52 protein-coding genes, 1 tRNA gene and 4 pseudogenes (1 of these 57 only partly in view) are annotated in these 56,823 nt (G+C 63.3%); 26 read left to right on the top strand and 31 right to left on the bottom strand.

Annotated elements, in window-relative coordinates:
- From araG to P0D89_RS26945, 7 genes and pseudogenes are all read right to left on the bottom strand, one after another.
- Positions 1–398, bottom strand: the start of a protein-coding gene (gene araG, locus P0D89_RS26975) for an L-arabinose ABC transporter ATP-binding protein AraG (protein ID WP_408360361.1). Its footprint begins 1,141 nt before the window's first position; 398 of the gene's 1,539 nt are visible here — the first part of the coding sequence; it begins with the start codon at positions 396–398; the stop codon falls past the left edge of the window.
- 281 nt (positions 399–679) lie between these two features.
- The gene (locus tag P0D89_RS26970; protein ID WP_408360359.1) at positions 680–1,678 is read right to left on the bottom strand and encodes an arabinose ABC transporter substrate-binding protein; all 999 of its coding nucleotides are present in this window, start codon (positions 1,676–1,678) and stop codon (positions 680–682) included.
- Positions 1,679–1,822: 144 nt separating this feature from the next.
- The gene (locus tag P0D89_RS26965) at positions 1,823–2,599 is read right to left on the bottom strand and encodes an SDR family oxidoreductase (RefSeq protein ID WP_408360357.1); all 777 of its coding nucleotides are present in this window, start codon (positions 2,597–2,599) and stop codon (positions 1,823–1,825) included.
- Positions 2,596–3,276, bottom strand: coding sequence for a 2-dehydro-3-deoxy-6-phosphogalactonate aldolase (locus tag P0D89_RS26960; RefSeq protein WP_408360355.1), 681 nt, complete (start codon positions 3,274–3,276; stop codon positions 2,596–2,598). The genes P0D89_RS26965 and P0D89_RS26960 overlap by 4 nt, the downstream gene beginning before the upstream one ends.
- A gap of 36 nt (positions 3,277–3,312) precedes the next feature.
- Positions 3,313–4,374 (bottom strand): 2-dehydro-3-deoxygalactonokinase, encoded by a 1,062-nt coding sequence (locus tag P0D89_RS26955; protein WP_408360353.1) that lies wholly within the window; start codon positions 4,372–4,374, stop codon positions 3,313–3,315.
- Positions 4,371–5,330 carry an IclR family transcriptional regulator gene (locus tag P0D89_RS26950; protein ID WP_408360351.1) on the bottom strand — a complete coding sequence of 320 codons (960 nt, stop codon included), beginning with the start codon at positions 5,328–5,330 and terminating at the stop codon, positions 4,371–4,373. Before P0D89_RS26950 ends, P0D89_RS26955 begins: the two co-directional genes overlap by 4 nt.
- A 444-nt stretch (positions 5,331–5,774) precedes the next feature.
- Positions 5,775–6,431 (bottom strand): annotated as a pseudogene (locus P0D89_RS26945) (MFS transporter); the annotation flags it as partial.
- A gap of 284 nt (positions 6,432–6,715) precedes the next feature.
- Between P0D89_RS26945 and P0D89_RS26940 the strand changes: the two are divergent.
- The 3 genes and pseudogenes from P0D89_RS26940 (at position 6,716) to P0D89_RS26930 (ending at position 11,310) form a co-directional block, all read left to right on the top strand.
- Positions 6,716–9,259, top strand: a pseudogene (locus P0D89_RS26940) (type VI secretion system Vgr family protein).
- Positions 9,256–10,644 carry a LysM peptidoglycan-binding domain-containing protein gene (locus tag P0D89_RS26935; protein WP_408377482.1) on the top strand — a complete coding sequence of 463 codons (1,389 nt, stop codon included), beginning with the start codon at positions 9,256–9,258 and terminating at the stop codon, positions 10,642–10,644. Before P0D89_RS26940 ends, P0D89_RS26935 begins: the two are co-directional and overlap by 4 nt.
- Positions 10,645–10,659: 15 nt before the next feature.
- On the top strand, positions 10,660–11,310 hold the full coding sequence (locus tag P0D89_RS26930) for a hypothetical protein (protein WP_408360347.1): 651 nt from the start codon (positions 10,660–10,662) through the stop codon (positions 11,308–11,310).
- Positions 11,311–11,373: 63 nt separating this feature from the next.
- On the opposite strand, the gene P0D89_RS26925 is transcribed toward P0D89_RS26930, so the two are convergent.
- The 8 genes and pseudogenes from P0D89_RS26925 to mpl form a co-directional block, all read right to left on the bottom strand.
- Positions 11,374–11,625 carry a hypothetical protein gene (locus tag P0D89_RS26925; protein WP_408377480.1) on the bottom strand — a complete coding sequence of 84 codons (252 nt, stop codon included), beginning with the start codon at positions 11,623–11,625 and terminating at the stop codon, positions 11,374–11,376.
- Positions 11,626–11,633: 8 nt separating this feature from the next.
- Positions 11,634–11,825, bottom strand: a pseudogene (locus P0D89_RS26920) (FAD-dependent oxidoreductase); the annotation flags it as partial.
- 125 nt (positions 11,826–11,950) lie between these two features.
- Positions 11,951–12,842 (bottom strand): annotated as a pseudogene (locus P0D89_RS26915) (LysR family transcriptional regulator).
- A 92-nt stretch (positions 12,843–12,934) separates the two neighbouring features.
- Entirely contained in the window at positions 12,935–13,657 is a 723-nt protein-coding gene (gene mtgA / locus P0D89_RS26910) for a monofunctional biosynthetic peptidoglycan transglycosylase (protein WP_408360343.1), read from the bottom strand.
- Positions 13,658–13,714: 57 nt separating this feature from the next.
- Complete coding sequence (aroE, locus tag P0D89_RS26905) at positions 13,715–14,578, bottom strand: shikimate dehydrogenase (protein WP_408360341.1); 864 nt, start codon at positions 14,576–14,578, stop codon at positions 13,715–13,717.
- Entirely contained in the window at positions 14,575–16,701 is a 2,127-nt protein-coding gene (locus P0D89_RS26900) for a ribonuclease catalytic domain-containing protein (protein ID WP_408360339.1), read from the bottom strand. Before P0D89_RS26900 ends, aroE begins: the two co-directional genes overlap by 4 nt.
- A 214-nt stretch (positions 16,702–16,915) precedes the next feature.
- Positions 16,916–17,518 carry a YqiA/YcfP family alpha/beta fold hydrolase gene (locus tag P0D89_RS26895; RefSeq protein WP_408360337.1) on the bottom strand — a complete coding sequence of 201 codons (603 nt, stop codon included), beginning with the start codon at positions 17,516–17,518 and terminating at the stop codon, positions 16,916–16,918.
- Positions 17,515–18,909 (bottom strand): UDP-N-acetylmuramate:L-alanyl-gamma-D-glutamyl-meso-diaminopimelate ligase, encoded by a 1,395-nt coding sequence (mpl, locus tag P0D89_RS26890; protein WP_408360335.1) that lies wholly within the window; start codon positions 18,907–18,909, stop codon positions 17,515–17,517. Before mpl ends, P0D89_RS26895 begins: the two co-directional genes overlap by 4 nt.
- Positions 18,910–19,119: 210 nt before the next feature.
- Here mpl and P0D89_RS26885 point away from each other — a divergent pair, with 210 nt between their 5' ends.
- The 10 genes from P0D89_RS26885 to P0D89_RS26840 all read left to right on the top strand — a co-directional run bounded on the left by P0D89_RS26885 (position 19,120) and on the right by P0D89_RS26840 (position 27,367).
- A complete protein-coding gene (locus tag P0D89_RS26885) occupies positions 19,120–19,773 on the top strand; it encodes a UDP-N-acetylmuramate--alanine ligase (protein ID WP_408360333.1) in 654 nt (217 codons plus the stop codon).
- 11 nt (positions 19,774–19,784) lie between these two features.
- Positions 19,785–20,333, top strand: coding sequence for a TlpA family protein disulfide reductase (locus P0D89_RS26880; protein ID WP_408360331.1), 549 nt, complete (start codon positions 19,785–19,787; stop codon positions 20,331–20,333).
- Between the two features lie 194 nt (positions 20,334–20,527).
- The gene (aroQ, locus tag P0D89_RS26875) at positions 20,528–20,983 is read left to right on the top strand and encodes a type II 3-dehydroquinate dehydratase (protein WP_408360329.1); all 456 of its coding nucleotides are present in this window, start codon (positions 20,528–20,530) and stop codon (positions 20,981–20,983) included.
- A gap of 67 nt (positions 20,984–21,050) precedes the next feature.
- Positions 21,051–21,518, top strand: coding sequence for an acetyl-CoA carboxylase biotin carboxyl carrier protein (gene accB, locus P0D89_RS26870; RefSeq protein WP_408360327.1), 468 nt, complete (start codon positions 21,051–21,053; stop codon positions 21,516–21,518).
- A 115-nt stretch (positions 21,519–21,633) separates the two neighbouring features.
- Complete coding sequence (gene accC / locus P0D89_RS26865) at positions 21,634–23,001, top strand: acetyl-CoA carboxylase biotin carboxylase subunit (RefSeq protein WP_408360325.1); 1,368 nt, start codon at positions 21,634–21,636, stop codon at positions 22,999–23,001.
- A gap of 3 nt (positions 23,002–23,004) precedes the next feature.
- A complete protein-coding gene (gene prmA / locus P0D89_RS26860) occupies positions 23,005–23,907 on the top strand; it encodes a 50S ribosomal protein L11 methyltransferase (RefSeq protein WP_408360323.1) in 903 nt (300 codons plus the stop codon).
- Between the two features lie 48 nt (positions 23,908–23,955).
- Positions 23,956–25,257: a zinc-ribbon and DUF3426 domain-containing protein gene (locus tag P0D89_RS26855; RefSeq protein ID WP_408360320.1), complete on the top strand. Its 1,302-nt coding sequence runs from the start codon at positions 23,956–23,958 to the stop codon at positions 25,255–25,257.
- A 73-nt stretch (positions 25,258–25,330) separates the two neighbouring features.
- Complete coding sequence (tpx, locus tag P0D89_RS26850; RefSeq protein ID WP_149673419.1) at positions 25,331–25,831, top strand: thiol peroxidase; 501 nt, start codon at positions 25,331–25,333, stop codon at positions 25,829–25,831.
- Between the two features lie 95 nt (positions 25,832–25,926).
- Positions 25,927–26,865: a carbohydrate kinase family protein gene (locus P0D89_RS26845; RefSeq protein WP_408360318.1), complete on the top strand. Its 939-nt coding sequence runs from the start codon at positions 25,927–25,929 to the stop codon at positions 26,863–26,865.
- A 25-nt stretch (positions 26,866–26,890) separates the two neighbouring features.
- Positions 26,891–27,367, top strand: coding sequence for an outer membrane lipoprotein (locus P0D89_RS26840; protein WP_408360316.1), 477 nt, complete (start codon positions 26,891–26,893; stop codon positions 27,365–27,367).
- Between the two features lie 299 nt (positions 27,368–27,666).
- Here P0D89_RS26840 and P0D89_RS26835 read toward each other — a convergent pair whose 3' ends face one another.
- From P0D89_RS26835 to P0D89_RS26805, 7 genes are all read right to left on the bottom strand, one after another.
- Complete coding sequence (locus P0D89_RS26835) at positions 27,667–28,299, bottom strand: histone H1-like DNA-binding protein (protein WP_149673471.1); 633 nt, start codon at positions 28,297–28,299, stop codon at positions 27,667–27,669.
- Between the two features lie 30 nt (positions 28,300–28,329).
- Entirely contained in the window at positions 28,330–28,647 is a 318-nt protein-coding gene (locus P0D89_RS26830; RefSeq protein ID WP_408360313.1) for a hypothetical protein, read from the bottom strand.
- Positions 28,648–28,733: 86 nt separating this feature from the next.
- Complete coding sequence (locus P0D89_RS26825) at positions 28,734–29,966, bottom strand: ribonucleotide-diphosphate reductase subunit beta (RefSeq protein WP_408360311.1); 1,233 nt, start codon at positions 29,964–29,966, stop codon at positions 28,734–28,736.
- Positions 29,967–30,594: 628 nt separating this feature from the next.
- Positions 30,595–33,600 (bottom strand): ribonucleoside-diphosphate reductase subunit alpha, encoded by a 3,006-nt coding sequence (locus P0D89_RS26820; protein WP_408360309.1) that lies wholly within the window; start codon positions 33,598–33,600, stop codon positions 30,595–30,597.
- Between the two features lie 528 nt (positions 33,601–34,128).
- Positions 34,129–34,725: a 1,6-anhydro-N-acetylmuramyl-L-alanine amidase AmpD gene (gene ampD, locus P0D89_RS26815; protein ID WP_408360307.1), complete on the bottom strand. Its 597-nt coding sequence runs from the start codon at positions 34,723–34,725 to the stop codon at positions 34,129–34,131.
- Positions 34,722–35,012, bottom strand: a complete 291-nt coding sequence (locus P0D89_RS26810; RefSeq protein WP_408360305.1) for a PP0621 family protein — start codon at positions 35,010–35,012, stop codon at positions 34,722–34,724. The genes ampD and P0D89_RS26810 overlap by 4 nt, the downstream gene beginning before the upstream one ends.
- 10 nt (positions 35,013–35,022) lie before the next feature.
- Positions 35,023–35,940 (bottom strand): cytochrome C assembly family protein, encoded by a 918-nt coding sequence (locus P0D89_RS26805; protein WP_408360303.1) that lies wholly within the window; start codon positions 35,938–35,940, stop codon positions 35,023–35,025.
- An 81-nt stretch (positions 35,941–36,021) separates the two neighbouring features.
- On the opposite strand from P0D89_RS26805, the gene ffh reads away from it, so the two are divergent.
- Both ffh and P0D89_RS26795 read left to right on the top strand, forming a co-directional pair.
- Positions 36,022–37,389 (top strand): signal recognition particle protein, encoded by a 1,368-nt coding sequence (ffh, locus tag P0D89_RS26800; protein ID WP_408360301.1) that lies wholly within the window; start codon positions 36,022–36,024, stop codon positions 37,387–37,389.
- 137 nt (positions 37,390–37,526) lie between these two features.
- Positions 37,527–38,078: a hypoxanthine-guanine phosphoribosyltransferase gene (locus P0D89_RS26795; protein WP_042320806.1), complete on the top strand. Its 552-nt coding sequence runs from the start codon at positions 37,527–37,529 to the stop codon at positions 38,076–38,078.
- Between the two features lie 165 nt (positions 38,079–38,243).
- Here the strand turns inward: P0D89_RS26795 and P0D89_RS26790 are convergent, their stop codons facing one another.
- Both P0D89_RS26790 and P0D89_RS26785 read right to left on the bottom strand, forming a co-directional pair.
- The gene (locus tag P0D89_RS26790; RefSeq protein ID WP_408360299.1) at positions 38,244–38,843 is read right to left on the bottom strand and encodes a MarC family protein; all 600 of its coding nucleotides are present in this window, start codon (positions 38,841–38,843) and stop codon (positions 38,244–38,246) included.
- Positions 38,844–38,855: 12 nt separating this feature from the next.
- The gene (locus P0D89_RS26785; RefSeq protein WP_408360297.1) at positions 38,856–40,592 is read right to left on the bottom strand and encodes a proline--tRNA ligase; all 1,737 of its coding nucleotides are present in this window, start codon (positions 40,590–40,592) and stop codon (positions 38,856–38,858) included.
- A gap of 302 nt (positions 40,593–40,894) precedes the next feature.
- Here P0D89_RS26785 and P0D89_RS26780 point away from each other — a divergent pair, with 302 nt between their 5' ends.
- Positions 40,895–41,635 carry an RNA pyrophosphohydrolase gene (locus P0D89_RS26780; protein WP_408360295.1) on the top strand — a complete coding sequence of 247 codons (741 nt, stop codon included), beginning with the start codon at positions 40,895–40,897 and terminating at the stop codon, positions 41,633–41,635.
- A gap of 76 nt (positions 41,636–41,711) precedes the next feature.
- Positions 41,712–42,269 carry a CNP1-like family protein gene (locus P0D89_RS26775; RefSeq protein ID WP_408360293.1) on the top strand — a complete coding sequence of 186 codons (558 nt, stop codon included), beginning with the start codon at positions 41,712–41,714 and terminating at the stop codon, positions 42,267–42,269.
- A 118-nt stretch (positions 42,270–42,387) separates the two neighbouring features.
- Here the strand turns inward: P0D89_RS26775 and proB are convergent, their stop codons facing one another.
- The 4 genes from proB to rplU all read right to left on the bottom strand — a co-directional run bounded on the left by proB (position 42,388) and on the right by rplU (position 45,527).
- Positions 42,388–43,506 carry a glutamate 5-kinase gene (gene proB / locus P0D89_RS26770; RefSeq protein ID WP_408360291.1) on the bottom strand — a complete coding sequence of 373 codons (1,119 nt, stop codon included), beginning with the start codon at positions 43,504–43,506 and terminating at the stop codon, positions 42,388–42,390.
- 71 nt (positions 43,507–43,577) lie between these two features.
- Positions 43,578–44,699: an Obg family GTPase CgtA gene (cgtA, locus tag P0D89_RS26765; protein WP_408360289.1), complete on the bottom strand. Its 1,122-nt coding sequence runs from the start codon at positions 44,697–44,699 to the stop codon at positions 43,578–43,580.
- Positions 44,700–44,926: 227 nt separating this feature from the next.
- Positions 44,927–45,190, bottom strand: a complete 264-nt coding sequence (gene rpmA / locus P0D89_RS26760; protein WP_149673435.1) for a 50S ribosomal protein L27 — start codon at positions 45,188–45,190, stop codon at positions 44,927–44,929.
- Between the two features lie 25 nt (positions 45,191–45,215).
- Positions 45,216–45,527, bottom strand: coding sequence for a 50S ribosomal protein L21 (gene rplU / locus P0D89_RS26755; RefSeq protein WP_007180329.1), 312 nt, complete (start codon positions 45,525–45,527; stop codon positions 45,216–45,218).
- Positions 45,528–45,766: 239 nt separating this feature from the next.
- Here rplU and P0D89_RS26750 point away from each other — a divergent pair, with 239 nt between their 5' ends.
- From P0D89_RS26750 to yacG, 9 genes are all read left to right on the top strand, one after another.
- Positions 45,767–46,759, top strand: coding sequence for a polyprenyl synthetase family protein (locus P0D89_RS26750; RefSeq protein ID WP_408360287.1), 993 nt, complete (start codon positions 45,767–45,769; stop codon positions 46,757–46,759).
- Between the two features lie 48 nt (positions 46,760–46,807).
- Positions 46,808–46,884: transfer RNA gene (locus P0D89_RS26745), tRNA-Pro, on the top strand.
- A 206-nt stretch (positions 46,885–47,090) separates the two neighbouring features.
- The gene (locus P0D89_RS26740; protein ID WP_408360285.1) at positions 47,091–48,389 is read left to right on the top strand and encodes an HlyC/CorC family transporter; all 1,299 of its coding nucleotides are present in this window, start codon (positions 47,091–47,093) and stop codon (positions 48,387–48,389) included.
- Between the two features lie 146 nt (positions 48,390–48,535).
- The gene (locus P0D89_RS26735) at positions 48,536–49,834 is read left to right on the top strand and encodes a GspE/PulE family protein (protein WP_408360283.1); all 1,299 of its coding nucleotides are present in this window, start codon (positions 48,536–48,538) and stop codon (positions 49,832–49,834) included.
- The gene (locus P0D89_RS26730) at positions 49,831–51,060 is read left to right on the top strand and encodes a type II secretion system F family protein (RefSeq protein WP_408377479.1); all 1,230 of its coding nucleotides are present in this window, start codon (positions 49,831–49,833) and stop codon (positions 51,058–51,060) included. Before P0D89_RS26735 ends, P0D89_RS26730 begins: the two co-directional genes overlap by 4 nt.
- 27 nt (positions 51,061–51,087) lie before the next feature.
- Positions 51,088–52,029, top strand: coding sequence for a prepilin peptidase (locus tag P0D89_RS26725; protein WP_408360279.1), 942 nt, complete (start codon positions 51,088–51,090; stop codon positions 52,027–52,029).
- A gap of 3 nt (positions 52,030–52,032) precedes the next feature.
- Positions 52,033–52,635 carry a dephospho-CoA kinase gene (coaE, locus tag P0D89_RS26720; RefSeq protein WP_408360277.1) on the top strand — a complete coding sequence of 201 codons (603 nt, stop codon included), beginning with the start codon at positions 52,033–52,035 and terminating at the stop codon, positions 52,633–52,635.
- Positions 52,636–52,873: 238 nt separating this feature from the next.
- A complete protein-coding gene (gene zapD, locus P0D89_RS26715; protein ID WP_408360275.1) occupies positions 52,874–53,629 on the top strand; it encodes a cell division protein ZapD in 756 nt (251 codons plus the stop codon).
- 126 nt (positions 53,630–53,755) lie between these two features.
- Positions 53,756–53,953 carry a DNA gyrase inhibitor YacG gene (gene yacG, locus P0D89_RS26710; protein ID WP_408360273.1) on the top strand — a complete coding sequence of 66 codons (198 nt, stop codon included), beginning with the start codon at positions 53,756–53,758 and terminating at the stop codon, positions 53,951–53,953.
- Between the two features lie 89 nt (positions 53,954–54,042).
- Here the strand turns inward: yacG and mutT are convergent, their stop codons facing one another.
- From mutT to argJ, 3 genes are read right to left on the bottom strand one after another with little or no spacing between them, the layout of a single operon-like run.
- A complete protein-coding gene (mutT, locus tag P0D89_RS26705) occupies positions 54,043–54,468 on the bottom strand; it encodes an 8-oxo-dGTP diphosphatase MutT (protein ID WP_408360271.1) in 426 nt (141 codons plus the stop codon).
- Positions 54,465–55,334: an ATP-binding protein gene (locus tag P0D89_RS26700; protein WP_408360379.1), complete on the bottom strand. Its 870-nt coding sequence runs from the start codon at positions 55,332–55,334 to the stop codon at positions 54,465–54,467. The genes mutT and P0D89_RS26700 overlap by 4 nt, the downstream gene beginning before the upstream one ends.
- Positions 55,335–55,388: 54 nt before the next feature.
- Positions 55,389–56,630 (bottom strand): bifunctional glutamate N-acetyltransferase/amino-acid acetyltransferase ArgJ, encoded by a 1,242-nt coding sequence (gene argJ, locus P0D89_RS26695; protein WP_408360269.1) that lies wholly within the window; start codon positions 56,628–56,630, stop codon positions 55,389–55,391.
- Positions 56,631–56,823 lie beyond the last annotated feature (193 nt).

The following is a 56,823-nucleotide window of genomic DNA, read 5'->3' as shown; positions in this document are numbered from 1 at the left end:
TCGAGCGCCACGCCCATCGCTTCGAGCCGTTCGCGCACGAAGCGCTTGGCTTCGCGCTTGTTGACCCAGCCGAGCGAGTTCGGCAACTGGCCGAGCAGCAGGTTTTCCGCGACCGTCAGGTCGGGAACGTACTGCAGTTCCTGGTGAATCACCGCGATCCCCGCCGCGATCGACGACGCCGCGCTCGTAAAGCGCACCTCGTTGCCGTCGATCAGCACGCGGCCCGAGTCGGGCTGATACTCACCGCCGAGAATCTTCAGCAGGGTCGATTTCCCTGCGCCGTTTTCGCCCATCAGGCCGTGAACCTGGCCGACGCTGACGTCGAAGGACACACCGTCGAGCGCACGCACGCCTGGAAAGACTTTGCCGATATTGTCAAAACGTAGCGTCGCTGACACTTCGCCTCCTGTGTCGACGGGAGTTAGCGCTTTAGCGCTTACTCCCGTCCCATGCAACCCGTTGCGGTCGACCGGCTCTAGCGCTTTAGCGCCTGCTCCGGTCCCATGCAAGATAGTTGCTGTTTCATGTGAACCGCGCCTCGCCGTGCCGCGAACTTCGTTCCTCACGGACAGGCGCAAACATGGCTTGTCTCTACTGCTGATCTTCTATTGCTATTACCGGCGCGTCATGTTTCGAGCGTGACGCGCCGGCAGTTCACTTCATGTCGCTAAGTAGCAACTTAATTCGACGCGAGGCCCATCTTCTGGCGCACTTCACCGACGTTGTCACGCGTGGCCAGCATGCCGGTCGTCAGAATGAGCAGCGGCGGTTCCTTGCCTTGCGTGATCCAGTCGTACATCAGCGTCGAGGTTTCTTCGCCGTGACGCTTCGGGCTGATGATGACCGTACCGTAGAAGCCCGTCGGCGTCGGCTTCTTGAACTCGTTCAACGCCGAGTCCGAACCGCCGATGCCGATACCGATCATGTTGTCCGCCTTGAAGCCGCGGCCTTCCGCTGCGCGCACCGCGCCGAGCACACCTTCGTCGTTCAGCGCGTAAGCGACCCAGTGCTTGAACTGCGGGTTCTTCGTCAGCGCGATGTTGGCGGCGTTGAACGCGTTTTCCGTGTCGGTCTTCGCTTGCGGCGCGGCGATGATGTTCGCCTTCGGGAAGCCGGCGGCCACCAGCGCGTCGGTCGCGCCGCTCGTGCGGTCATGCGCGGTCGGCAGCTGTTCGTAAGTCACGTCGATCGCGCCGACGTCCTTCATGTCCCAGCCGCGCTTCTTGATTTCCGCAGCCAGGCCGTCGCCGACCTGCTTGCCGATGTTGTACGCCGAGATGCCCATATGCGGCACCGACGCGATCGGCTTGCCCGAGCCGTCGACCAGACGGTCGTCCACCGTCATCATCTTCAGGCCGTCGGCCTTCGCTTTCGCGACGATCCCCGGTCCGAGCTTGACGTCGGGCGTGCAGATCACGAAGCCTTGCGCCTTCTGCGCCGACAGATTGTCGATTGCGCTCATCACCTTCTCGCCCGACGGCGCGCCGATCTTCACCAGCGTGAAGCCCTTTTCCTTCGCGGCGATTTCGGCGAATTTCCATTCGTCCTGGAACCAGGGTTCTTCGGGCTGCTTCACGAGGAAGCCGATCTTGACCGGGTCGGCGGCTTGCGCGACCGGCGCATTGAAGAGCACACCCGTCGCCGCTGCTGCCAGCGTGAGGAAAATTCTACGTTTCATGATGCGTGTCTCCTGACTAATTGATAACGAGAAGGTAAGCGGCCGCGTCTTCTTGTACCGGTGATGACACACGCGGCCAGCGCGTCGTCCGGTGTACTCTTTGCGCCCCTGCGCAACCTGCGTACTGCAAAAATCAGTGGTGAATCAATCGTGGTACAGCGCCGAACGGCCGCCATCCACGGTGATGCAACTGGCGTTGATGAACGGTGCTTCGTCCGACGCGAGAAACACCGCGGTCATCGCCACTTCTTCCGGCCGGCCGATGCGCTTCATCGGCTGCAAGTCGAGCGTCGCCCGCTGCGCGGCGGCCGGATCGGCTTGCTGGTTCCACCAGTCGTGCGTCAACTGCGTTTCGATGTAGCCCGGCGCGATCGCGTTGACCCGCACGTTGCGCGGCGCGTATTCGATGCCGAGCGCGCGCGTCAGGCCGATCACGCCGTGCTTGGCGACCGGGTACGGGAAACAGCCCGGAATGATCTTGAACGCGTGTGTCGACGCGATGTTTACGATGCTGCCCGCACCGCGTTCGACCATGCCGGGCAACACCGCGCGGCAGCCGTTCCACACGCCGTCCAGATCGACCGCGAAGCAGCGGCGCCAGTCGTCGTCGGTCATGGTCAGCGGATCGCAGAACACATTGATGCCGGCGTTATTCACCAGTACGTCGAGCGCGCCGAAGGCCTGTTCCGCCTCGCTTACCGCCCGCTGAACCGACGCCGACTGCGTCACGTCCGTGTGCAGCGCGAGCACCCGTGCGCCGGTTTGCGCCTTGATGTGCTCGGCCGTCTGCTGGGCGGTGTCGATATCCAGTTCCGCCAGCACGACCGACGCGCCCTCGCGCGCGAACGCGAGCGCGATCGCCGCACCGATGCCGCGCCCGGCGCCGGTGATCAACGCGGCTTTGCCGGCGAGCCGTTTCATTTCTTCACGCCCGCGCGGGCGATCCGCAAGCCGTTGATGAACGCCTTCGCATGCGAGGCGGTCACGGCCGCGCTCTGACCCGGCTTGTACAGCGCCGAGCCGAGTCCGAAGCCGTTCGCGCCGGCGCTCAGGAACGGCCCCATGTTGTCCGGGGTGATGCCGCCGACCGGCACCAGCGGCACCTGCGCCGCGATCACCGCGCGCCATGCTTTCACGACCTGACAGCCCAGTTGCTCCGCGGGGAACATCTTCAGCACGTCCGCGCCGTTCTTCAGCGCGACGAACGCTTCGGTCGGCGTGGCGACGCCCGGCGCGCACGCGAGTCCTTGCGCTTTCGCGGCGATGACGACCTCGGGATCGCTATGCGGCATCACGACCAGTTCGCCGCCCGCCTGCTTCACGTCGTTGACGAAACTCGGATGCAGCACCGTGCCCGCGCCGACGATCGCGTCGGCCGGCAATACCTTGCGGATCGCGGCGATGCTGTCGAAAGGCTGCGGCGAATTCAACGGCACTTCGACGATGCGAAAGCCCGCTTCGTACAGCGCCTGACCGTGATCGGCCGCATCGGCGGGCGTCACGCCGCGCATGATGGCGATCAGCGGACAGACTTCGAACGCCGCGATCAGGCCCGCGTGCGGCATGTACTGAGCGGGCAGATTGATGTGAGGTTGCATGTCGGTTCCTTGTTTCGTGAGCGGCGGGGCGGCCGGTCAGCCCGCGCGCGCCGCGTGGGCGGCCGGATTGACGAGCCCCGCCTGCGACGCGACGCGCCACAGGCCGCGCTCGGTGGCCTGCTTCACCAACGTCGCCTGGGTGCAGCCGAATTGCGCGAGCGCAAGGCGATAACGCTCGCACAACGCTTCATTGCCGATCAGGCGCAGGCTCTGCGCGGCCAGCGTGTTCTGCTGTTGCGTCAGCACGGCTTCGAGGCCTGCCAGTTCATGTCCGATCAGCAAGCCCGACAGATAGTCGGGCTGCGCGTCGCTAGCGAGCTGTCCGGTGAGGCCGAGCGTGCGAGCGCTGAATGCGGTCGCGAGCAGACCCGCCTGGCCCTTCTCGCGCGCGATGCTCACGCCATGCAGGAATGCTTCGGTATCCGGACGATCCGGCGTCACCATCGTGCGCCCGAGGATCGTATGCTCGCGCAGCGCCGCGAACACTTCGCCGGTCATGAACGTATGAAAGCGTTCGATGCGCCCCGCCTGCACCACCGCCCATTTCGCGTGCGTGCCGGGCAGGCCGATCAGCGCGCGCTTGCCGCTGTCGGCGGCGTTCGCGTCCTCGCTGAGCGCGCCGAAAATCTGCGTCTCTTCGCCGCGCATCACGTTGGGCAGTTCGCCGCGTTGCAGCACGCCCGGCACGATATGCAGCGTCGCGCCGCACGCCGCCTTCACGCGGATGATGCCGGCCACCAGCGCATCGGCGTTCGCCGGCGCGTCGACATACGGCGCTTCGACCCAGCCCTGCGCGCTGCCGACCATCCCCGCCGCGATCACCGGCACGGCCGGAGCCTGTTCGAGCCAGGCGCCGCACGCGTCGGCGAAGGCGGCGTCGAAGCCGCCCTGTTCCGCGCGGCGCGGCAGATTCATGATGCCCGCCGTCGAAGCGCGCGTCGCCAGCACCTGGCCGTCAGCGTCGAAAAGATAGGCGCGCAGCGACGTCGTGCCCCAGTCGAGCGCAATCAGCGCGGCGTGCGCGAAACCGGCAGCGGCGTCGGCGACGCCTGCAACCGGGTGAGCGCTTGCCGGTGTGGGAGAACCCGCTCGTTTCATCGCTTGATCCTGCGGGTGGTCGGTTGCGGAGCGCGCCAACCGAGTTCTTCCGAGATCGCGCGTGCTTCGCGCTGCACGACCGGAATCAGTTCGTCCATGCGTTCGAGCGGCATGTACGGGATCGTGCTCGCCACCGACAGCGCCGCCACCACCGCGCCCGACGCATCGCGCACCGGGGCCGCGACGCAACGGATCGCCGCTTCGTTCTCTTCGAGGTCGAAGGTATAGCCGCCGGCCGCGTAATTGGTCATGCGTTGCATGAAGGTCGGCGCGTCGGGGCGGTTGTCCGGCTTGAACGTGACACCGGCGAGCGCGCGGCGCGACGCATCGAAAAGCGACTGCCAGACATCCGGCGTGAGGTCGAGCATCATCGCCTTGCCGATTCCCGTCGACGCCAGCGGCATCCGGTGACCGACGCGCGAGCGCATTTCGAGGCCTCGGGTGCCGGGAATCTTGTCGATGTACAGCACGTCGTCGCCGTCGCGCACGCCGAGGTGGATCGTGTCGAGCGTCTGCTCGGCAAGCGACTCCAGATGCGGGCGCGCAACCGCGGTAAGCGGCATCTGTTCGAGCGCGATCGTGCCGAGTTCGATCAGCTTCGGGCCGAGCAGGTAGCCGCCTTGCACCTGACGCAGATACCGCGCCTGCACCAGGCTGCTGACCAGCCGGTGCGTGGTGCTGCGGGTCGTGCCGAGCGCGGCGCCGAAGGTGCGCAGGTCACGCACGCCGGCGGCGGCGGCTTCGAGAATCGCCAGGCCGCGCAGCAACGTTTGCGTGCCAGCCTGTTGCGGCGTGATGTCCAGCAGCGTGCTGGGCAGCCCGATGCCGTCGACGGCGGGCGGTTGCGTGCCGGCGCGCGGCGACTTGGCGGCGGCGGGAGCCTGACTCGGCGCGGCGCTGGTCGCTTGATCGGCTTCGGACGTGCTCTCGGCGTGAGTGGGCATCGCTTTGTTCATGGCGATTGGCTGTGGGTGGTTTTTGCGCTTACAGCGCGGGGCCGGAGGAGAAGCCGTGAGGATTCGCGGTACTGCGGGCGCAATGGCGCCGCCTTTGGCTGATAGGCATGATTTGGCCTTGTCTCCGGTTTTTTTGCTGTCGCTGTTTGCGCGGTCAGATTGCTGGGCTTTCTGGCTCGCGTTGCATTGTGGTTTGGATTGTAGGGCCGTTTTTGAGAAATCTCCAATATGTGAATGCGAGACTCATATAATGGGATTTGTCGATTTTGCGGGGTCGCTGCTCGGCGGACGCGGGCATCGTGCGAGCGCCGTTGGTTCGCCCCACTGGAACGCAAAAAAGCCCGCGCAAAAGGCGGGCTTGTGCAGCTGGCGGCGCAGTTGCAGCGGAAGCTGGCGCCGGTTTGGGCCGTTCGCCGGCGCGGCCGTTGACGCGGATTTCGCGGGTTACGTCGAAGTCACGCCACCCCGCCAACTGCGTCCCACCCCACCCCGCCGATAAAGCACCAGCGTCGCGAACACTCCGCACACAGCCGCGAAGCTGAGCCAATACCCCGGCGCTGCCCTGTCGCCCGTCACCTGAATGAGAAAAGTCGACACTGCCGGCGTGAACCCACCGAAGATCGCCGTAGCAAGACTGAACGCGAGTGAGAAGCCCGCCACACGAACGCTCTCCGGCATCACCTCGGTGAGCGCGGCAACCATCGCGCCGTTGTACGTGCCGAAGAAGAACGAGAACCACAGCAGCACGATCAGCATGCGCACGAAGCTGGGCGACGACGCCAGCCACCACAGCGCCGGATACGCGGTCAAAATCGCCAGCACGGTAATGGCGATCAGAATCGGCCGGCGACCGATGCGATCCGACAGCTCGCCGCCAATCGGCAGCCAGATGAAATTGCCGATGCCGACGCACAGCGTGACGATTAGACTGTCGGCGGTCGAGAGCTTCAGCACGGTCTTGCCGAAGGTCGGCGTATAGACGGTGATCAGATAGAACGTGGTGGTGGTCATCGCGACGAGCAGCATGCCCGCGAACACGACCTTCCCGTTCTGCAACAGCGTGCCGAACACTTCGCGTGTGTTGGGGCGATGCCGTTGCGCGAAAGACAGCACGAAAGCCGACACCGCGAGGGTTGGGTTTTTGTTTGTGCGATGGCCGGAGCATCCTCGCGACCGCTCGCCATTGAGTCAGTCAGTTCGCCCCGCGGCGTCGCGGCCTTGACAATAAATGACAAATTTTCAGGCCGCGTCCGATTGATGCAAATCACCCAACAGCTTATAAAGCGTGACGGGCTGAAATAGCTCCATATCGCGGCCGGCCTCATCTTTGTAGTCCTGACGTATCAGGCCGCGTCTCCCAAGACAATCAGCAAGGAGACCAGCCTATGGCGGACCTGCAAGGCGCATTGCAAGCCATACCAGGGCGGCAGGCGTATTTTCTCGATGTGCCGGGTACGGACAGCGCGGCGGCGCTTTCGGTAGTGTCGTTCAAGGCAACCGAAAAGATGGGCGAACCCACGCAGGTGACCATCGTGCTCACCCATTTGCAGCAGCTTGCGCGCGTCGATTACCTGAACCGCGACGCGGCGTTTTCCATCGTGGCCGACGATGCGGTGGTGCGGAAGTTCTCGGGTTTCATCGCGCGCTTCTCCACCATCCAGACCACGAAGGACTATGTAAAGTACGAGGTCGTGCTCACGTCGCATCTGGCGCGGCTGGCGGCGGTGACTCGTACAAAAATCTTTCAGCACGCCTCCTCTCCCGACATTCTTGCCGCAATGCTGCGCGATCACGGGCTGAGGGAGCATCAATACCGTTTCTGTCTGCGGCGCCAGTACCCGAAGCACCCGTTCCGCATGCAGTACGGCACGAGCGACCAAAATTACGCGCACATGCTGATGGAGAAATCGGGCGTCTATAGCTACATCCAGGAGACGGAATACGGCGATCAGGTGGTCTTTGGCGACGACATCGAGCATTACATTTACGACGAGCCGCAACGGGTCGTGCCGTACCGCGAAGCATCGGGCCTGGAGGCTGGCGGCGTCGAGGCGGTGACGGCGATCAAAACCCATACCGTGGCAGTGCCGCGATCGTTCACGGTCGCGGATTACAACCCGGAGCAAGCCTGGGAGCGCTTGCGCGACACGTCCAACGTTGCGCCTGGCGATTCCACCACCTACGGCCAGCCCTACGTCTATGGCACGCACCACCTCGACCAGGCGGGCGCGAAGTGGGAAGCGCAGCTACGCCATGAAGCGGCCATTGCCTGGCAGATCGTGTACGAAGGCGAGAGCAACGTACTGACGTTGCAGCCGGGGCGCGTGCTCGAAACAGACGTTGTATTGCCCGATGCGCCCAAAGGCCAGGTCATTATCGAGGTTACGCACACCGGCGCACGCGACAAGCCCTATTCGAACAGCTACAAGGCGATTCCTGCTGACCGCCGTTTCCGGCTCAAATTCGAACCGGGGAACTGGGCCAGGGTGACCGGCACACTCAGCGCACGCGTGTGCAGCCCTGACAAATACAAATATGCCTACGTGACCGCCGCAGGTTACTACGTGGTGCGCTTCGATGCGGACTTCGAGACGTGGCCGAACGGCGGCGAAAGCGTACCCCTACGGCTGGCGAAACCGTTCGCGGGCAAGCTGCGAACCGGCATGCATTTCCCCGCACTGGACGATGCCGAAGCCGTGATTACCTGCCGCGACGGCGACCCGGACAAGCCTGAAATTGTCGCGTTCCACCACCACAGCCAGGCTCGCGACCTGGTGACGAACGACCGGCGCTGGCTCTCGCGCAACATGATCCGCACATAGGCGAACAACAAGGTTCGCTTTGAGGATTGGGCGGGCCAGGAAGGCATCAAGGTTAGCACGGAGCATTCGGGCAAGTCGCAACTCAACCTTGGCTACCTGGTTAGCAACAAACTGGAGTACAGGGGCGAAGGCTGTGAGCTTCGCACCTCCGGCTATGGTGTGAACCGCGCGGGCAAGGGGCTGCACCTCACGGCCTACGACCGCCCCGGCGCGACCGGCCAGCAACTCGACATGCAGGAATCCATTGCCCAGCTTGAAAGCGCGCTGGCGACGGCGAAGGCGCTGGCGGCATCCGCCAGCAGCGCGAAGGCCGAACCTGCCGACACGGACGCGCAGCAGCAGATGAAGGACGATCTGGACGGCCTGAAGAAGCCGGGGCTGCTGATGAGCACCCCAGCCTCGGCGGGTATCGTTGCGGGCGGTGGCGTGCAGGTCGCGGCGCAGGATAGCGTTAACGCAGTGGCCGGAAAGAACGCCGACTGGAGCGTGCTGAAGCGCCTCACGGTCGCGGCGGGCGAATTCGTGTCGCTGTTCGCGCAGAAGTGCGGGATAAAAATCTTCTCGGCGAAAGGCCCTGTCGACGTGCAGGCGCAGACCGATGCAATGTCGTTCATCGCCGACAAGGATGTGATGGTGGCGAGCGTCAACGGAAAGGTCAAGGTCTCAGCTGCGAAGGAAATCATCCTGGAGTGTGGCGGCGCGTTCGTGCAAATCAAGGACGGCAGCATCACGCTGGGCGGCCCCGGGGACCTGTTTATCAAAACCATTACCGTGCAGAAGAAGGGGAAGGATTCAATACGCCTTCCTATGACGGCATTGCCGATACCTGTTGATTTGCAGCGATATAGCAATTTGCTGGATCTATCGGGACTGGATGAAATTACCAGCGAAAGGCAACACGCATGGGCAAACGCTCAGTACTACGTGACCGACAAAAACGGAACCGTTTTAGCGAGTGGGATAACGGATCAATATGGCGTAGGTTCTCGCTTTTTTACGTGTGAGCAGCGTCCAGTCAATGTTTGGGTCGAGGGCGACAACTGGCTTGTGTCGGAAGAGCTACGTGGACCGGACGACAGTCAAACCGGGAAAGAGGTGAAAGCATGAGCGACGATCAAATTGAATATTACACAGTTCGCGAGAACGATACTTTGAGCGGGATTGCTCAAAAGAGGGGGGTATCGTGGCAAGATATAGCGAACGAAAATGGTATAAGTGACCCACGATCACTACGCCCTGGGAAACGGTTAAAGATTCGACGAAAAATCGGGAAATTGCGCGTCCATGTACTCGATGCGGATCATAACCCGCTCCGGGGTATCTCTTACCAGATTAAGAGTGCGAATAACACCGTGTCTGGCACAACTCAATCCGGCGGGCAAATTGGTGATTTTTGGCCGACAAAGGCCGGGGATGTTGTCGAGATTTACATTCGAAAATTAACGGGAGAATGGAAGAAGGTTCACGAAACTTCAGCAAATGATACTGGAAAATTGATAACGCTAGTCAGCCCTCGTCTAAAGCTTGAGGCGGAAACTACCGCTCATCCGGCAGACGGGAGTGAGAGTAAAAAACCGCACGGTGAACAACCGAAGGCTTCCCCGGTAGGAAAACAAACTTCCTCCAAATTCGCGCCAGACAAAGGTATTAAAACCGAGCAAGTCAAGGACGATAGCGGGGCTGCGACGACAAAGGTAACGAGTGATGATGCAGCGCTTGATGATTTCCTGGATAAATATTCAGGTGATCCGATAACGGAGAATGATTACAAGGAAGCCGCCAAAGCGCTGGGTTGCAAGATCAACGTGGTAAAGGCTGTTCACGAAACGGAAGTTGGCCCCGGAAGCTTCACAGCTGTTGATGGACGCACGGTGCCCAAGATTTTGTACGAGAGGCACTACTTCTATCGATTGTGCGGAGGAAAATATTGGGATACCGATCCTGATCTTTCGTTTCCGGTTGGCTACTATCGGATGGGTACAAAGTATATAAAGAAAACTGAGAAACTTACCAAGCCAGACCGAACCACAGAGGACGTGGTCGTGTGGGTTCGCCTTGGTCGAAAGGCGGGTAAGGATCAGGCCGCAACGGCTGAGACCGGCAAGCAATTGCTTGCTAAGGGTATTTTAACGAATGAGCGCGACACGTATGGAACGTTCAGCTATCGCCGACTTCGAAAAGCATTCAAATTAGATGCGACGGCTGCGCTGGAGTCATGCTCTTGGGGTGCCTTTCAAATAATGGGCGCTAACTATGCGGCGCTTGGCTCTGCGACCGTTCAAGAGATGATAAGAGATTTATCCAGGTCTGAAAGGCCGCACCTGAAGGGCTTTGTAAATTTCGTTAAGGCGGATCCAGTTTTATTGAAGGCTATACAGCACCACGATTTTACCGTCTTTGCCGCTCGTTACAATGGACCCGAGTATAAAGAGAATGACTACGATGTGGTAATGAAGCGTCACTTTGATGAGCTTGAGAAGTCGGAAAAGTAAAAGGAATTTTAATATATGAATGACGCGCTCAAACGTTTATCGGTTGCCACTGTGTTGTTGTTGGCGTCAGGGTTGGCTTTTTCTAGCGGAATGATATCAGGACGCTACGCGCTCCGAACTTTGCCGGGGTCTCAGTTGGATTTTCGCGAGATTTATATCGCGGAAGATGCAGAGAAAATATCAGGATTCTTTGACAATCCTTTTACTCGGCCAATAGGTAATCGTTCTGATGAAAATCCAACATGCCGATTTTTTTTTAATGGGTCGATGCTAGGCGATGGAAGCATACGACTCGACACTTGGTATCCTGATGGGCAAACTGGAAATATCGAAACTGGCTCCCCGATTGTGTTGCGGGAAAAATCCGGGCAGTGGGTGGCAACCGTTACCGGAGATCTCCCGAACTGCGACGCTCCAACAATAGAATCAGGCGATTTCCTGAAGCTGGACGCTCCGAGGCCTTGGAAAAGCATTGGATATATTAATAAATCCAAGACCTTTCTATATTCCGACCCGAGCGACGACAGTCGTACAAAAGCCTATTTGGTTCGCTCTGACCCAGTTGCTCTTGTCCAGAGCAAGGGTGAGTGGGTGGAAATTAACTACTTTGGACATCGTGCTAATCTTTTGCGCTGGTTGAAGCGTACTGATCTGACTCAAAGATAATCAAGAAAAATCATGCGTGATGAGCGGAGAAAGCAAGCGAGCCGCTGGCTTATTCGTGTGTTTTCAACTTTGAAAGACCTGCGCCGTCCACGCTTCCATCATCGGGCGGCGCTGCTCCAGTAAGTCTGTGCGGTGATAGGCCGCTTCAACCTTGTTCGCGACCGTATCTGCAAGCGCCCGCTCTGCGAGGTCGCGAGCATAGCCATGTTCGCTGGACCAATCCCTGAAAGATCTTCTGAAGCCGTGAGCAGTCGCAAAACGTCCCGGCGTATCGCTCGCGGCCTTGACCCGGCGTAGCAGTGCGGTGAGCGTCATATCGCTCAGGGATACGCTTCGACGAGCACGTCCTGCGGCGCATCGTGCATGCAGCGCAGGTTACGTGTGTGTTGTGAGTTGCCGCCCCGCCATTCGCGCGGGGCCGATTCGAACAGCAATACCGACGCCCCCGCTTCTCGCGCCATCAGCGCGACGCACAGCGCGGCATTGCCTCCTCCGATTACGAGTACATCGACCATCTAGCTTGCCTCCTGTCGATCGGAGTTGGCGCTTTAGCGCTTACTCCGATCCCATGCAATTGCTGTCGAGGCGAACTGTAGTCAGCGACGGCGAACACCGCCATCAGCAAACCGGCTAGAGGTCTTCAGTTTTTGTGAACAGACGGCTTATCTGAGTTTCGCGCCGGGCCAGCGGCCTTCGCTCACCTGCGTGCGGGCGACGTCCGCGAGCACAACGCGCGCAGCCAGAGCGGCGGGCGACAATTCGTCATCGGACACGCTAACCAGCAGATTCGCCCTGACCGCATCGCCGTCCGCGATGCGACTGCTGGCGAGCATTGCGTTCTCGGAACGCGCGAGCGCCGCGCCAGGCTGGATGGTCGCGCCCAGGCCGCCGCGCACCGCGTCCATCAGCATCGCGAGGCCGTCCGCTTCCGCGGCGAGATGCGGCTCGTACCTGGCGTGCTCGAAAGCGGTGGTCAACAACGCCCGCAAGCCGTGCGAGCCGCTCGGCAGGATCAGAGGAAGCTTGCCGAGCTTCGACAGACGCACCTCGCGCTGCGTCGGCATGCCGGGAAGATCGCGCGGGCCGATCACGAACAGCCGTTCGTCGAGCAACGGCATCACACTCCAGCGTTGGGTGGGCGCCTCCTGAAACAGAATCGCCAGATCAATGGCGCGCGCGCCGAGCATCAACGCGAGATAACCGGACAGGCTTTCGACCATGCGCAGGCGGATGTCCGGATAGCGTTCGCGCATCGCGCGCATGAACGGCAAGCCGAGCACACCGGTGGTGCTGGACGCGAGTCCCACGCTGACGTGTCCCGAAAGACGCGCCTCACGCGCGGCGAGCGCGGCGGCGTCGATATGGCGCAGCGCTAGTTACGCCTGCCGCTAGAACGCGAGCCCGGCGTCGGTTGGCGCGACCCCGCTCGACGTGCGCTGCAACAGCCGGGTCGACAGTTCGCTTTCGAGCCGGCCGATCTGCTGGCTCAACGCCGACGTGACGACGCCCAGTTCGAGCGCCGCCTTGCCCATGCTGCCGAGTTCGATCACGCTGATGAAGTAACGCAGCTGTCACAGTTCCATCGGAGTTTCCCGCGCGGTGCCGCGCGTGCAAAAAGACGTTTTTATTCCGGCAATTCAGCCGCGCCCATGCGCCGCGCGATCACACGCGCGCGTTGAGCCAGATACTCGGACCCCCGGTGTTCGTCGAAATATTTGGGCCGCGGCAGCATCACCGCGAGGCGGGCCGACTGCGCCGCGTTCAGCTTGTTCGCCGATGTCTTGTAGTAATACTGAGCGGCCGCCTCGGCGCCATACACGCCGTTGCCCCACTCGACGGAGTTCAGATAGATCTCGAAGATGCGTTCCTTGTCCATCAAGGTTTCGAGCATCCACGTGATGATCAGCTCCTGGCCCTTGCGGATATAACTCTTCTCACGCGACAGAAACAGATTGCGCGCGAGTTGCTGGGTGATCGTCGAACCGCCGCGCACGATCCGGCCCTTCGCCTTGTTGCGTTCCCAGGCTTGCAGGATCGCGTCGGTCTCGTAGCCGTTGTTGTTGACGAAATTCGCGTCCTCGGAAGCGATGATCGCGCGCTTCAGATTGCGCGAGATCTGGTCGTACGGCACCCACGTATGCTGCACCGACAGATCCGGCCGATCCTGTGACAGCCGCCACGCGTCCGAGCGCATGAATGCGGTCGAGCGCGGATTCACGTAATTCCACACCGCGATCTGCGTGAAGTAGAACGCCTGCGTCGCGAGCCACGCGATCACCAGCACGGCGCCCAGATAGACCATCCATCGCGCCGGACCGGGCCGGCTTGCGCGCCGCGTTGCTGTCATCGTGCGTCCAGTCCTCGAGTGAGCGAGTAAGTGAGTTCCGCCAGGCGCCGCGCCGGTCTACGCGTGCGACGGCGCCGTCAGCAGCGCCCGCAATTCGGCCAGCACCGGCGCGCCGTCCGGCCGCACGCCGCGCCAAACGTAGAACGATTCGGCGGCCTGTTCGACCAGCATGCCGAGACCGTCGGCGCCGCGCGCGCCGAGCTTGCGCGCGTGCTCCATGAAGACCGTCGGATGCGCGCCGTACATCATGTCGTACGCGAGCGTGCCGGTGCCGAACGCGCGGTCGTCGCACTCGGGCAACGACGCGTCGAGGCTCCCCGCCGTCGCGTTGACGATCACGTCATAGGTGCCCGCTTCGATCGCACGCGCGCTGCCGCCCGTCAGACGGCACGTCGCGTCGCGCGCGGCCTGCGCGAACTGATCGACCAGCGCTTCGGCCTTCGCCGCGGTGCGGTTGACGATCGTCAGCGTGTGCGGCGTGCGCTCCAGCATCGGCAGCACCACCCCGCGCGCGGCGCCGCCCGCGCCGAGCAACAGGATGCGCGCGCCCTTCAACGACACGCCGAGATTCACCTCGATGTCCCGCACCAGGCCGAAGCCATCCGTGTTGTCGCCGTAAATGCCGTTCGCGTCGATGCGCAGCGTGTTCACCGCGCCGGCCGCCGCCGCGCGCGGCGACAGTGTGTCGGCGAACGCGTGCGCGTCGAGCTTGAATGGCACGGTCACGTTCAGGCCGCGCCCGCCCGCTTCGATGAACGCGCGCACGTGCGGCACGAATGCGTCCACCGGTGCGAGCAGGTGCCCGTATTCGACCGGCTCGCCGGTTTGCGCGGCGAAGCGGCCGTGAATGAACGGCGACTTGCTGTGGCCAACCGGGTTGCCGATGACCGCGTAGCGGTCGCGGGTTTCGGTGGCGCTCATCGTCCCGGCTCCGCAATGTGCTGGGCGGCGGCATCGCTCGCGCCCTTGTCGGCGTCGGCGTCGTCCGCGGTGGTTGCGTCCTCGGCGGCGCCATCCAGTTCCGCTTCGGCCTGGGCCTCGGCTTCGCCTTCCGCGCTCTCGTCGGGTGCGTCGATGATTTCCTCGTCGCCTTCATCGCCCTCGTCGGCTTCCTCGACCTCGCCGCCGCTCGTCACGGTCGGCGCGTCGAGCACATGCAACAGACGCACGGACGCTTCGACGGTCAGCTCGTCGAGCGACATCACTTCCATCTGCAAACGCGTGCCGCGTGCGTGTACGCCGAGACCGGGCACATGCAGCAGCAACGGAATCTCTTCGAGGCGCACCAGATCGCCCTTCACCACCGACGCCACCACCTGCTTGCGGTTCTCCTGCTTCAGCCAGCGCAGACACCAGAAGTACTCCATGCGGCGCTGATGATCGGCGTACGCGGTGTAGGTGTCGTCGAAACCTTGCACGACGGCGAACAGATCGGCGTCCTTGGGCTTGAACGGTGCGGCCAGCTTCGCGGTCACGCCGTGCTGCACGCAGGCGATCAGTTGCCACTGGTTCACCAGGTCGACGTAGCGGCGCAGCGGCGACGTGCTCCACGCGTATTGCGTGACGCCGAGGCCTTCGTGCGGCGCGGCGTTGGTCTGCATGCGCGTGCGCTTCGGGCCGCTCGGCGCGCCGAACGCACGCTGCGTACGGTAGATGCCCGGCACGCCGTGGTCGTGCAGGAATGCGCCCCACGACGAGTTCGCGAGAATCGCCAGCTCGGCGACGATCGTGTCGAGTGGCGAACCTCGCCGGCGCGGCGTGATCGTAATGTGCTCGCCTTCCACGTAGAAGTTGAAGTCGGTGTTGCGCTGCACTTCGCGGCGCAGACCGTAGCCGGCGCGCGCGGCCTGGCGCTTTTCGAACAGCGCCTGCGCGAACGGCCACAGCACCGCGATGTCGTCCTTGTGCGGATAGTCGCCGGTGCCGGCGGCGAGCGCCTCTTCGGTGACGAGTTCGTCGAGCGTGTTGTGGCGCAGATTGTTCTTTACGAACACGCGCTCGGCGCGCGTTTCGCTCGCGACGATCTCCTGCGTCTCGCGATTGACGATCACATACAGCGAGAGCGCCGGCCGCAAGCCGCCTTCAGCCAGCGTGAACGCTTCGACGACGCTATCGGGCAGCATCGTGATCTTGTCGCCCGGCATGTAGACGGTGGACAGACGCGTGCGCGCGATCGCGTCGACCTCGTCGCCACGCTGGATGCCGAGCGCCGGCGCGGCGATGTGCACGCCGATCCGAATGCGGCCGTCGGCCAGGTGCTCGACCGAGAACGCGTCATCGATTTCCGTGGTGGTGATGTCGTCGATCGAAAACGCCTCGACGTCCGCTTCCGGCAGGTCTTCCGGCAAGCCGCCGACGGTGACCGGCGGAAAGCCGGTACCGTGCGGGAAGAATTCGGCGAGGAACTTCGCTTCGTGCAGCGCCCGCGCCGACGGAATCGCGCCGCATTCGAGCATCAGGCGCGCCTGCGAAATGCCGCGCGCCGCCGCCGCGCCTTCGAGCGCCTTGTATTCGATCGTGTTCTTGTCGGGCTTGGTGAGCAACGCGAGCGCGGTCTTGCCGATGAAGGCTTCGGGCAACCGGCCAGCCTTCAGTTCATCTTCGTACCCCTGCTGCACCAGCGCCTGCTGACGCTTGCGCTCCAGACCGGCGAGCGCCATCTTCAGCTGTTCCTGCGGCGCGCGCTGATACATGCCGCGGCCCTTGCGGCGGAAGTACACCGGCGCGCCATGCATGCGCAGCACCAGCGCGGCGCGCTCGATCGAGCCGAAGCCTTCGCCGAAGTACTCGGCGCCCAGTGTGGCAAACGGGAATTCGTCGTCAGGCGCGCATTCCCACAGGAAGTCCAGGTCGATGTCCTGCGCGGCGGCGTCGGCCTGCTGCATCAGTTCGGCCGCGCTCGGCTTGTCGAATTCGATCAGCACGTCTTTGGCGCGCACCTTGGCGCGCCGGCCGCCAGGCAACTCGACCTGAAACGCGTCGCCCTGGCGCGACAGCACGCTGCCCGCCTTGAAACTGCCCGATTCCTCGAAGAAAACGTTCACTCAATACTCTCGTTCTGACTTGCATCTGCCGGCACGCCCGATCCGTTTCAGCGATCGGTCGCTGCATGCGCGGCACGGCAACGTGTTCGTGGTAGTGGATCCGCGGCGCGATACGCGCGCGCCGGCGGGTTGAATCTTGTGACGGGCAGCGGCCTCGCTGAAGGACCGCTCGCCCTGGTTTGCGTCCGTTTGCGGCTTGTTGCGTCCGTTCGGCTCAGGCCGCCTCGCGCGGCGCCGGCGGCTCGACGTCTTCGGCGTCGCAAAAGGCCAGCACTTCATCGACGTACTGCGCGAACTCGCTGATCGCGTGGTCGCTTCCTTCGATCAGCGTAGTCCGTGCGCCCGGATAGTGCGCGAGCATTTCGCGGTAGTCGAGCACTTCGTCGCCGGTGGCGGCCAGCAGATAATAGCGTTCGGGCCGCGTGATCGACGCGACGCCGATCGCGCGCAGCTCGTCCAGATGATGCGGCTCGACGACGATGCTGCCGCCGCCGTGCCACAACGGCTGCTCGCCGAGGTACGCGCTCAGGTCGCGCTGCGGCACGACCGCCGGGTTCAGCAGCACGGCCGGCCAGCCATGCTTCTCCGCCAGATGGGTGGCGAAATAGCCGCCCAGCGAGCTGCCGATCACCGTCACGCGATCCGTGCCGGCGGCGGCCACCAGCGATTCGGCGAGCGCCACCGTCTCGAACGGCGAGACGGGCAGCATCGGGCAGCACCATTCGTCGGCGCGACCCAGTTCGGCGAGTCGCGCCGCCAGCACGCGCGCCTTGAATGAATTGGGTGACGAGCGGAAACCGTGCAGATAGAGAATCACGAAGTGCCTCGCGCGGAAAGGGCGTCGAGCAGTTTCTGATGCACGCCGCCGAAGCCGCCGTTGCTCATCACCAGAATCTGGTCGCCGGGGCGCGCTGCGTGGATCACTGCCTTGACCAGCGCGTCGAGATTGTCGAAGGCCCGCGCCTTGCCGCCGAGCGGCGCGAGCGCCTCGCCGAGATTCCAGCCGAGCGCGTCGCGTCCGCTCGGCGCGCCGTAGCCGAACACGAGATCGGCATCAGCGAGGCTAACGGGCAATTGCGCTTTCATCACGCCCAGCTTCATCGTGTTCGAGCGCGGCTCCACCACCGCGAGAATCCGCGTGTTGTCGCGGCCGACGCGCGCGCGCAGGCCGGCTACCGTGGTGTCGATCGCAGTCGGGTGATGCGCGAAGTCGTCGTATACGGTCACGCCGTCGACGCTGCCGCGCACTTCCATGCGGCGCTTCACGTTGCGAAAGCTCGCCAGCGACTTCGCGGCCTGGGCTGGCGGCACGCCGACGTGGCGCGCGGCGGCGATCGCGGCCAGCGCGTTCATGCGGTTGTGCTCGCCCTGCACCTGCCACTCCACCACGCCGACGCGCTCGCTGTTGTGATACACCGCGAAACGCTCGTCGACCGGCTCGCCGTCTTCAGCGGGCATGGTTTCCCAGCCGCCCTGCACGCCGAAGCGCTCAACTTCGCTCCAGCAGCCGCGCGTCAGCACGCGCTCGAGCGCGTCCTCGCGGCCGTTCGTCACCACCCGGCCGATACCCGGCACCGTGCGGATCAGGTGATGGAACTGCGTTTCGATCGCGGCGAGATCCGGGAAGATGTCGGCGTGATCGAATTCGAGGTTGTTCAGCACCGCGGTCTTGGGCCGGTAATGGACGAACTTCGAACGCTTGTCGAAGAACGCGGTGTCGTACTCGTCGGCTTCGATCACGAAGAAGCTCGAATCGGTGAGCCGCGCCGACACGCCGAAATTCAGCGGCACGCCGCCGATCAGGAAGCCCGGGTTGAGACCGGCGTCTTCGAGCAGCCACGTGAGCATCGAACTGGTGGTGGTCTTGCCGTGCGTGCCGGCCACCGCCAGCACCCATTTGCCGTTCAGCACGTGCTCGCCGAGCCACTGCGGGCCGGACACATAGGGCAGACCGTGGTCGAGGATCGCTTCCATCAGCGGGTTGCCGCGCGAGACCACGTTGCCGATCACGAACAGATCGGCGTTCAGGCCGTTCAGCTGGTCCGCGTCGTAACCCTCGATCAGACGGATGCCTTGCGCCTCGAGCTGCGTGCTCATCGGCGGATAGACGCCGGCGTCGCAACCCGTCACGGTGTGGCCCGCGCTGCGCGCGAGAACCGCTAGACCGCCCATGAACGTGCCGCAGATGCCGAGGATGTGGATGTGCATAAGCCTGTCGTGCCGCGCGGGCGTTTTTTGCGAGGGATGGAGGTGCAAAAGCGGCCGGAACGACCGTCTGCAAAGGACGCTATTGTAACCGACAGCTTCCGCTCGCCTAGGAACGCACGCCCGCGCCGCGCTCGCCCGGTGCTCCGCTCCCCGGCGCTCGTCTCGCCCCGCCCAGAAAGGCGCGTCGTGAATCTCTAGTATCATTGATGGATGGTTCGCAAATCACATTTCGATCCGCAGCGCGTGCGCGAGGAAATCGCCATCGCGGCTGCGCGCATGATCGCCGAAGACGGGCTGGACTACGCCACGGCCAAGCGCAAGGCGGCGCGGCAAGTCGTCGGGGAGACTCGTGTTGCCGGCGAATGGCTGCCGGATAACGACCAGATCGAGGAAGAAATCCGCGAGTATCAGTCCCTTTTCCAGGGCGACAGCCAGCCGGCGCTGCTGCGGCGGCTGCGCCTCATCGCGGTCGACTGGATGGAGCGGCTCGCGCCGTTCAACCCGTATCTGACCGGCGCGGTGCTGGGCGGCACGGCGGGCGAACACTCGGACGTGCATCTGCAGGTGTTCTGCGACAACCCTAAGGAAGTCGCAATCTATTTCCTGAACGCCAACATTCAATACGACGTGTCGGAAACGCGGCATTTCGCCGGACGCGGCTATGTCGAGACCCTGAGCTTCCTGTGGCGCCCGCAGAACGAAGGGCGTGATGCGGAATCGGCCGGCATTCACGTCGCGCTGTACGAAACCGACGATCTGCGCGGCGCGGTCCGCGCCGACGCGCGCGGCCGCACGGCACGGGCGAACCTGCAGGCGGTTCGGGCGTTGCTCAACGGCGGCGAAGTCACCCCTTCCACTAATTAGACAGACCAACGATGAACACGAGACGGATTCTGGCGGGCGCGCTGGTAGCAATCGTCGCTGCGGGCGGCGGCGTGCTGGCCAACCATTGGCTCAACGGCGGCAGCGAAGTGGCCCACGCGGCGCAAGCCGCATCGCAGCAAAGCGCGGTCGAGCAACTGTGGGCCGCGCCGGTCACGAACGTCGACGGCAAGCCGCAGTCGCTAAGTTTGCTCAAAGGGCATCCAATCGTCGTTAACTTCTGGGCGTCGTGGTGCGGCCCTTGCGTAGAGGAAATGCCCGCTCTCTCGCAACTTCAACGCGAGTATGCGAAGAAAGGCATCCAGTTCGTGGGACTTGGCGTGGATTCCAATAAAAACGTGCAAGCCTTCCTGCAGAAAGTGAAGGTGGCCTACCCGGTCTACGTGACTGGCTTCGGCGGCGCCGATCTCGCGCGCGCGTTCGGCAACAACGCGGGCGGCCTGCCGTTCACGGTCGTCATCGACGCCAAAGGCAACGTGCGCTCGACAAAATTAGGCCAGATCGACCCCGCGGCCCTCAAACGGACGCTCGACGCGCTTTAACTTTCACATTCTTTTGACGCTCAATTCCGCGCGGAACGTGCAAAAATACGCGCAATTCGCGCGAAATTGAGAGAAGATGCGCGCCCCGAGCGACAGCGGATCGACACAGGCATCGCTCCATACGTGCAGGAAACTAGACAAGTTTCTCTAATCAGCGCTAAAGTGCGCCCAATTCCACGGAAAAAGAAGCGACCATGACGCGACTGCTGGTACTGCACGGACCCAACCTCAACCTTCTCGGCACCCGGGAACCCGAGGTCTACGGTCGCGTGACCTTGCCGCAGGTCGATCAGGCGCTGGCGGACCGCGCGGCGGACGCCGACGTCGAGCTCGCGTCGTTCCAGAGCAATCACGAAGGCGCTCTGGTCGACCGCATCCAATCCGCGCGGACCGAAAAAACCGATTTCATACTGATCAATCCCGCCGCGTACACGCACACGAGCGTGGCCATTCGGGACGCACTGGCGGGGGTCGGCATCCCGTTCGTCGAGATTCATCTGTCGAACGTGCATCGTCGCGAACCGTTCCGGCATCACTCGTATTTCTCCGACCAGGCTGAAGGCGTAATTTGCGGCCTCGGCTGGAAGGGATATCTGTACGCGCTCGAATTCGCGCTCGACCGGCTCGCGGCCGGCTCGTCGCGCGGCTGAATCCAAACACGTCTAATTTGAGCCGGCCGCGCACGCGCCGGCACTACGCATTGAAAGGGGCCTCCTGATGGATCTACGTAAACTGAAAACTCTGATCGACCTCGTCTCAGAGTCCGGTATTTCCGAACTCGAAGTGACCGAGGGCGAAGGCAAGGTGCGTATCGTCAAGAATGCGCCGCCGGTTTACGTGCAGCCGTCCGCCTCCTACGCGCCGCAATACGCGCAACAGCCTCCGGCCATGGGCGCCGAAGCGCCGGCCGTTGCCGCCCCTGCGGCTACGCCGGCGGTTGCCGCGCCGCAAGGTCACGTGGTGACCTCGCCGATGGTCGGCACCTTCTACCGCGCGCCGTCGCCGGGCGCGGACCCGTTCGTCCAGGTGGGCGATACGGTCAAGGAAGGCCAGACGATCTGCATCATCGAAGCGATGAAGCTGCTCAACGAAATCGAGTCGGACAAGTCCGGCGTGGTCAAGGAAATCCTCGTCGAAAACGGCCAGGCGGTCGAGTACGGCCAACCGCTGTTCGTGGTCGGCTAACGCGGCACGCGTTGTTCGCCGCCCGCGCGCCACTGTCGAGAGGCGCGCGACCGATCCTCTGAGGCAGCCGGTGTTGTGAGCAACCCGGCGCCCATTGATGAGTCGAAAACCCGCTATGTTTGAAAAAATCCTCATTGCCAATCGTGGCGAGATCGCGCTTCGTATCCAGCGCGCCTGCCGCGAACTCGGCGTCAAGACGGTCGTCGTCTATTCGGAAGCCGACAAGGAAGCCAAGTACGTGAAGCTCGCCGACGAGGCGGTCTGCATCGGCCCGGCGCCTTCGAATCTGAGCTATCTGAACATGCCCGCGCTGATCAGCGCGGCTGAAGTGACCGACGCCGAAGCGATCCACCCCGGCTACGGCTTCCTTTCGGAGAACGCCGACTTCGCCGAGCGCGTCGAGCAGTCGGGCTTCACCTTCATCGGCCCGCGCCCGGAAACGATCCGGATGATGGGCGACAAGGTCACGGCCAAGCAGACCATGATCAAGACCGGCGTGCCGTGCGTGCCGGGTTCGGAAGGCGCGTTGCCGGACGATCCGAAAGAGATCGTGAAGATCGCCCGCCAGGTCGGCTATCCGGTCATCATCAAGGCCGCCGGTGGCGGCGGTGGCCGCGGTATGCGCGTGGTCCATACGGAAGCGGCGCTCGTCAACGCGGTCAACATGACCCGTGAAGAAGCCGGTCGCGCATTCGGCAACCCGCAGGTCTACATGGAGAAATTCCTGGAGAACCCGCGGCACATCGAAATCCAGGTGCTGTCCGATTCGTTCAGGAACGCGATCTGGCTCGGCGAGCGCGACTGCTCGATGCAGCGCCGTCACCAGAAGGTGATCGAAGAAGCGCCGGCGCCGGGCATCGCGCGCCGTCTGATCGACCGTATCGGCGATCGTTGCGCGGACGCCTGCAAGAAGATGGGCTATCTGGGCGCAGGCACGTTCGAATTCCTGTATGAAAACGGCGAGTTCTACTTCATCGAAATGAACACGCGCGTACAGGTCGAGCACCCTGTGACCGAGCTGATCACGGGCGTCGACATCGTGCAGGAACAGATCCGCATCGCGGCCGGTGAAAAGCTCGCATTCCGTCAGCGCGACATCACGTTCAAGGGTCATGCGATCGAATGCCGGATCAACGCCGAAGATCCGTTCAAGTTCATTCCGTCGCCGGGCCGTTTGACCTCGTGGCATATGCCGGGCGGCCCCGGCATCCGCGTCGATTCGCACGCGTACAACGGCTATTTCGTGCCGCCGAACTATGATTCGATGATCGGCAAGCTGATCGCTTACGGCGCCACGCGCGAACAGGCGATCATGCGGATGCGCATCGCGTTGTCGGAAATGGTGGTCGAAGGCATTCAGACCAACATCCCGTTGCACCGCGAGCTGATGCTCGACGCGAAATTCGTCGAAGGCGGCACCAGCATTCACTACCTCGAAAACCGGTTGGCCGCGAAGCTGCAGGCCGCGCCGGAAGAAGCGTAAGTCATGAGCTACCGGGAACTGGTCGCCGAACTGGCGCGCGAGCACGCGGAGGAGTTTTCCGACGCACTGCTCGAGTTGGGCGCGTTGTCCGTATCGGTCGAAGACGCGGACGCCGACACGCCCGACGAGCAGCCGCTGTTCGGCGAGCCCGGTCTCACGCCGGATCGCACCGCGTGGCAGCGTTCGCGCGTGATCGCGCTGCTTGCGCCGGAACACGAACCCGCGGTGCTGCTGACCGCCGCGGCCAACGAAGTCGGGCTGGCTGCCGCGCCGTCGTTCACCGTGCGGGAAGTCGAAGAGCAGGACTGGGTGCGGCTCACGCAGTCGCAGTTCGATCCGATTCCGATCGGCGAGCGCATCTGGGTCGTGCCATCGTGGCACGATGCACCGGACCCCGAAGCACTGGTGCTGGAGCTGGACCCGGGCCTCGCGTTCGGCACCGGCAGTCATCCCACCACGCGGCTGTGCATGGAATGGCTGGAGCAGTCGGTCAAGCCGGAGCAGTCCGTGCTCGATTACGGTTGCGGCTCCGGCATTCTCGCGATTCTCGCGAAAAAGTGCGGCGCGAATCCGGTGTATGGCATCGACATCGACCCGCAAGCGGTCGAATCGGCACGTCACAACAGCGAGCGCAACCGCGCCGAGGTCACGTACGGTTTGCCCGACGAATGCCCCACCGGCGAGTTCGATATCGTGGTCGCCAACATCCTGTCCAATCCGCTCAAGCTGATGGCATCGATGCTGTCGTCGAAGGTCAAGCCGGGTGGCCGGATCGCGCTGTCCGGCATTCTGGCGCGGCAGGCGGAGGAAGTCGCGCAGGTGTACGCGCGCTGGATCGATATTGGCGTATGGCGCGAACACGAAGGTTGGGTGTGTCTGACGGGAACGCGTCGCGAAAGCCATTAGAATAAGGCGTATTGTCTAACCAACAGCCTACCGGCTTATCGGCTCAATATGCTCCTGGCGACGCGTTGCCCCTTCTGCGAAACCGTCTTCCGTCTTCAACCGGCGCAGCTCGCGCTGCGCCGCGGCCTCGTGCGCTGCGGGCATTGCCACGAAGTATTCGACGCGTCGAGCAGCCTGTTCGACATCACCGCGGGCGGTGACTTCTCTACCGCCAAACCGGTCGCCGCTGCGGCGGCGATCGAGGCGCTGTCGGGCGTGCGTCAGAAAGATCCCGACTTCAGCGCGGAAGGATGGAACCCCTGGGCGCCCACGCCCGACGCGGCCATCGACAATCGTCTGCTGCACAACGCCGGCAATGTGCCGCTGACGCCGGTCTCCACCGACGCGGGCGTCGCGCTCACGCCCGGCCACGCCGCCGAGCCGGAATTGCCAGCCGGCGCGTTCGCCACTCCTCTGCCTCCCGACGACGAACCGGTGCTGGCTGACGCGCCGCTCGAACCCTTTGCCTATCAACCCGAGGCCGGGCCGCCGATGGAAGAGCCGCCGCAGGTTTGGCACAAGACCGAACGCCATACCGAACCCGCTGTGGACCAAACGGCGCGGGTACATGGCATCCCCGATAACGAACCGCGTTTTGGCGCGGCCGGCGTAGGCACGGCCGGCGTCGGCGCCGCTGGTTTGGGCGCGGCGGCTGTGGGCTCGGCTGCCTTCGGCGCCGCCGCTGCCGCGGGCACTGGCGGTCCGGGCGGTCCCAGCTCTGGCGGCCCGGCTCCCGCCGCTGCCAGCGGCGAGCCCTTCTCGGTTAATCCCGTGAACGAGGGCGACGATCCGTTCCCCGTGATGCGCGAAACCCGCCCCGCCGAAGCGCGGCGCACGGGCTGGGCGATCGCCGCATCGGTGGTGGGACTGCTGTTGGTCATCGCGCTGCTCGCGCAACTCGCGTGGTGGCAACGCGAAACGGTGCAGGTGTACTTCCCGCGCTCGCAGACGCTGTACGCGAAGGCCTGTGCGCAGCTCGGCTGCGAGGTGACGCCGCCGCACGACATCGACGGCTTGCAGGTCGAGCCGTCCGATCTGCGGCAGATCGACGGCCCGCACAAGCTCGAGCTGAAGATGCCGCTGCACAACCGCTTCAACATCGCGCTGGCGTACCCCGCCATCGAACTCACGCTGCTCGACGACCAGAACAACGTCGCCGTGCGCCGCGTGCTGTGGCCGCAGGACTACGTGCCGCCCGGCACGCCGATCGCGGCCGGCCTGCCGGCGCACACGACGCAGACCATGATCGTGCATCTCGACACGGGCATGGCGATCGCCTCCAATTTCCGCGTACAGATTTTTTATCCGTAACGCGCCCTCGCGCGCCCGGCCATGACCGGGCGCTTTCACCGTCATTTCTGACGAATTTTCGGAGCACAACACCATGAGTCAAGTCACGCTGGGCGGTAACCCGATCGAAGTAGCCGGCACGTTTCCGTCGGTGGGTCAGAGCGCGGCCGCTTTCTCGCTGGTCGGTAAAGATCTGAAGCCGGTGTCGCTCGCCGATTTCGCCGGCAAGCGCAAGGTGCTGAACATCGTCCCGAGCCTCGACACGCCGACCTGCGCCACCTCGACCCGCAAGTTCAACGAAGCAGCCGCCAAGCTGACCAACACGGCCGTGATCGTCGTGTCGGGTGACTTGCCGTTCGCGGCCTCGCGCTTCTGCACGACCGAAGGCATCGAGAACGTCGTCACGGCCTCCACGTTCCGCGGCCACGAGTTCGCCCAAGCCTACGGCGTCGACGTGACGAGCGGTCCGCTGACCGGCCTGACGGCGCGCGCCGTGGTGGTGATCGACGAGAACGACAAGGTCGTGCACGCTGAGCTGGTCGGCGAAATCAAGAACGAGCCGAACTACGACGCAGCACTCGCCGCGCTGAAGTAAGCCTTTCGCGCACGAGCCCGGCGCCGCGCCTCGTGCGCGGCGCCGCCGCATCGTCGCGCGCCCTCTCTCCAACGTTTTTTACAGGAACGCTCGCCTTGGCTACGCTCATTTGCGGCTCGCTCGCCTACGACAACATCATGACTTTCGAAGGGCGCTTCCGGGAGCACATCCTGCCGGAGCAGGTCCACATCCTGAACGTCAGCTTTCTCGTGCCGACCATGCGCCGCGAGTTCGGCGGCTGCGCGGGCAACATCGCTTACGCGCTGCATCTGCTCGGCGGCGACGCGCGCATCATGGGCACCCTCGGCTCGGTCGACGCACAGCTTTACCTCGACCGCTTCGAGCAACTCGGGCTGTCGACGCAAAGCGTGCTCGTCGTGCCGGACGCCTACACGGCGCAAGCGATGATCACCACCGACCTGGAAAACAATCAGATCACCGCGTTCCATCCGGGCGCGATGATGCAGTCGCATCTGAACCGCGCCGACGAAGCGAAAGGCATTACGCTCGGCATCGTCGGACCGGACGGCTACGACGGCATGATCCAGCATTCGGAGCATCTGGCGGCCGCGGGCGTGCCGTTCATCTTCGATCCGGGCCAGGGCTTGCCGCTCTTCGACGGCGATACGCTGCGCCGCACGATTGAACTTGCCACGTATGTAGCTGTCAACGATTACGAAGCCAAGCTGGTGAGCAACAAGACCGGCTGGTCGATCGAACAGATCGCCGGCAAGGTCGAAGCGTTGATTGTCACGCTCGGCGAGCAAGGTGCGCAGATCCATCATGCCGGCGGTATCGAACAGATTCCGGCGGTCAACGCAAAGCAGGTGCTCGACCCGACAGGCTGCGGCGACGCATTCCGCGGCGGCTTGCTGTACGGCATCGAGAACAAGCTCGGCTGGGCCACCACGGGGCGCCTGGCAAGCCTGATGGGTGCACTGAAGATCGAGCATCAGGGCCCACAAAACTACGCGCCCAGCCGGGCGCAGATCAACGAGCGGTTCGAGCAGGCCTTCGGATACAGCCTGCCCTAAGACCGCGAGCCATGGGAGCTAGGGAATGAGGACAACGAGTCGCCTGATAGTCGCCACCTTGATCGCCGGGTCGCTGGCGATGTCGGGATGCGCGAGCAACAGTAGTTCTCCCAACGTCTTCACAGCGTCGCAGGCACAGCGCGAACAAACGGTCCGCATGGGCACGATCGACAGTGTGCGCGCAGTGCGCATCAGCTCGAACAACGGCCAGCCGAGCGGTCTGGGCGCGGTCGGCGGCGGCGCCCTCGGCGCGCTGGCCGGCAGCTCGATCGGAGGCGGCCGCGGCTCGGTCGCCACGGGCATCATCGGCGGTATAGGCGGTGCGGTCGCCGGCAATGCGATCGAGAACAGCGTTGCGATGCGCGACGGTGTCGAGATTACCGTGCGGCTCGACAACGGCGACATGCGCGCGATCACGCAAACCACCTCCGGCGAAATCTTCCGCGCCGGAGATCGCGTGCGGCTCCTCTCCAGCGGCGGCGTCACGCGCGTCACGCACTAAATTTTCCCTCTCGCGCGGCGGCCTCCGGGTTGCCGCGACGACCTCACACGCATGCCCTCCCCTGTGCATGCGTGTTTTTTCGTCTGCACACTCGTCTGCCTGCTCATCTGCCGGCTCATCTGTCTGTTTCCAGCCAAGCCGCTTCCAGCCGATCGCGCGCCCGCGCAAAAAACGTTGAGCAAAAAAAATCCCGTTGCCGAAAACCGGCGACGGGATTCTGATCGAGTAGCGCTCACCACTGCGTAAGCGCTACCCGATCATCGGACACATCGTACGACGTGTCGAAGTACTTCTGCTGCTTACGGACGGCTGCCCGTCGGGAACGGCCATGCCGCTGCCGGGTTCAGCGCGGTCTTCACCGTCGCCGCCGGTGCGCTCGAGACAGCAGTCGCAGCGGGTGCAGGCGCAGCCTTCTTGGCGACAGCCTTCTTCGCAGGGGCAGCCTTCTTCGCAGGAGCGGCGGCCTTCTTCGCGGCAGCCTTCTTGGCAGGCGCAGCCTTTTTAGCAGCAGCCTTTTTCGCGGGCGCAGCCTTTTTAGCAGCGGCCTTTTTCGCAGGCGCAGCCTTCTTCGCTGCGGCCTTCTTCGCCGGTGCTGCCTTCTTTGCTGCGGCCTTCTTCGCCGGTGCTGCTTTCTTCGCTGCAACCTTCTTCACTGCGGCTTTCTTGGCCGGTGCTGCCTTCTTGGCCGCGACCTTCTTCACAGCAACTTTCTTCGCTGCGACTTTCTTGGCTGCAACCTTCTTAGCCGGCGCAGCTTTCTTCGCTGCAACCTTCTTAGCCGGTGCTGCCTTCTTCGCTGCAACCTTCTTCACTGCGACTTTCTTCGCAGCGACTTTCTTCGCCGGAGCAGCCTTCTTTGCCGGAGCAGCCTTCTTGGCTGCGACCTTCTTCGCTGCGGGCTTCTTAGCGGCGGCTTTCTTTGCAGTTGCCATCATTTTCTCCTTCAGGTTTTCAGATGAGAGTCAGTTCAAACTACACCCTTCGTCAAAACCCGCTTCCCGCGGACGCTTCTCAGGGCGCGCGCTACGAAGCGGGCTATTCATCGGCGTACGCAGGTGCTGCGCGCTTACGCTAATGAATGCGGTAAGGCGCGCCGTGCCAACAGGCACCGCGCGCCAGATCTGGTCGGCGTTGAGTCGCAACGCCGGCAATTGCTTGATCGAGCCGCTGGCGGCGACGCCAGCGGCTTTTTCCGGGGGGAAGTTTGCCCATCCCACTGAAGGGTCCGCAAAGTGCCTGTCAATTTTGTGGGCCGCTAAGGCACCGGGCACGCTTTGCATCAGGCGGTTCTGCTCCTAACCAAATTTGCCGCGACCGAAGCCAGCGGCATCCCCATCGATGAATGCATCTGCGACACGAACCCGGCTTACTCCCAGGTCAGCGCACCGCCAGTTTGATATTCGATCACTCGCGTCTCGAAGAAGTTGCGCTCCTTCTTCAGGTCGATCATCTCGCTCATCCACGGGAACGGGTTTTCTTCGTTCGGGTACAGCGGATCGAGACCGATCTGCTGGCAACGGCGGTTGCAGATGAAGCGCAGATAGCTCTTGAACATCGACGCATTGAGGCCGAGCACCCCGCGCGGCATCGTGTCTTCAGCGTAACGATATTCAAGTTCGACCGCTTGCTGGAAGATCTCGCGGATTTCCGCGCGGAACTCAGCCGTCCAGAGTTGCGGGTTTTCAAGTTTGATCTGGTTGATCAGGTCGATGCCGAAGTTGCAGTGCATCGACTCGTCGCGCAGGATGTACTGGTACTGTTCCGCCGCGCCGGTCATCTTGTTCTGGCGGCCGAGCGCCAGGATTTGTGTAAAGCCGACGTAGAAGAACAGGCCTTCCATCACACAGGCGAACACGATCAGCGAGCGCAGCAGGGTCTGGTCTGCCTCGAGCGTACCGGTCTTGAAGGCCGGGTCGGTCAGCACGTGGATGTACGGAATCAGGAATTCGTCTTTCGCGCGGATCGAGGAAACCTCGTGATACGCATTGAAGATTTCGCCTTCGTCGAGGCCCAGCGATTCGACGATGTACTGGTAAGCGTGCGTGTGGATCGCCTCTTCGAACGCCTGGCGCAGCAGGAACTGGCGGCATTCGGGCGCCGTGATGTGGCGGTAGGTGCCCAGCACGATATTGTTGGCGGCCAGCGAGTCGGCCGTCACGAAGAAGCCCAGGTTGCGCTTGACGATGCGGCGCTCGTCTTCGGTCAGGCCGTTCGGGTCTTTCCACAACGCGATGTCGCGCGACATGTTCACTTCTTGCGGCATCCAGTGGTTGGCGCAACCAGCCAGATACTTTTCCCAGGCCCACTTGTACTTGAACGGCACCAGCTGATTGACGTCGGTCTGGCCGTTGATGATGCGCTTGTCGGCGACATTGACCCGCGCTTCGGAAACGGTAGCCGTTCCGGCAGCGAGGTCAACCTGAGTGACGGGAGCGACAGCGATGTCGTTCGCGAACACGTCTTGAGCCGAGGGAGCATGAGGAGCGGAACGCGTTCCGATTTGCGAACCGACAGCCGATCCCGCTGCGTTGCGCAACGCATTCTGTTGCGCGCCGCTCGAGGGAGTTACGGCAGTGATCTCGTCATCCCAGTTGAGCATAAATGTCACCATCAATTTAGAACGGTTTGTACCATCTTTTCACGAGCGATAAAAGAGTTCGCTGATGAAAAATCCTATTTTCGATTCGCGTTGCTACGTTCATACAACACTTTGTTCAACGGAGTGTGTGTGACGCGTCGAGTGACGTGTGTTGAACGTGTGTTGTCGACGTGCTTCGCGAACTCGATGAGCAACGTGTCGAAGCGACATTTCGCTGCTCTATCTATCTGTATTGCGGAGCGTGTCTGCAGCGTCTTGCGATTGCCGACTGTGTTGCCTCGCGTGGTTCGCGCGCTGCTTCGCGTCTGCTTCAACAGCGCTAGCGAGGTGAAGCTCGATGTCATGTCGAGCGATGCATGCGGCCGCTTGAGTTGATCGGCCCATCGTTCGAAGCGTTTGCTACGCGCACTGTGTCGCGCGCTTCATCTGGTGCTGCTGACGACTCCTGCCTGCCTTCGCTACTGTCGATGAGCGGCGCGACTTCAGATCCCAACGCCTCTTCGATCCCACTCGCCGCTCACCGGCTCTACTTCACTTCTGCCGCATCTAGATAGATACGCGGATCGCTGCATGCGGGTCATCACCTACGACCCGTCAGCAAGCAGCGATCCTGCTGCTTGCCGCGTGCTTACTGGCAAGCCTCGCACTCTTCAAAGCCAGGGTCCCCCGGACGCATCATGCAGACCGGACCATCCGCTTCGGGCACTGCTTCCACCGCGACTGCCGGTGCCGCCGAAGCAGCCTGGATGCCGCCCACCGCGCCACCCGCAGCGCCGCCGCTCACGCCGAAGCCACCGGCCGCGCCACCTGCTGCACCGCCCGAGCCCGAGTTGCCACCCGAGCTCACCGCGTTCAGCGCGCCGTGCGCCACCGTCGACTTCTCGACGTGCGTCGCCGCCATCGTGCGGAGGTAGTAGGTCGTCTTCAGACCGCGCACCCATGCGAGCTTGTAGATCTCGTCGAGCTTCTTGCCCGATGCGCCGCCCATGTAGATGTTCAGCGACTGCGCCTGGTCGATCCACTTCTGACGACGCGAGGCCGCCTCGACCAGCCACACCGGATCGAGTTCGAACGCGGTCGCGTAGATCGCCCGCAGGTCGGCCGGGATGCGGTCGATGCGCGAGAGCGTGCCGTCGAAGTACTTCAGGTCGGCGACCATCACCTCGTCCCACAGGCCGCGCGCCTTCAGGTCGCGCACCAGGTAGTCGTTGACCACCGTGAATTCGCCCGACAGGTTCGACTTCACGTACAGGTTCTGGAACGTCGGCTCGATACACGCAGACACGCCGATGATGTTCGAGATGGTCGCCGTCGGTGCGATCGCGACGCAGTTCGAGTTGCGCATGCCGTAGGTGGCGATGCGCGAGCGCAGTTCGGTCCAGTCCATCGACTCGCTCGAATCGACTTCGACATAGCCGCCGCGTGCGTCGGCGAGCAGCTTCACCGAATCTTGCGGCAGGATGCCGCGATCCCACAGCGAGCCGCGGTAGCTTGAGTAGCGGCCACGCTCTTGCGCCAGCTCGGTCGACGCGTAGTAAGCGTAGTAGCACACCGCTTCCATCGACGTGTCCGCGAAAGCGACCGCCTCTTGCGACGCGTACGGCGTGCGCAGCAGATGCAGGCAGTCCTGGAAGCCCATGATGCCGAGGCCGACCGGACGGTGCTTCAGGTTCGAGTTACGCGCCTTGGCGACCGCGTAGTAGTTGATGTCGATCACGTTGTCGAGCATGCGCATCGCCACGCTGACGGTGCGCTTCAACTTGTCGTGGTCGAGCGACAGCGTGCCGTCGGCCTGTTCCTTCAGGTGCGCGACGAGGTTCACCGAGCCGAGGTTGCAGACCGCGATCTCGGCGTCGCTGGTGTTCAGCGTGATTTCCGTGCACAGGTTCGACGAGTGGACCACGCCGACGTGCTGTTGCGGCGAGCGCACATTGCACGGATCCTTGAACGTGATCCACGGATGGCCGGTCTCGAACAGCATGCCCAGCATCTTGCGCCACAGCTGTGCCGCCGGAATCTTCTTGAACAGCTTGATCTCGCCGCGCGCGACCTTGTCTTCGTAAGCCGTGTAAGCCGCTTCGAACTCGGCGCCGAACTTGTCGTGCAGGTCCGGGCAGGTGGACGGCGAGAACAGCGTCCAGTCGCCGCCTTCCATCACGCGCTTCATGAACAGGTCGGGAATCCAGTTCGCCGTGTTCATGTCGTGCGTGCGGCGACGGTCGTCACCGGTGTTCTTGCGCAGCTCGAGGAATTCTTCGATGTCGAGGTGCCACGTTTCGAGGTACGCGCACACCGCCCCCTTGCGCTTGCCGCCCTGGTTCACGGCGACCGCCGTGTCGTTGACGACCTTCAGGAACGGCACGACGCCTTGCGACTTGCCGTTGGTGCCCTTGATGTGCGAGCCGAGCGCGCGCACGCGCGTCCAGTCGTTGCCGAGGCCGCCGGCGAACTTCGACAGCAGCGCGTTTTCCTTCAGCGCTTCGTAGATGCCGTCGAGGTCGTCGTCGACCGTGGTCAGGTAGCACGACGACAGTTGCGAGCGGCGGGTACCCGAGTTGAACAAAGTGGGCGTGGACGACATGAAGTCGAAGCTCGACAGCACGTTGTAGAACTCGATCGCGCGCGCTTCGCGGTCGATCTCGTTGAGCGACAGGCCCATTGCGACACGCATAAAGAATGCCTGCGGCATTTCGATGCGCACGTTGTCGTGATGCAGGAAGTAGCGGTCGTATAGCGTTTGCAGACCGAGGTAGCCGAATTGCAGGTCGCGGTTGTTGTCGAGCGCGGCGCCGAGGCGCTTCAGGTCGAACTGCAGCAGCTTGTCGTCGAGCAGTTCGGCTTGCACGCCGCGCTTGATGAACTGCGGGAAGTACTCGGCGTAGCGCTCGCCCATCTCGGCTTGCGTGACTTCTTCTTCGAGGATCTCGCGGCGGATCGTGTGCAGCAGGATGCGCGCCGTGACCTGGCTGTACGCCGGGTCCTTTTCGATCATCGTGCGCGCAGCCAGAATCGCCGAGTCGTAGACCTGGCTCATCGGCACGCCGTCGTACAGGTTCTTCACCGTTTCCGCGATGATCGGGTCGGCGCTCACGGCGTCGCCCAGGTTCGCGCAAGCGGATTCGATGATGCCGCGCAGCGCAGCCAGATCCAGCGGACGGGTGACGCCGTTGTCGGTGACGTTCAGACCCGGTGCGCTGGCGGCGACCTGCTCGTCGTGGCCGCGAGCCTGCGTGCGCTTCTCGCGATACAGCACGTAAGCACGCGCGACGTTGTGCTCGCCGCCGCGCATCAGCGCGAGTTCGACCTGATCCTGAATGTCTTCAATATGGAACGTGCCGCCATTCGGGCGGCTGCGCACGAGCGCGCGCACCACGTTCTGCGTGAGTTGCTCGACCAGTTCGCGCACCCGCGCCGATGCCGCGCCTTGCCCACCGTTGACGGCCAGGAATGCCTTCGTCACGGCGATGGCGATTTTCGACGGTTCGAACGACACCACGCTGCCATTGCGACGGATCACCTTGTAGTCGGCGTAGGTCGTCTGCGGCGCGAGCGCCTGCGCGCCTTGTGTCTGGCCGAAGGCCTGGCCAGTCGGTGAGCCCTCATACCGGGTCGTCACGTTGTCGGTGGTTTGCATGTGCAAAGCTCCTGGTCTTGGAAATGTTGCGGCGGGTGCCGCGGATTAAATCGAACGCTGCGCCGGCGCGTGCGCAAGCGATGGGGTGCAGGAAAAAGGCCGGCCGGGCCGGTTGGCGGGATGCGACTGCGATGAAGCCTGGTTCGAATTCGTAACGGTCTTCATCGTGTGTGTCGCGATCACTTGCTACGCCCCTTTCCTGAATGCTTCTGGATGCCGCCGGTGGTCCTACCGGCTGCGCCACAGGAATTTTTTTTCGCTACCTGGAATGCTTGCGGCGCCATGCTCGGAGAGCGGGCGCCGCATAACTTATGCACTCGGTTATGCACAGACTTATGCACACCAAACACAAGATATAGTGCGAAACTGAATTTGTGGCACCAAGTATAGTGGAGATTCAAGGCAGATCAAATCGATTTATTTGCCTTCAAAGTCTTGACATTTGCATCGCGCGGCGCGAAGCCGACTCCCCGGAGAACAAGGCGGCGCCTTGCTCTCCTCGGATCACGCGAACTCGTGCGAAGGTCGTTACGGCGTTTCGGAAAACTTGAGATAGGGGAAATACTGATCAGCGAGGGACGTGTCGCTTTGCAGACGATGCCACTCGAAATGAGGCCCTGGATCGGTCTTGCGGCCCGGTGCGATGTCCGAGTGACCGGCAAGCGCTTCGAGCGGATAGCGCGCCTTCAGCGCGCTCACCAGCGCCCCGAGCGTGCGGTATTGCGCCGCTTCGAAGGCAGTGGTGTCGCTGCCCTCCAGCTCGATGCCGATAGAGAAATCATTGCAGCGCTCGCGGCCGAAAAAATTCGACGGCCCCGCGTGCCACGCGCGCTCGTTGCACGACACGAACTGTTCGAGCGCGCCGTCGCGATGAATCACGAAATGCGCGGACACTCGCACGCCGCGCAGGTGTGAGTCGTAGTACGGGTGAGCATCGCAGTCGAGCGTGTTCTGGAACAGCTCGGCGATCGCCGTGCCGCCGAACTCGTTGGGCGGCAGGCTGATGTTGTGGACGACGATCAGCGTCGGCACGGCCCCTACGGGCCGCGCTTCGAAATTCGGTGATGGCAGTTTGCGTGCTGCGGCGACCCAACCGTCGGCGTCGACGGTGAACTCGACGCTCATCGGGCGTCGCGGCCCGTGGGTCGTGCGGCGTGGCGCTGAGCGTGCGCGGTGCTGCAGAACGGCTGCCCGGCCACCGTCACCGAGTCGCTCTTCGGCGCGTGCACGCCGCACTCGGCGCAACGGATCATCGGTTCGGCGAGTTGCGGAGCGTCGGAGGGACGCGCGCCGCCGTTCGTCCCTTTGGCGCCGGCGCCGCGCTGGGTTGCTTGCGCGTCATGACGACGCAGCGCCTTCACCAGCCATTGACCGACGATGAACAACAGGATCAGCAGAAATATTTGTCGCATGGGGACACGCTCACACTACGGCACGGTGCAACAGCACCTCAAAAACAAAACGGCTGCCGACGTACGCCAGCAACAACGCGACGAACGACGCCAGCACCCAGCGCAATGCCGCACGGCCGCGCCAGCCGGATACCTTGCGCGCCGTCAGCAGCGCGCCGAACATCACCCACGAAAGAATCGCGAAGACGGTCTTGTGATCGAGCCGCAACGCGCGGTCGACCAGTTGCTCGCTGAACAGGATGCCCGACACGAGCGTGAGCGTCAGCAAGATGAAACCTGCGCCGATCAGACGGAACAGCAGCTTCTCCAACGTCAAGAGCGGCGGCAGCGTATCGAGCCAGCCGAACAGCCAGCCGTTGCCCGCTGCGCCCGCATGCCGCTGTGCGTTGCCGCCGCGCATCGCATGCAGGCGGCGCTCGACGAGCAGCATCAGAATCGCGTGCAGCGCCGCGATCGCAAACAGACCATATGCGATGTTGGCGATCAGGAAGTGCAGCTTGAACAGCGGCGCGGCCGAATACGGCAGCACGCGCACGCCGTTGAACGCGAGCGGCAACAGCGACGCGACGCACGCGAGCGGCAACACCAGCAGACGCAGCCCGTCGAGCGGAAAGAAAAAACTCTCGATCCAGTAAATGCCGGCGCCGAGCCAGAACATTGCCGACAGCGCGAACGCGAAGCCGAACACCATCGCGTTCTGCGGAAAGATGGTGGTATGCAGCAGCAAGCCGTGCGCGAGCAGCGCGACGAACAGCAGCGCACGGCCCGGCGTGCTCATGCCCGAAGCGGCCGACGCGTTCGCGGCGGCGGGCATCGGCGGCACGCTCTCGAGCATGGGGCGCGCGGTGGCGTGCCGGTGCGAGCGCCAGCCAGCCACGGCGAGACCGCCGTAGAGGAGCGCAGTGAGGGCATACAGTACAATATCCATATTCGAAGTTTACACTAGGCCCCAACTCCACGACGTCTTCCGCGTCGCGCGCTGCCCGGGCCGCACTGTTCATCGCTCCCCATGCTCGACAATCTGACTCAACGGATGGCGCGCGTCGTCAAGACGCTGCGCGGCGAAGCCCGGCTCACCGAGGCGAACACCCAGGAAATGCTGCGCGAAGTCCGCCTCGCGCTGCTCGAGGCCGACGTGGCGCTGCCCGTCGTGCGCGAGTTCATCGCCAAGGTGAAGGAAAAGGCGCTCGGCGAGGAGGTCATCAGCAGCCTGTCGCCGGGTCAGGCGCTGGTCGGCGTGGTGCAGCGCGAGCTGACCGCCATCATCGGCGGCGACTACGAAGGCAAAGCCGTCGAGCTCAATCTCGCCGTCACGCCGCCGGCCGTCATCCTGATGGCGGGTCTGCAGGGCGCGGGTAAGACGACCACGGTCGGCAAGCTCGCCAAGCTGCTGCGCGAAAAGTACAAGAAGAAGGTCCTGACCGTTTCGTGCGACGTCTACCGCCCCGCTGCTATCGCGCAGTTGAAGACGGTGACCGAGCAGGTCGGCGCGGATTTCTTCCCGTCGGAACCGGATCAGAAGCCGGTCGATATCGCGCGCGCCGCCGTGGACTGGGCCAAGCGCCACTATCACGACGTGCTGCTGGTCGACACGGCTGGCCGTCTGGGTATCGACGAAGCGATGATGCAGGAAATCGCCGCGCTTCACCGTGAATTGAAACCGGCTGAAACGCTGTTCGTCGTCGACGCGATGCTCGGCCAGGACGCGGTCAACACCGCCAAGGCGTTCAGCGACGCGCTGCCGCTCACCGGCGTGGTGCTCACCAAGCTCGACGGCGACTCGCGCGGTGGCGCGGCGCTCTCCGTGCGTCACGTGACGGGCAAGCCGATCAAGTTCGTCGGCGTCGCGGAAAAGCTCGACGGCCTCGAAGTGTTCTATCCGGACCGGATGGCGAACCGGATTCTCGGCATGGGCGACATTCTTGCCCTCGTCGAAGAGGCGCAACGCGGCGTGGACGTCCAGGCTGCGCAGAAGCTCGCCGACAAGGTCAAGAAAGGCGGCGACTTCGACCTCAACGATTTCCGCGCGCAGCTCACGCAAATGAAGGGCATGGGCGGCCTGTCGTCGCTGATGGACAAGCTGCCCGCGCAGTTCCAGCAAGCCGCCGCCGGCGCCGATATGAGCCAGGCCGAAAAGCAGATGCGCCGCATGGAAGGCATCATCAATTCAATGACGCCGCTGGAGCGCGCCAAGCCCGATCTGATCAAGGCCACCCGCAAGCGCCGCATCGCCGCGGGCGCGGGCGTGCAGGTGCAGGAAGTCAACCGCATGCTGAACCAGTACGACCAGATGCGCACGATGATGAAGAAGCTCAAGGGCGGCAATCTGCAAAAGATGATGCGCGGCATGAAGGGCATGTTGCCCGGCATGCGCTAAGCTTGACCATAACGGCGGCCGCGCTTGTGCGCAGAAATTGCGGAACGCGCGGCTGACTCAGGATTCGTGCGTTATTCTGTACCGCAAGCCGCCGCTCTCACCCACACTATGTACCCAGTTATCGCCCGTCAGACGTCATGAACCGCGAAGAAGCCCTCCACATTTTCAGCCACTCCGAAGAAATCGTTTCGGCCAGCGACGTCAACGCGTCGATCAGCGGCATGGCTGCCGCCATCCGCGACGAGATGAGCGAGGACTTCCCGCTCGTGCTGTCGGTGATGGGCGGCGCCGCGGTGTTCACCGGCATGCTGCTGCCGCACCTCGATTTCCCGCTCGAGTTCGACTACATCCATCTGACCCGCTACCGTAACACCACCAAGGGCGGCAACGAGATGCAATGGCGTGTCGCGCCGGCCGAGTCGGTGAAAGATCGCGTCGTGCTGGTGCTCGACGACATCCTCGACGAAGGCGAGACAATGGCCGCGATCCGAGACCGCATTCTCGCGATGGGCGCGAAGCGCTTCCTGAGCGCGGTGCTGTGCGAGAAGATCATTCCGAAGGCCAAGCCGCTGCGCCCGGATTACTGCGGCTTCGAAGTGCCGGACCGCTATGTGTTCGGCTGCGGCATGGACGCGAAGGGTTACTGGCGCAACCTGCCGACTATTCGCGCGTTGACGGAAGGCGCGTGAATTGCGCGTTTGGAGTTGCCGCGGTGACGCGGCATGCCGGTTGAGAAACCGGCGTAGAAAAAGCGGCCCGCGCGGGCCGCTTTTTTGTTGGTGCGGTGAAGAGCAACGAAAAGAGCAAGGCGGGAACCTGCGCGGCTAGCGCTGCATGGCTCGCCGCTCCCAGGCTCACAGTTGATGCACGAAAGCCCGGATACCGCCCAGCATCATCTCGACCGAGATCGCCACCAGCACCAGCCCCATCAGCCGCTCGAAGGCCGCCATCGTGCGCTCGCCCAGCCACTTCTGAATGCGTTCGGCCAGCATCAGCACGATCGCGCAGACGATCATCGTGACGGTCAGCGCGCCGATCCATTCGAATGTCTTGCCGGGCGCCTGCGATGTCAGCAGCATCACCGTTGCGAGCGCCGACGGCCCCGCCAGTGCGGGAATCGCGAGCGGCACGATCAGCGGCTCGCCGCCGCGCGCGTCGCCGCCGAACGGACCGTCCGGATGCGGGAACACCATTCTGAGCGCGATCAGAAACAGCACGATCCCGCCGCCGATGCGCATTGACTGGTCGCTCAGACTCATCATGCGCAGGAAGCCCTGCCCCAACACCATGAAAGCCAGCAGGATCACGAACGCGATCGCCACCTCGCGCAGAATGACAACCGTGCGACGCTCGGGCGACACGCTGCGCAGGCAACTGATGAAGAGCGGAATATTGCCGAGTGGATCGGTGATCAGAATCAGCAGGACGGTCGCGGACAGGAAGGTGTACTCCACTGTCCGCTCCGCTTAGCGCGCCAACGCTGCGCGAACTTTCCCGATCACCGTCTGCGCCGCTTCCTCGACCGGCAGCAGCGTCGCCTCTGCGTCGCGGCGGCCCTGGTATTCGAGCTTGCCGTCCTTCAGACCACGGTCGCCGATCACCAGACGATGCGGCACGCCGATCAACTCCCAGTCGGCGAACATCACGCCCGGGCGCTCGCCACGGTCGTCGAGGATCACGTCGATGCCCGCTTCGACCAGGGCCGCGTACAACTTGTCGGCCTGCTCTCGCACGGCATCGCTACGGTCATAGCCCATCGGGCACAGTACGACTTCGAACGGCGCAATCGACTCCGGCCAGATGATGCCCTTCTCGTCGAAATTCTGTTCGATCGCGGCGCCGAGAATGCGCGTGATGCCGATACCGTAGCAGCCCATTTCCATCGGCTGCGGCTTGCCGGTTTCGTCGAGGCAGTTGGCGTTCATCGCTTCCGAATACTTGCGGCCGAGCTGGAACACGTGGCCCACTTCGATACCACGGCAGATGTCGATCTCACCCTTGCCGTCCGGCGACGGATCGCCCTTCTTCACGTTGCGAATGTCGGCGACGAACGGCTCCGGCAGATCGCGGCCCCAGTTCACGCCGGTGGTGTGGTAATCCACCTCGTTCGAGCCGACCACGAAGTCGCTCATGTTCGCGACCGTACTATCCGCGACGACCTTGACCGGCTTCTTCGTGTTGATCGGACCGAGGTAACCCGGCGGCGTGCCGAAGGTCTCGATAATCTCGGCTTCGGTCGCCATGCGGAAGTCGGCCAGACCCGGCAGCTTGCTTGCCTTGATCTCGTTCAGATCGTGATCGCCGCGCAGCATCAGCAGCCAGATGGTCGGCTCGGCGCCTTCGTTTTCCGTTGCCAGGACGATCGACTTGATCGTGCGTTCGAGCGGAATGTTCAGCAGTTCGGCGACGGCCTCGCACTTCGCCTTGCCGGGCGTGGCGGTCTTCGTCATCTCTTCAGCCGGCGCCGCGCGTTGCGCGTAGAGCGGCAGCGCTTCAGCCGCTTCGACGTTCGCCGCGAAGTCCGAGGTCGGGCAGTAGGCGATCGCGTCTTCACCGGTGTCGGCGATCACGTGGAATTCGTGCGAGCCGCTGCCGCCGATCGAACCGTTGTCCGCCGCCACCGCGCGAAAGTCCAGGCCGAGGCGCGTGAAGATCCGCACATACGCGTCGTACATCTTGCGATACGTCTCGCGCAGACCTTCAGCGTCCTTGTCGAACGAGTACGCGTCTTTCATGATGAACTCGCGGCCGCGCATCACGCCGAAACGCGGACGGATCTCGTCGCGGAACTTCGTCTGCACCTGATAGAAGTTCACCGGCAACTGGCGGTAGCTCTTGATCTGGTTGCGCGCGATGTCCGTGACCACTTCTTCGTGCGTCGGTCCGAGTACGAAGTCCGATTGCTTGCGGTCCTTGAAACGCAGCAACTCGGGGCCGTACTTTTCCCAGCGGCCCGATTCTTGCCATAACTCGGCCGGCTGCACCGACGGCATCAGCAACTCGATCGCGCCCGCCCGGTTCATTTCTTCGCGCACGATGTTTTCCACCTTGCGGATCGAGCGCAGGCCGACCGGCAGGTAGTTATAGATACCGCCGGCGACGCGGCGGATCATGCCGGCGCGCACCATGAGCTTGTGGCTGACGATTTCGGCGTCGGCGGGAGCTTCTTTCAGCGTGCCGATAAAGAAACGGGAAGCTTTCATTCAGATTTTCCAAAAGCGGCGGCACCGGAGGGACCGCCCGAAAGGTGAAAACAGTGGGGAATCGACACAGATCCGGCGCAGAGCCGGTACGGTTTGCGTGACAACCGCCAGCGCTGCCCGATCGCGGCCCCGAAGCCGTGGCGCAAAGCTTCTTGCACAACGGATAAGGCGCGGAAAGACTGACAGGCTACCGCAAACGCGGGCCTTTTGCGGCGAATCGTTCCATTCTGGGTCGATTCGGTGCGTCAGGCCCGTTATCTGTTTATAATCAAAGCAATTTTAAAGGATTCGAAGGTGGTTGTATGCTGGATCGTGAAGGCTTTCGCCCGAACGTCGGCATCATCCTCTTGAACGCGCACAACGAGGTGTTTTGGGGCAAACGGCTCCGTGAACATTCCTGGCAGTTTCCGCAAGGGGGCATCAAGTACGGAGAGACCCCTGTGCAAGCGATGTATCGGGAGTTACACGAAGAAACCGGGTTGCTTCCTGAGCACGTCAAGGTGATCGGTCGCACGCGCGACTGGTTGCGTTACGAGGTGCCTGACAAGTTCATCAAGCGCGAAGTACGCGGTCATTACCGCGGCCAGAAACAAATCTGGTTCTTGCTTCGGATGGTAGGACGCGATTGCGACATCTGCTTGCGCGCCACCGACCACCCTGAGTTCGATGCGTGGCGTTGGAACGAGTACTGGGTGCCGCTCGACTGTGTGATCGAGTTCAAGCGGGATGTGTATCAGTTGGCGCTGACGGAGCTATCCCGTTTCATGCGCCGAGCTGCGCCGCGTGCGGAAAAACCTGGCGGGCACCATGTGTCGCGTTATCCACGGATAGCGTCGACAATGGAAAGTCCACCGGATTCCACGGTAATGACGGTGACTTCCATAACGTCCGTCAGCATCGAAACATCGGTTCACGTCACAATCGCGTCCGATTGCGGTTCGGGCTCCAGGTCAGCGGCCGAAGTGGGCGCCGGTCCGGAGCACGAAGACGAATCGGCTGGCGAGACCGCCGGCTCGCTACTCCGCCCGGGCGTGCGCAATTAACAACTCTGTGCGGCTGTCCACGCCGCCTCTACTGGCGCGGCTCCTCGAGCCGCGCCAGTGTTTCGAGGAAACCATATTGAAAGCACTTGCACTCGTCGTGGCGTGCGTCGCCACCGGCGCCCTGCTGGCTGGCTGTTCGAGCGCCGGCAAACCCACCAATAAGGACGACAGCACGTTTGTCTACCTGCTCGACCGCAAAGGCAACTGGGTTGAAAACAAGGTGGACACCTTGCCGCCGCTGCCGCAAGACTCGAATCTGCTGCCTTTCGAAGTGTCGGGCAATACGCCGCTGCAGTTTGCGATCGATCGGAACTCGTTGAGCGTGGGCTCCGACGGCGTGGTGCGCTATACCGTGGTCGTGACGAGTCCGGGCGGCGCCCGCAATGTGAACTACGAAGGGATTCGCTGCGACACCTACGAATGGCGCCTGTATGCGGGCCTGAACGCAGATCACGACGGCTGGGACAGGACGGTCGCCAACGAGTTCTCGCGCATCGAGAACGGCGCGCTGAACGCGTATCACGCGGCGCTGTATCAGGATTACATGTGCGCGAACAAGATTCCCACCGGCAACGCCAAGCAGATTGTCGAGAACATCCGCTACAAGCGCACCGCGACCTCGTTGATTCACTGAGACGCGTCTCGTTTGCGCGTGCCTTCAGTCTGGGCACGTTATGGATATGAAAAAAGCCGTTCCAGCACAAGCTGGAACGGCTTTTTTCATAAGCCGCTCGCGCGTGCCGGTCAGCGAATCAGACCAGCACCAGGTTGTCGCGATGGATCAACTCGGGCTCCAGCATGTAGCCGAGCACCGATTCGATTTCGCCGCTCGGACGCCGCTGAATCAGCTTGGTTTCCGAGCTGCTGTAGTTCGTCAGGCCGCGCGCCACTTCACGCCCTGCGGCGCTCAGGCAAGCGATCACCTCGCCGCGCGCAAACGCGCCCTGCACACCGACAATACCGATGGGCAGCAAACTCTTTCCGCCAGCGGTCAGCTTTTCAACCGCGCCGTCGTCGATCACCACGTGGCCTCGCACCTGCAGATGGTCGGCCATCCATTGCTTGCGCGCTGCCATCCGCGCAGTGCGCGCTATCAACTGCGTGCCGATCGCCTCGCCCGAGGCCAGGCGCGACAACACATCCGCTTCACGCCCGCTCGCGATCACCGTATTCGCGCCGCTGTGAGCTGCGCGCTTCGCGGCGAGAATCTTGGTCAGCATGCCGCCGCGACCGAGGCTCGAGCCCGCACCGCCTGCCATCGCTTCGAGCTCCGGCGCACCGGCATCGGCCTGCTGAACGAGCGTCGCGTTCGGGTCCTTGCGCGGGTCGGCGGTGAAGAGACCTTGCTGATCAGTAAGGATGACGAGCGCATCGCCTTCGATCAGATTGGCGACCAGCGCGCCCAGCGTGTCGTTGTCGCCGAACTTGATTTCGTCGGTGACGACCGTGTCGTTCTCGTTGATGATCGGCACCACGCCCAGACGCAGCAGCGTGAGCAACGTGGAGCGCGCGTTCAGATAGCGCTCGCGGTCGGCCAGGTCGGCGTGGGTCAGCAAAATCTGCGCGGTCTGAATGGCGTGCTCGGCAAAGCGGCTTTCGTACACCTGCGCAAGGCCCATTTGACCGACGGCCGCAGCTGCCTGCAATTCGTCGATTTCGCGTGGCCTTTTGGTCCAACCGAGCCGCTGCATTCCTTCGGCGATGGCGCCCGAACTGACCAGCACCACTTCCTTGCCTTGCGCGCGCAGGGCGGCAATCTGCGCGGCCCAGCGGCCGATCGCAGCATGATCGAGGCCGCGCCCGTCATTCGTGACGAGGCTCGAACCGACTTTCACTACCAATCGCCGTGAATCTGCGATGACGGATCGCATTGTGCGCGGTCTCCCAAGATGACGCGTGATGCAAGCCGGCAGCCCACCCAGGCGCCGGCGCTCGAGCTTTACTATTCCTGCGGGTCGGCGCCGGACCCGTCGGCCGCGGCCGGTGCTTGCGGCTTCTCGCGGAAACGCACGTCGGCGGCGAGATCTTCGGCTTCCGCCGCGCGTTGCGCGTCCGAATGCGCGGAGATGTAGTCGAACACCGCGTAGCAAAGGTTCTCGCAACCCTGGCCGGTCAGCGCCGAAATTTCGAACACCTGGCCTTCCCAGCCGAATCCTTCGAGGAATGCCGAAACTCGCGCTTCACGCTCGTCTTCGGGCACCATGTCGAGCTTGTTGAGCACGAGCCAACGCGGCTTTTGATACAGCAGATCGTCGTACTTGCGCAGTTCGTTGACGATCGCTTTGGCTTCCGCGACTGGATCGACCGCTTCGTCGAACGGTGCGAGGTCGACGATGTGCAGCAACAAGCCGGTACGTTGCAGGTGACGCAGGAACTGGTGACCGAGGCCAGCGCCTTCCGCCGCGCCTTCGATCAAACCGGGAATGTCGGCGATCACGAAGCTGCGGCTCGGCCCGACGCGCACCACGCCGAGATTCGGCGCGAGCGTGGTGAACGGGTAGTCGGCGATCTTCGGCTTGGCGTTCGACACCGACGAGATGAACGTCGATTTGCCGGCGTTCGGCATGCCGAGCAGGCCCACGTCGGCCAGCACCTTCAACTCGAGGCGCACCATGCGGCGCTCGCCCGGCTTGCCGTCGGTCTTCTGGCGCGGCGCGCGGTTCGTGCTGGATTTGAAATGCAGATTGCCGAGACCGCCCGCACCGCCCTGCGCGATCTGCACGCTCTGGTTGTGCTCGGTCAGGTCGGCGATCAGCTCGCCGGTTTCCATGTCGGTAATCGTGGTGCCGACCGGCATGCGCAGCGTGATATCGTCGCCGCCCTTGCCGTAGCAGTCCGAGCCGCGGCCGTTTTCGCCGTTACGCGCCAGATGCTTTTTCGCGTAGCGGTAGTCGATCAGCGTGTTGATGTTGCGGTCCGCGACCGCGATCACGCTGCCGCCCCGTCCGCCGTCGCCGCCATCAGGGCCGCCGAACGGAACGAATTTCTCGCGGCGCATCGACGCGCTGCCATCCCCTCCGTCGCCGGCGATGACTTCAATCCTCGCTTCGTCAATGAACTTCATGCGTAACTCCGTCCCGTGGTGTGCTGCCAGATGGTGCTGCCAGATTTGTTGCTATCGGATGCTGCTATTTTGCCGCGCCCGCCACGCGTTGATCAATCGACCGAACGGCATAGCCGCGCCGGCATCGACGATCGACCCCGCGAATCCCGCGAAAGCGCCGCAATAAAAAAAGCCCCGCTAACTTCGCGGGGCCTTTTCCGGTCCTGAAGCCCGTGCCAGTCTAAAACTCAGACTGCTGCCGGGACGACGTTGACCATGTGCTTCTTCGCTGCGCCTTTCGTCGAGAACTGGACGTGGCCGTCCGTCAGAGCGAACAAGGTGTGATCCTTGCCGATACCGACGTTGTCACCAGCGTGCATACGCGTGCCGCGTTGACGCACGATGATGCCACCAGCGTTGATAGCCTGGCCGCCGTAAACCTTCACGCCGAGACGCTTCGATTCAGAGTCGCGGCCGTTGCGGGACGATCCGCCTGCCTTTTTGTGTGCCATTTGATTTGCTCCTTAACCGGTGCGCTTACGCGTTGATCGCGTCGATGCGCAGTTCGGTATAGTTCTGGCGGTGGCCGCCATGCTTCTGGTAGTGCTTCCGGCGACGCATCTTGAAGATGGTCACTTTTGCGTGACGACCTTGCGACACGACGGTAGCCTTGACGGAAGCCCCACTGACCAGCGGCGTACCGAACTTAATCGATTCGCCTTCGCCCACTGCGAGAACCTGGTCGAGCGTGATTTCAGCGTCAATGTCTGCCGGTATCTGTTCTACTTTAAGTTTTTCGCCGACGGCAACTTTATACTGCTTGCCACCGGTTTTTATGACCGCGTACATTGAGAACCTCACTCTGTATTCATTTTTCCCACGCACCGCGCGCGGAAACCCGTGATTATACATAGAGTTAGCTGCTCGGTCAAAACTCATTGAGAGCCACCCTGCGCAGCGCCCGGGACCTTGTCGCAGCGCCCGTGCGCACGGCCCGGCCGCTGCCCCGAATGCGCCGCGCCGCAGCCTGCGACCCGGAACTGCCGCGATTCGCCTTATAATTCGCGGCACTACCCAATTCAGCCATCATGTCGTCGACTGCCACCCCCTCCTCCAACGCCGCCAGCCTGCTCGCTCCGATCGCCGAAGACATGCAGCAGGTCAATCGCGTCATCCGGCACCGCCTTGCGTCCGACGTGATGCTGATCAACCAGATTTCCGAGTACATCATCAGCGCCGGCGGCAAACGGCTCCGGCCCGCGCTACTGCTGCTGGTGGCGGGCGCGCTGGGCGAAACCACGGGTCACCGGCACGAACTGGCGGCGGTGGTCGAATTCATCCACACTGCGACCCTCCTGCACGACGACGTGGTCGACGAATCCGATCTGCGGCGCGGCCGCCAGACCGCCAATGCGCTGTTCGGCAACGCCGCGAGCGTGCTGGTGGGCGATTTTCTCTACTCGCGCTCGTTCCAGATGATGGTCGGCGTGGGCAAGATGCGCGTGATGGAGATTCTCTCGGAGGCGACCAACATCATCTCCGAAGGCGAAGTGCTGCAGTTGCTGAACATGCACGACGCGGACGTCGACGAAGCCCGCTACATGCAGGTGATCCGCTACAAGACGGCCAAGTTGTTCGAGGCGGCCGCGCAACTCGGCGCGGTGCTGGCCGGCGCGGACGCGAAAACCGAAGCGGCCGCCGCGGAATTCGGCCGCCGCATCGGCACCGCGTTCCAGATCATGGACGACTGGCTCGACTACACGGGCACGGCAGAGTCGATGGGCAAGAACGCGGGCGACGATCTGCGCGAAGGCAAGCCCACGCTCCCGCTGATCTATCTGATCGAACGCGGCACGCCGGAGCAGTCGGCGCTCGCGCGCGAAGCGATCGAGCAAGGCGGCACGGCCCGTTTCGACACGATTTTCGACGCAATCACGCGTTCCGGCGCGCTGGATCACACACTCGAATGCGCGAAGCAGGAAGCGCAGGCAGCGGCAGCAGCAATTTCTTCATTTCCCGGTTCCATTTTCAAAGATAGCCTGCTAGAATTATGTTCTTACTCGACGGCAAGGCAGTCTTGAACTGGACTGAAACGCCGGATTAGTCTGAATCGAGTCCGCAGTACACATCGGGGTGTAGCTTAGCCTGGTAGAGCGCTACGTTCGGGACGTAGAGGCCGGAGGTTCGAATCCTCTCACCCCGACCAGATTTGCCTTGTTAGTTCAAGGCTCGAAAAACCGCCCAGCTTGCTCGGCGGTTTTTTGTTTTGGGCGCGACTTGCTTCTGTCCTGCTTCCTGCGCGGTCCTCCCCGCAGGTGTGCGCCGTCTGCCCGCGCAACACCGCTTACCCGGGCGGCTCCCCCGCCCCCCTCTGCTATATTCTCTCATCCTCTCCCCTATTCTGCACGACGCGTGGAACAACTTCCCTTATGGGCGCAGATTGGCGCCGTCTTTCTGCTGCTTATCTGCTCCAGCTTCTTTTCCATTTCCGAAACAGCGATGATGGCGCTTAACCGCCATCGGCTGAAACATCTTGCCAATCAGAACGCGCTCGGTGCGAGGACCACCCAAAGCCTGCTCGCGCGCACCGATCAACTGCTGAGTGTCGTACTGATCGGCAACAATCTGTTCAATACGATCATCCCGGTGCTCACCACGTCGATCGCGCTACACACGTTCGGCCGCAACAACCTCGTGCTGTCTATCGCAACTGGCATCGTCGCGTTCCTGATCATCGTGTTCGCAGAAATCACGCCGAAAATCGTCGGTGCGACGTTCCCCGAAAAGATTGCGCTGCCGGCCAGCCTGCTAATCGCGCCCATGATGCGTGTGGCCAAGCCGCTCGTCTGGTTCGTGAATTTGTTCGCGACGGGCATCCTGCGTGTGCTGCACATCAATACGAAAGGCGCGCGCGATCAGCGCCTGTCCACCGAGGAACTGCGCACAATCGTGCTGGAATCGGGCAGCTTCATGCCGACCAAGCACCGTAGCATTCTGCTGAACCTGTTCGACCTCGAAAACATTTCCGTCGACGACGTGATGATCCCGCGCCGCCGCATCGAGGCGCTCGACTTCGAGGCGCCGTTCGAACAGATCCTGCATCAACTGGAAACCTGCTATCACAACAAGCTGATCGTCTACCAGGGTGACATCGACCGGGTGCTGGGCGTGCTGCACGTTCGCAAGACGCTCGCGGCCCTGCACAACCAGGAGCTGGAGCGCGAGACGCTGCGCGAATTGCTGGCCGAGCCCTACTTCGTGCCGACCGGCACGCCGGTTTTCCAGCAGCTCCAATACTTCCAGGAGAGCCGTCACCGCACGGCGCTGGTTGTCAACGAATACGGCGAACTGCAAGGTCTAGTCACGCCGGAAGACATCATCGAAGAGCTGATCGGTGAATTCACCACGTCGATTCCGCGTAGCGCCAATTCGCGCGGCGGCTGGAACGAGAACGGCGAATGCATCGTCGCGGGCAGCATGCCGCTGCGCGAACTGAACCGCTGGCTGCAACTCACGCTGCCCACCGACGGGCCGAAAACGCTCAACGGCCTGATCCTCGAAATTCTCGAAGACATTCCCGACGGCGACGTGTGCGTGCAAATTCGCGACGTCAAACTCGAAGTCATGCGCAGCGACGATCAGGCGATTCGCACGGTCAAGCTGTTCAGGCCGCCGTCGCGCACGAAGCCCGGCAAAGCCGTGCTGCGCTAAGCGCCGTGCCGTAGGGTTCGAGACGCCGCCAGCATCGCACACCCGCACGGCGCGCGCCATTAGCCGAATGGCTGAATGGCGGCGCCGGCCGCGTTACCGGAAGATGAAGCCGTCATGTTCTACAGGCGGCTCATCCCCGGTCTCTCGTGCAAACTCCTATTCAATCCACGTCGTCGGCGCCACCCCGGCCCATCGCATTCGACAGCGACGGCGCGCCACGGGCGAAGCCCAATCCATTCGCCGCAGAAAGTAACGCGGCCCATCTCACCGATCCCGACAGCGCACCAGCCGTGCGTCTTTTGACCGACACGTTGCAGGAAGCGACCCGGCGCAACGCGTCGGACCTGCATATCGAACCGGCCGAGCACGGCTGGCGCATGCGCTTGCGAATCGACGGCGTGCTGCATGAAATCGCGCAGCCGCCCGCTCATCTGCGCGATGCATTCATTACGCGTGTGAAGGTGCTGGCGCGTATGGATATCGCCGAACGGCGCGTGCCGCAAGACGGCCGGCTGCGCATCGCGACGTCGCCTGGCCGAGTCGAAGACTACCGCGTCAACTCCTTGCCCACGCTATTCGGCGAAAAGCTGGTGCTACGTCGGCTCGATGCATTGCCCACCGATCTTTCGCTCGACTCGCTGGGCCTCGATCCGCAGCAACGCGTGACGGTCGATGCGGCGATTCGCGCGCCGCACGGTCTCGTGCTCGTGACCGGGCCCACAGGAAGCGGCAAGACTCTGTCGCTGTACTGCTTCCTCAATCTTCTGAATGGCGAGGCGCGCAATCTGTGCTCGGTGGAGGACCCAGCGGAAATTCAACTGGCCGGTATCAATCAGGTGAGCGTGCGCGAAAAGGCAGGGCTGACGTTCGCGGTGGCGCTGCGCGCCTTTCTGCGACAGGACCCCGACGTGATCATGGTCGGCGAAATCCGCGATAACGAAACCGCCGATGTCGCCGTGAAAGCCGCGCAAACCGGCCACCTCGTGCTGTCGACCTTGCACACGAACGACGCGCCCGCGGCCGTCGCGCGCCTGATCGACATCGGCGTCGAGCCCTACAACCTCGCGGCTGCGTTGCGGATGATCACAGCGCAGCGGCTGGTGCGGCGTCTGTGCGTCGCATGCCGCGCGCCCGCGCCGCAATCGGCTGCGGCGCTGCGCGCGGCGGGCTTCGACGAGCATCAACTCGACGGTTGGCAGCCCTACGCGCCGACCGGCTGCGCGGCTTGCCACGGCATCGGCTACCGGGGCCGCGTCGGGGTTCATCAAGTGATGCCCGTCTCCGATGCGATGCGCGAGCTGATCGTGGCGAGCGCCGGCACGCACGAGCTTGCGCGGCTCGCGCAAATTGAACAGGTAGGGACCTTGCGCGACGCGGCGTTGGCGCGTGTGCGCGACGGCACCACCAGTCTCGCTGAAGCGCTGGCCGCCACTGAGGTCGCATGAACACCGCCACGATTCACCAGCCCATTGCGGCCGACGTGCACTTTGCGTGGCGCGGCGTCGATGCCGACGGCATCCACAAAAGCGGCACGCTGGTCGCGCCGGACGCGGGCGCTGCGCGAACCATGCTCAAGCGCGAGAGCCTGTTCATCGTCGAACTCACGGCGCGCGGGCCGGCGCCGCGCCCGACAGCTCGCGCCGCCGAAGTCACGCTGTTCACCCGGCAGCTCGCCAGTCTGCTGCGTGCCGGCTTGCCGCTCGCGCCCGCGCTGGACCTGCTCGCACAAGCGCAGGCGTCGAGCCGGCAGGGCATGCCGCGCATCGTCGGCGCACTGGCGCGCGATATCACTGCGGGCCTGCGTTTCTCGGCGGCACTACGACGGCACCCCGCGCAATTCAATGCGCTGTATTGCCAGCTCGTCGAAGTGGGCGAGGCGGCCGGCGCCCTGGCCGCCGTCCTCGCCAGAATCGCCGACGATCGCGAGCGCGCCGCCGCGCAACGCGCCAAGGTGCGCGCGGCATTGACCTATCCGGGGGCGATCCTGTTGCTGGCCATCGCCATTAGCGCGGCGTTGCTGGTATGGGTCGTGCCGACCTTCAAGCAGATCTTCGACGGCTTCGGCGCGACGCTGCCCGCCCCGACGCGGTTCGTGCTGGCGTTATCGTCCGGAGCGGCGCGCTGGAGCATACCGGCGTTCGCGATGATCTTCGCATTGACCTCGGCTGGGACGTTTCTGCTGCGGCGTTCCGAAACGGCTCGCATCCGGTTCGCGCGTTTATCGCTGAGATTGCCGGTCGCCGGTCCGCTGCTGGGCACGCTATGCGCGGCGCGCTGGAGCCGCGCGCTCGGCACCTTGTTATCGGCGGGCACGCCGCTCGCTGACGCGTTCGATTCGCTGACTCACGCCACGGGCAACGCCTTCTTCGATCGCGCGACAGCCGAGATCGCCGCGCGGCTGCGGCGCGGCGAACGGCTCGCCGCAGCGATGCGCGCTTCGCGCTGCTTTCCGCCTGAAGTCGTGCAGCCGGTCGCGGTCGCCGAGGAGTCCGGAGCACTGGACACCATGTTGATCGACGTGGCGTCACTCGCGGATCGTCAGGTAGACGAAAAGATCGGCACGCTTTCCAGCCTGTGCGAGCCGTTCGTGATCGTCGTGCTGGGGACGCTGGTCGGCGGCCTTGTGATCGCGATGTATCTTCCCATTATTCAACTCGGCAACGTGGTGTAGGATCGCAGCCGAATCCATCCCTTATCCATGCAGGCTCCGCTTTCACTCGTGCCAGAAACTTCTTCCAGTCTGCTCTCGGGCTTGCTGCCGGGCCGCTTCGCGGCCGGTCTCGGCCTCGCGTTCGGCAGCTTGCCCACCGGCGTGCAGATCACGTTCGCAATCGTGTTCGGCCTGGTGATCGGCAGCTTCCTGAACGTGGTCGTGCATCGGCTGCCGATCATGCTGGAGCGTACATGGCGCGCGGAGAACAGCGACGAGACCAACGAACCGCCGCAAAACGATGGTCTGCCGGTGCGCTACAACCTGTGGGTGCCGCGCAGCGCATGTCCGCACTGCGGCCACGTTCTGAGCGCGTGGGAGAACCTGCCGGTGCTCAGCTACCTGCTGCTGCGCGGACGTTGCTCCGCGTGCAATGCGCACGTGAGCCTGCGCTATCCGCTGCTCGAAATTGCCAGCGCCGCGTTCGCGGCAGGCGCACTCGCGCTGTTCGGCCCGACCCTCACGGCGCTCGCCGCGTTCGGACTGTGCGCGGCGCTGCTCGCAATGAGCGCGATCGACATCGACACTCACCTGCTGCCGGACTCGATGACGCTGCCGCTTTTGTGGGCGGGCATCATCGTCAACTTCAACGGGATGTTCGCGAGCCTGCACGATGCGGTGCTCGGCGCTATCTTCGGCTATCTGGTGCTGTGGGTCGTGTATTGGCTGTTCCGGCTGGTGCGCGGCGTCGAGGGCATGGGCTACGGCGATTTCAAACTGCTCGCGGCACTTGGCGCATGGCTCGGCTGGGCCGCGTTGCCGCAGATCGTGTTGATCGCGGCGGTCGCCGGCGCGGTGGTCGGCCTCGCGGCCACTTGGCGCGGCCGCATGCGCTTCGAAGAGCCGTTGCCGTTCGGGCCGTTTCTCGCGGCGGGCGGCGCGCTCACGCTGTTTCTCGGCACACCGCTTTATCTGGCTCTGGGAGGCTGAAGCATGTTCGTCGTGGGACTGACCGGCGGCATTGGCAGCGGCAAATCGACCGTCGCCGATCTGTTCGCCGCGCACGGTGTGCCGCTTGTCGACACCGATCTGATCGCGCACCACATCACCGCGCCACACGGAATGGCGATGCCGCAAATTGCCGCTGAATTCGGCGCTGCGTTCGTCGCAGCAGATGGCTCGCTCGACCGCGCCCGCATGCGCGAACTGGTATTCAGCGACGACGGCGCCCGCAAGCGTCTCGAAGCCATCACGCATCCGTTGATTCGTGCGGAGACCAACCGCGAGCAGCGCGAAGCGCAAGGCCCATACGTGATCGTGGTGGTGCCGCTGCTGGTCGAGTCCGGTAGCTGGAAGGGCCGTGTGAACCGCGTACTCACGGTCGATTGCAGCGTAGAGACGCAGATCTCGCGCGTGATGAGCCGCAACGGCTTCGGCCGCGACCAGGTGCTGGCGATCATCGCTCGCCAGGCCACGCGCGAAGCGCGGCTCGCCGCCGCCGACGACGTGATCGACAACGACAACGCGCCGCTCGACGCGCTGAAAGTGCAAGTCGACGCGCAGCATCGCGCGTACCTGTCGCTCGCGGGCACGTGAGCCGCAGGCGGACCCGCGCGCAAGGCGGACGCGCGTGCAGCGCACGAACACCGAGCGCCAGTCATCGCCTATCCGCAGAACTTTGCGGCACCGCGTTTACCGAAGCACGCAGAAACCACCCGAAACACGTGAAAAAAGTTGCGAATGCGTGCTGAAAAAGTGTGTGATTGCTAGGGTAGTCTCACGGCATTAGAATGTTCTGCATTCCCGTCACCGACCACGCCCGAGGCGAGCCCGCTTGATCCTTTACGAGTATCCCTTCAACGAGCGAATCCGGACGCTGCTGCGCCTCGAAGACCTGTTCGAGCGCTTCACGTTCTTTCTGACTCAGGAAGACGCCAGGGAACATCACGTCGCACTGACAACGTTGTTCGAAATCTCAGAGGTTGCGGGTCGCGCGGATCTGAAATCGGATCTGATGAAAGAACTCGAACGTCAACGGCAAACGCTCGCGCCGTTCCGTGGCAATCCGGGAATCGAGCAGAACGCGCTGGAAGCCGTGCTCGGCGAAATCGAACAGACCCTCGCCGGGCTTGGGCAGATGCAGGGCAAGACCGGCCAGCATCTTGCAGACAACGAGTGGCTCGCCAGCATTCGCAGCCGCGCGATCATTCCCGGTGGCACCTGCAAATTCGACCTGCCGTCCTACTACGCGTGGCAGCAGCTTCATCCCGATCAACGCCGCCAGGACATCGCCAAATGGGTCACGCCGCTGCTGCCGCTGCGCGACGCGGCGACCATCGTTCTGCGGCTCGCGCGCGAGTCCGGTCAGGCGTCGAAAGTAATGGGGATGCAAGGCAGCTACCAGCAGATGCTGTCGGGCCGTTCATATCAATTGATGCAGGTTCGCGTGGCACCTGAATTGCGGGTGATTCCAGAGGCGAGCGCCAACAAGTACATGCTGTGGGTGCGCTTCACGGTGCAGGACGGCGATCTGCGTCCGCGCGCCGTGGATGTCGACGTACCGTTTCAGCTCACGCTGTGCAGCCTGTGAACAGTCCTACAACCCGGACCGCAACGTTCGCCCGCTAAATCCGGATCGAGGGGCGCGCCTTTGAAGCGGCGCGAAATACCCCTATATTCGTTATTTGTTCCGTTTTGCGATTGACTGCCTGACCGTATGCCTACTGTCGTCAAATGCCCCACTTGCGGCAAGGATGTCCGCTGGACCCCTGAAAACCGCTTCCGCCCGTTCTGTTCCGACCGATGCAAACAGATCGACCTCGGCGCCTGGGCCGCTGAGAAGTACAAGATCGGCGGGGCCGATCAGGAAGCGGCGTCGGATGAAACGCCTGGCGGGGACTACAACCCGCATTGAGCGCGGCCCGCTGCGGCATTGGCGCGGGCCGGCGCTGCTAGTGCAGCACCCGCTACCGCGCGTCTTCGTTGACCCGTTCTGATCAGCTCTTATCCGTTCTTTTCAGCCGCGAGCCATTCGAGCACAGGAATGGTCGCGGGCAACAACGGCGCGACATCGGCCGGCAGCGCCTGCCAGACAAAAGCCTGGCCTTCGCGGCCGTGCGGCTCGCCGGACCACTGGGTGACCTTGCAGAAGAAAAGCCGCACATAGGCATGCGGATAATCGTGTTCGAGCGTATGCCAAAGATGGCACGCCTGAACGTCGATCCCTAGTTCCTCGTGCAGCTCGCGTGCAAGCGCGGCCTCGACCGACTCGCCCGCTTCCAGCTTGCCGCCAGGAAACTCCCAATAGCCCTCGTACGGCTTGCCCGCCGGACGCTGCGCCAGCAGATAACGCCCGTCCGGCTGAATCAGCACGCCGACGGCGACTTCCGTCACCGGACGGCCAGCGGCGTTCTTCTGCGCGTCGCTCATGCCGCGGTTTTCCTGCCGGACCAGTCACGCGCGAACTGCCACGCCACCCGCCCCGAGCGCGAGCCGCGTTCGAGCGCCCACACCAGAGCGTCGCCGCGCGCCGCTTCGACTTCGGCGTCATCGCAGCCGAAATGCCGCAGCCAGTGGCCGATGATCGACAGGTAGTCGTCCTGCTTGAACGGATAGAAGCTGACCCACAGCCCGAAACGCTCGGACAGCGAGATCTTCTCTTCGACCAGCTCACCCGGATGAATCTCGCCGTCGGACGTGTGCTTGTACGTCTCGTTGTCGCTCATGTACTCGGGCAGCAGATGGCGGCGGTTCGACGTCGCGTAGATCAGCACGTTGTCCGACTGCGCGGCAATCGAGCCGTCGAGCGCGACCTTTAGCGCCTTATAGCCCGACTCGCCGTCTTCGAACGACAGGTCGTCGCAGAACACCACGAAGCGCTCGGGCCGCTTCGCGATCAAGTCGACGATATCGCCGAGATCGTGCAGATCGTCCTTGTCCACTTCGATCAGACGCAAGCCGTCTTTCGCATACGCGTTCAGGCACGCCTTGATCAGCGACGATTTGCCGGTGCCGCGCGCGCCCGTCAGCAGCACGTTGTTGGCCGGCTGCTGGTGCACGAACTGACGCGTGTTCTGTTCGATCAGCCCTTTCTGCCGATCGATGTTTTGCAGGTCGTCGAGCGTGATCGACGAAATGGCGGGTACGGGCTGCAGGTAGCCGCGCCCCTGGCGCTTGCGCCAGCGAAAGGCGACCGCGGCCGGCCAGTCGATCTCAGGCTCGGCGGGCGGGAGCATCGCTTCCAGGCGCACGAGTACGGCTTCGGCCCGGGTCAGAAACTGTTCGAGTTTGTCCATGACGGTGAAGTAAGCGGCCCGATGCGCGGCCAAAGGGCCGCGCAAGGCGCCTGATTACGAACGATAGTCGGCGTTGATGCTCACGTAGTCGTGCGACAGATCGCAAGTCCAGATCGTGGCTTGCGCATTGCCGCGGCCGAGTACCACGCGAATGCCGATCTCGCTCTTTTTCATGACGCGCTGGCCGTCTTCTTCACGGTAGGCCGGGTTGCGGCCGCCGGCAGTCGCGACCAGCACGTCGTCCAGATACAGATCGATCTTGCCGACGTCGAGATCGTCCACGCCGGCATAACCGATGGCCGCCAGGATGCGGCCGAGGTTCGGGTCCGATGCATAGAAGGCCGTCTTCACGAGCGGCGAGTGGCCGATCGCATACGCGATCTGGCGGCATTCGCCGACGCTCGAGCCGCCTTCGACATGCACGGTCATGAATTTGGTCGCGCCTTCGCCGTCGCGCACGATCAGCTGCGCGAGGCTCTGGGCGACTTCGGTCACCGCGTCGCGCAGCGCTGCATAAGCGGGCGAATCGGTGGACGTGATCGTCGGCAGGCTCGATTTGCCCGACGCGATCAGGATGAACGAATCGTTGGTCGACGTATCGCCATCGATCGTGATGCAGTTGAACGAGCGGTCCGCGACGTGCCTGACCAGTTCATCGAGCACCGGTTGCGCGACGGCCGCGTCGAACGCGAGGAAACCGAGCATGGTCGCCATGTTCGGTTTGATCATGCCGGCGCCCTTGCTGATGCCGGTCAGCGTGACCGTGTGGCCGTCGATCGTGACCTGGCGCGAGGTGGCCTTCGGCAGCGTGTCGGTGGTCATGATTGCCTGCGCGGCGTCGTACCAGTTCGCTTCCTTGCGGTTGGCCAGCGCGGCCGGCAAACCGGCCTTCAAACGATCGACCGGCAGCGGTTCGAGAATCACGCCGGTCGAAAACGGCAGCACCTGTTCCGGCCTGATGTCCGCGAGCCGCGCGAGTTCGGCGCAAGTTTCGCGTGCGGCCACGAGGCCCGGTTCACCCGTGCCCGCATTCGCGTTACCGGTGTTGATGACCAGCGCGCGAATCGGCTTGCCGCCCGCGCGCACGCGCTCCAGATTCTCACGGCACACCGTGACGGGCGCCGCGCAAAAACGGTTCTGCGTGAACACGCCGCCAACCGTCGCGGCTGCGTCGACGGAAATGACGAGCACGTCCTTGCGGTTCGGCTTGCGGATATTCGCCTCCGCCCAGCCGAGCGAAACGCCGGCCACGGGATGGAGTTGAGCGGGATCAATCGAGGGGAAATTGACAGCCATGGTCGCGACCTGTCGAAGAAAATGCCGGCAGGCGCCGGCATCGAGGGGAACGAAACTGATGGCCCGGGCGGGTTGCGCGAACCACCGCGAATTCAACGGCGAAGCCCAGCGTAAAACGACGCGGCGCGCTCAGAAGCGCGCCGCCTTCGGTCTTACGCGATCTTGCCGTGGCACTGCTTGTACTTGTTGCCGC

The organism is Paraburkholderia sp. RL18-085-BIA-A, assembly GCF_046027075.1.
Lineage (GTDB): Bacteria > Pseudomonadota > Gammaproteobacteria > Burkholderiales > Burkholderiaceae > Paraburkholderia.
The sequence above is the reverse complement of the archived record's forward strand: the minus strand, read 5'-3'. Positions and strand labels throughout refer to the sequence as shown.

Bases quoted from the DNA above. Each gene is read 5' to 3' on its own strand.
- P0D89_RS26725 (WP_408360279.1), top strand. From the start codon at position 51,088: ATGCAGGCTCCGCTTTCACTCGTGCCAGAAACTTCTTCCAGTCTGCTC.
- P0D89_RS26955 (WP_408360353.1), bottom strand. From the start codon at position 4,374: ATGAAACGAGCGGGTTCTCCCACACCGGCAAGCGCTCACCCGGTTGCA.
- P0D89_RS26840 (WP_408360316.1), top strand. From the start codon at position 26,891: ATGAGGACAACGAGTCGCCTGATAGTCGCCACCTTGATCGCCGGGTCG.
- P0D89_RS26835 (WP_149673471.1), bottom strand. From the start codon at position 28,299: ATGGCAACTGCAAAGAAAGCCGCCGCTAAGAAGCCCGCAGCGAAGAAG.
- coaE (WP_408360277.1), top strand. From the start codon at position 52,033: ATGTTCGTCGTGGGACTGACCGGCGGCATTGGCAGCGGCAAATCGACC.
- cgtA (WP_408360289.1), bottom strand. From the start codon at position 44,699: ATGAAGTTCATTGACGAAGCGAGGATTGAAGTCATCGCCGGCGACGGA.
- P0D89_RS26925 (WP_408377480.1), bottom strand. From the start codon at position 11,625: ATGACGCTCACCGCACTGCTACGCCGGGTCAAGGCCGCGAGCGATACG.
- P0D89_RS26820 (WP_408360309.1), bottom strand. From the start codon at position 33,600: ATGCAAACCACCGACAACGTGACGACCCGGTATGAGGGCTCACCGACT.
- P0D89_RS26970 (WP_408360359.1), bottom strand. From the start codon at position 1,678: ATGAAACGTAGAATTTTCCTCACGCTGGCAGCAGCGGCGACGGGTGTG.
- P0D89_RS26780 (WP_408360295.1), top strand. From the start codon at position 40,895: ATGCTGGATCGTGAAGGCTTTCGCCCGAACGTCGGCATCATCCTCTTG.
- mtgA (WP_408360343.1), bottom strand. From the start codon at position 13,657: ATGACAGCAACGCGGCGCGCAAGCCGGCCCGGTCCGGCGCGATGGATG.
- aroE (WP_408360341.1), bottom strand. From the start codon at position 14,578: ATGAGCGCCACCGAAACCCGCGACCGCTACGCGGTCATCGGCAACCCG.
- P0D89_RS26930 (WP_408360347.1), top strand. From the start codon at position 10,660: ATGAATGACGCGCTCAAACGTTTATCGGTTGCCACTGTGTTGTTGTTG.
- accC (WP_408360325.1), top strand. From the start codon at position 21,634: ATGTTTGAAAAAATCCTCATTGCCAATCGTGGCGAGATCGCGCTTCGT.
- P0D89_RS26795 (WP_042320806.1), top strand. From the start codon at position 37,527: ATGAACCGCGAAGAAGCCCTCCACATTTTCAGCCACTCCGAAGAAATC.
- P0D89_RS26810 (WP_408360305.1), bottom strand. From the start codon at position 35,012: ATGCGACAAATATTTCTGCTGATCCTGTTGTTCATCGTCGGTCAATGG.
- P0D89_RS26960 (WP_408360355.1), bottom strand. From the start codon at position 3,276: ATGCAACCTCACATCAATCTGCCCGCTCAGTACATGCCGCACGCGGGC.
- mpl (WP_408360335.1), bottom strand. From the start codon at position 18,909: ATGCACATCCACATCCTCGGCATCTGCGGCACGTTCATGGGCGGTCTA.
- P0D89_RS26965 (WP_408360357.1), bottom strand. From the start codon at position 2,599: ATGAAACGGCTCGCCGGCAAAGCCGCGTTGATCACCGGCGCCGGGCGC.
- P0D89_RS26805 (WP_408360303.1), bottom strand. From the start codon at position 35,940: ATGGATATTGTACTGTATGCCCTCACTGCGCTCCTCTACGGCGGTCTC.
- P0D89_RS26950 (WP_408360351.1), bottom strand. From the start codon at position 5,330: ATGAACAAAGCGATGCCCACTCACGCCGAGAGCACGTCCGAAGCCGAT.
- rplU (WP_007180329.1), bottom strand. From the start codon at position 45,527: ATGTACGCGGTCATAAAAACCGGTGGCAAGCAGTATAAAGTTGCCGTC.
- proB (WP_408360291.1), bottom strand. From the start codon at position 43,506: ATGCGATCCGTCATCGCAGATTCACGGCGATTGGTAGTGAAAGTCGGT.
- rpmA (WP_149673435.1), bottom strand. From the start codon at position 45,190: ATGGCACACAAAAAGGCAGGCGGATCGTCCCGCAACGGCCGCGACTCT.
- P0D89_RS26880 (WP_408360331.1), top strand. From the start codon at position 19,785: ATGAACACGAGACGGATTCTGGCGGGCGCGCTGGTAGCAATCGTCGCT.
- ffh (WP_408360301.1), top strand. From the start codon at position 36,022: ATGCTCGACAATCTGACTCAACGGATGGCGCGCGTCGTCAAGACGCTG.
- yacG (WP_408360273.1), top strand. From the start codon at position 53,756: ATGCCTACTGTCGTCAAATGCCCCACTTGCGGCAAGGATGTCCGCTGG.
- tpx (WP_149673419.1), top strand. From the start codon at position 25,331: ATGAGTCAAGTCACGCTGGGCGGTAACCCGATCGAAGTAGCCGGCACG.
- mutT (WP_408360271.1), bottom strand. From the start codon at position 54,468: ATGAGCGACGCGCAGAAGAACGCCGCTGGCCGTCCGGTGACGGAAGTC.
- P0D89_RS26935 (WP_408377482.1), top strand. From the start codon at position 9,256: ATGAGCGACGATCAAATTGAATATTACACAGTTCGCGAGAACGATACT.
- prmA (WP_408360323.1), top strand. From the start codon at position 23,005: ATGAGCTACCGGGAACTGGTCGCCGAACTGGCGCGCGAGCACGCGGAG.
- P0D89_RS26885 (WP_408360333.1), top strand. From the start codon at position 19,120: ATGGTTCGCAAATCACATTTCGATCCGCAGCGCGTGCGCGAGGAAATC.
- P0D89_RS26750 (WP_408360287.1), top strand. From the start codon at position 45,767: ATGTCGTCGACTGCCACCCCCTCCTCCAACGCCGCCAGCCTGCTCGCT.
- P0D89_RS26730 (WP_408377479.1), top strand. From the start codon at position 49,831: ATGAACACCGCCACGATTCACCAGCCCATTGCGGCCGACGTGCACTTT.
- accB (WP_408360327.1), top strand. From the start codon at position 21,051: ATGGATCTACGTAAACTGAAAACTCTGATCGACCTCGTCTCAGAGTCC.
- P0D89_RS26700 (WP_408360379.1), bottom strand. From the start codon at position 55,334: ATGGACAAACTCGAACAGTTTCTGACCCGGGCCGAAGCCGTACTCGTG.
- P0D89_RS26830 (WP_408360313.1), bottom strand. From the start codon at position 28,647: ATGCAAAGCGTGCCCGGTGCCTTAGCGGCCCACAAAATTGACAGGCAC.
- aroQ (WP_408360329.1), top strand. From the start codon at position 20,528: ATGACGCGACTGCTGGTACTGCACGGACCCAACCTCAACCTTCTCGGC.
- ampD (WP_408360307.1), bottom strand. From the start codon at position 34,725: ATGAGCGTCGAGTTCACCGTCGACGCCGACGGTTGGGTCGCCGCAGCA.
- P0D89_RS26785 (WP_408360297.1), bottom strand. From the start codon at position 40,592: ATGAAAGCTTCCCGTTTCTTTATCGGCACGCTGAAAGAAGCTCCCGCC.
- P0D89_RS26825 (WP_408360311.1), bottom strand. From the start codon at position 29,966: ATGCTCAACTGGGATGACGAGATCACTGCCGTAACTCCCTCGAGCGGC.
- argJ (WP_408360269.1), bottom strand. From the start codon at position 56,630: ATGGCTGTCAATTTCCCCTCGATTGATCCCGCTCAACTCCATCCCGTG.
- P0D89_RS26855 (WP_408360320.1), top strand. From the start codon at position 23,956: ATGCTCCTGGCGACGCGTTGCCCCTTCTGCGAAACCGTCTTCCGTCTT.